We start from the raw sequence: 45,164 nt of genomic DNA on the forward strand, positions 1-45,164 counted from the left end.
CGGCCGGACGCTACGGCCGCTGGACGCCGCCCGGCCCCGGAGGCGGCGGGACCAGCCTGCTCGTGCCCGAGAGCCGCGCCTTCCCCGACAGCGACGACCTGCTGGGCGAGGCGCTGCTCGCACTGGCCCGCAGCGGCACCCCGTCCGCGCGCGAGGTGCTGGTCGCGCTCGCCGTGCCCAGCGACGAGATCCGCTGGTGGCGTCAGGCCCCGAGCGGGCCCGCCGCCTCCGCGCCCTGGAACGTGGAAGAGCAACTGCGCACCGCCGCCCGCCAGATGCTGCTCGCGGGCGCGCTCGCCACGCGCGCGCGTGCCGGTTACTACGGCGCCCGGCACCGCCGGTCCGCCGCCGCGATGCTGGAGAACGTGCTGGTGGGGCCGGCCGCCGGGGACGGCCGGCTCACCGCCTTCGTACCGCTGGACACGGGACGGACGCTCGCCGTACGGCTCCATCAGGCGCTGTACGCCGCCCGCGAGGCCGTCGACTACCAACGCGCAACGGGCGGCATGGACGCCTTCGACGGCGCCGTCGAGGCGGGCGTGAGCCGCGAACTCACCGAAGCGCTGATCGCCCTCGTGCGCGGCACCGAGGGAGCCAGGATCGGGGTCGACTGGGCGCCGGCCGCCGGAGTGCCCGCGGACTGCGCGGCGGGGGTCGAGCCGGTGGAGTTCTCGCCCGGCGACCTGCCCGCGCTGCGCGAGGCGGGGGCCCGCTATCTGCGCGACGAGCCGTCCGTGCCCGTCCGGATCACCGGCACCGTGGTGCGGATGCGCAGGCCGGGCCCGCGCGGCGAGGGCAGCGTTCGGCTGCGGGTGATCGCCGGGGCCGAGATCCCGCACGTGCGGATCACCCTCGACGAGGAGGACTACCGCATCGCCGGTCACGCCCACCTCGTGGGGCTGCCGGTGCGGCTGCACGGGCAGCTGGAGTCCCGGGGCGGCTTCCGGCGACTGACCGGGGCCTGCGGGGTCGCGCCGGTACAGGTGGAGGAGGCCGAGCGGGACCGGCTGATGAAGTCGCTGCAGGAGAACCTCGACTTCTTCGAGGAGGCGTGCAGCGGGGACGACTGCGACTGAGGACGACTGCGACCGAACCCGGAGCGATGTTCACCAGAGGCGACCGTTTCGCGGTCGGCGGGTCGGGGTCGGTACGATCCCCTATTGCGCGCGCTCCTGGTATGGCGCCGCACCCCACCTGCAGTCAGGAGAGACCGGTGTCAGACGTCCGTGTGATCATCCAACGCGATTCCGAGCGGGAAGAGCGCGTGGTGACGACGGGCACTACGGCCGCCGAGCTCTTCGCCGGCGAGCGCTCGATCGTCGCCGCGCGCGTGGGCGGGGACCTCAAGGACCTGGCCTACGTGCCGGCCGAGGGCGAGGTCGTGGAGCCGGTGGAGATCACCTCCGAGGACGGTCTCAACATCCTGCGCCACTCCACCGCGCACGTGATGGCCCAGGCCGTGCAGCAGCTGTTCCCCGAGGCCAAGCTGGGCATCGGCCCGCCGGTCAAGGACGGCTTCTACTACGACTTCGACGTCGAGAAGCCGTTCACGCCCGAGGATCTCAAGGCCATCGAGAAGAAGATGCAGGAGATCCAGAAGCGCGGCCAGAAGTTCTCCCGCCGTGTGGTGACCGACGAGGCAGCCCGCGAGGAGCTCTCCGACGAGCCGTACAAGCTGGAGCTGATCGGCCTCAAGGGCTCGGCCTCGCACGACGACGGCGCGGACGTCGAGGTCGGCTCCGGTGAGCTGACGATCTACGACAACCTCGACGCCAAGACCGGCGAGCTGTGCTGGAAGGACCTCTGCCGCGGTCCCCACCTGCCCTCCACCCGCAACATCCCGGCGTTCAAGCTGATGCGCAACGCGGCCGCCTACTGGCGCGGCAGCGAGAAGAACCCCATGCTCCAGCGCATCTACGGCACCGCCTGGCCCTCCAAGGACGAGCTGAAGGCCCACCTCGACTTCCTCGCCGAGGCCGAGAAGCGCGACCACCGCAAGCTCGGCTCCGAACTCGACCTGTTCTCCATCCCGGAGCAGATCGGCTCCGGCCTCGCCGTCTTCCACCCCAAGGGCGGCATCGTCCGCCGGGTCATGGAGGACTACTCGCGCCGTCGGCACGAGGAGGAGGGCTACGAGTTCGTCTACACCCCGCACGCGACGAAGGGGAAGCTCTTCGAGACGTCCGGGCACCTGGACTGGTACGCCGACGGCATGTACCCGCCCATGCAGCTCGACGAGGGCGTGGACTACTACCTCAAGCCCATGAACTGCCCGATGCACAACCTGATCTTCGACGCGCGCGGCCGCTCCTACCGCGAACTGCCGCTGCGCCTCTTCGAGTTCGGGACCGTGTACCGGTACGAGAAGTCCGGCGTCGTGCACGGCCTGACCCGCGCCCGCGGCTTCACCCAGGACGACGCGCACATCTACTGCACCCGCGAGCAGATGTCGGACGAGCTCGACAAGACGCTCACCTTCGTCCTCGGCCTGCTGCGCGACTACGGCCTGACCGACTTCTACCTGGAGCTGTCCACCAAGGACCCGGAGAAGTTCGTCGGCTCCGACGAGGTCTGGGAGGAGGCGACCGAGACGCTGCGCCAGGTCGCCGAGAAGCAGGGCCTGCCCCTCGTCCCCGACCCGGGCGGCGCCGCCTTCTACGGCCCGAAGATCTCCGTGCAGACCAAGGACGCCATCGGCCGGACCTGGCAGATGTCGACGATCCAGCTCGACTTCAACCTGCCGGAGCGCTTCGACCTGGAGTACACGGGTCCGGACGGCTCCAAGCAGCGCCCGGTCATGATCCACCGCGCGCTGTTCGGCTCCATCGAGCGGTTCTTCGCGGTGCTCCTGGAGCACTACGCGGGCGCCTTCCCGGCGTGGCTCGCGCCCGTCCAGGCGGTCGGCATCCCGATCGGCGACGCGCACGTCGAGTACCTGGAGAAGTTCGCCGCCGCGGCCAAGAAGCAGGGCCTGCGGGTCGAGGTCGACTCTTCCTCGGACCGTATGCAGAAGAAGATCCGCAACGCCCAGAAGCAGAAGGTGCCCTTCATGGTCATCGCGGGCGACGAGGACATGTCGAACGGCTCGGTCTCCTTCCGCTATCGCGACGGTTCGCAGGAGAACGGCATCCCGGTCGACGAGGCCATCGCCAAGATCGTGAAGGTCGTCGAGGAGCGGACTCAGGTCTGATCCACGGCTCGTCGAAGGCCCCCGGGAGGCTCGGCCCCCCGGGGGTCTTCACATGTCGCGGGCCGTCATTCGCCGTCCCGCGAGAAGCTCTGCAGCAGCCAGGAGGCGAAGGTGCCGGTGACCGCGCCGAGGAGGGCGAGACCGATGCCCATCATCCCGACCGCGATCAGCCGGCCCAGCGGGGTCACCGGGACGATGTCGCCGTAGCCGACGGTGGCGAGGGTCGCGCAGGTCCACCAGACCGCGTCGCCGAAGGTGCGCATCGTCGCGTCCGGCGCCCCGCGCTCCTGCTGGAAGACGGCGAGCGCTCCGGCGAAGCCCAGCAGCACGGTGGACAGCCCGGCGTACACCATCACGCGCGCGTGCAGCACGAGCCTCGGTCTGCCGTGCCGGCGCTGCACGGCCTCGTACAGCCTGACGACCCGCAGCGGCCGCAGCAGCGGCAGCACTAGGACCACCGTGTCCAGCAGATGCGTCCGGACGAAGCGCAGCCGCTGCCCGCTCAGCCGCCAGAGGACCGCGTAGTCGACGGCGAACAGCGCCCAGGCGGCGAGCAGGAGCGCGAGATCGAGGTCGTGCCAGAGGCCGGGGAGGCCGGGGGCCAGGACCAGGATCGCGTACGAGGCGAGATAGACCATCGACGCCATGGCGAGCGGCACTTCCGTGCGCTGCTCCCAGCGGCCCGCACCACTGTCTTCGTCCACGGGCCCAGCTTGGCCCGGCGGGCTGCTCGCGCAACCCCGCCGACACGCTGCGAACGGGCGACGCCATATGCTGCATGGCATGACGAGTGAGCCGGAGCAGCAGTTGGGAGTGGGGACGCAGGACGCCTTCCAGCGTCTGTGGACGCCCCACCGGATGGCCTACATCCAGGGCGAGAACAAGCCCACCGGCCCGGGTGCCGGCGACGGCTGCCCCTTCTGCTCCATCCCGGCCAAGTCCGACGAGGACGGGCTCATCGTCCGGCGCGGCGAGCAGGTCTACGCCGTGCTCAACCTCTACCCGTACAACGGCGGCCACCTCATGGTCGTGCCCTACCGGCATGTCGCCGACTACACGGATCTCACCGACGTGGAGACCGCCGAACTCGCCGCGCTGACCAAGCAGGCGATGACGGCGCTGCGCACCGCGTCCGGGGCGCACGGCTTCAACATCGGCATGAACCAGGGCACGGTCGCGGGCGCGGGCATCGCGGCCCATCTGCACCAGCACATCGTCCCGCGCTGGGGCGGCGACACGAACTTCATGCCGGTCGTCGGGCACACGCGCGTACTGCCGCAGCTGCTCGCGGACACCCGGAAGATGCTGGCGGAGGCCTGGCCGGCGGTGTGACGGCGGGACACCGGCACCCTTGGGGGCACCGTGTCCCGCGCGGGTCCTAGGCGTCGTAGACGTCGGCCTTGCGGGGCGTGGGGTCCTGCACCTGCGTCGACAGGAACGCCGACCTCGAACCGAACTGCTCCGTGTTCACGCCGTTCTCCTCCAGCACCCGTATCGCCGCGGCGTGCACGACGCGCAGCACCGGGGTGGCGGCCCGCAGGGCGTCGTCCGCCATGAAGCGGTGGCGCCAGGGCTGGTCGGCCCAGGCGTGCCGCAGGCCGAACGGCTCGGGCAGGACTATCGTGCCGCCCAGCCAGTTCAGCAGCGGCGGGTACCAGCTGATCGGGGCGCGGACGGCGAGGCGGACGACCTCGTCGGTGTTGACCAGCGGCAGGTTCACCTTGCGGGTCTCCCACGGCTTGAAGGACTTCTGGACCTCCTTCGTCGGAGCCTCGGGCTTGCCCGTGAACAGGCCGTTGACCGGGCCGAGCGCATGTCCGGTGACCTCGATCCGCAGCGTCTCGTGCAGCACGGTCACCGTGATCATCATCGTGATGATCAACTGGCCGTCCCACAGCGTCCACTGCACGCCCAGATAGTGCCGGTCGCCCGCGCCGAACTGCTGCTTGTTGCAGATGTCCTGTATCGCGTGGGTCTTGATCTGGAACGCCTCCACGTCCGTGCCCTCGGGACGGGACACCGCCTTCGCGCTCTCCGCGATCGGCGTGACGATCCAGTGCCGTATGGAGGCCTTCGGGAAGCCGCCGGTGTTGAGCGTGTTGCGCTCCAGCATGCGCAGCTGGTCGTGGATCGCGCGGATGACGTCCCAGCTGCGGAACGGGTGGATCTCGCGCGTGGGATCGGCCGGCACCAGATCCTCCGCGAGCTGCCAGCTGCCCCAGCGGGTGCCCATGCCGAGGATGCCCTTGGGCCCGGCGTAGAACACGGAGTTGGACTGCTGCTCGGCGGCGAGCTTGGCCAGCGACTGGCGCAGCTGGTCCGCCTTGGTCTCGCCCGGGCTGGTCGGCACCGCCTCGGGCACCTTGGCGCCGACGCTGCTGCCCGCGAGCAGGCTGTCCCAGCGCCCGCGCAGGTCCTTCGCCGTACGCTCGCAGATCTGCTTCGCCCAGAACCAGCCGATGACCGGCATGACGACGCACGCACGCGCGTACCACGCCCAGAAGCCGGCGAAGGGCATCCGGATCAGGAAGATCACCGCGAGCGCGCCCACCGCCGCCAGCAGCGTCGTCGCCAGCGCGCCGGCCCGCTTGTCCGCGCGCCTGGCCACGGTCGTACGGATCGAGAAGACCAGCAGCCACACGAACAGTCCCGGCAGGAACAGCAGACCGCACAGCACCATCACGACGGACAGGTAATTGTCCCTGGCCTTGCGGATGTTGTTCGCCGCGAGGGCGTGCTCGACGACGACCTGCGGCTCGGCGCCGAAGGACTGGATGAGCGGCTTGCGGCCGGGGCCCACCATGCGGTCGACCACCGCCCGGGAGAACGCCTCACCGAGGTTGGGCCGGAATATCGTGCCCCACTTCAGCCCCGGCTTGACCGTGGTCTGATGCCACTCGTTGTCGGCCTTCTTGATGTCCGCGACCGGATTGTCCCGGTAGGACGCCGAGGCCAGCGCGAACGTCGCCGTCTGGTCCCCGTCGCCCGTGCGCGGCACCTGGGGTCCGAAGATGTCCCCGTAGCCGCTCTCAACGGTCATTCCCGCCCCCATCGCCGCGCGACACCGCCCTCTGCGGCTCTTCCCGACTTCCTTGCCCCGCACACCTGTTGAGCCAGGCCGACGCGGCGGATCCGCGCCGACTTGATCACGACATCAGCGTAGCTGCAGGCACTGACATCCGTCGGCGGACGGCCGAAGGCACCTTCCTCTTGCTCGTTCGCCTCCGGGGCGCTCAAGCCGATGCCGGGAGTCCGACCGTGCTCAGCCCTTCGGGCCTCCCAGCGCCCGTACTCCCGGCATCGGCGCGCCCCTCCGGCTTACTCGCGGCGCCGACGCGGAGGGGAGCGTTCCGCACGAGCGACCCGGACGCGCCCGGCGCCGACTACGAGGCGTCGCGCGCCTCTTCACGAATCCTTTCCGCGATCTGGACCGGCATCGGCTCGTGCCGTGCGTAGCTGCGGTTGAAGCGCGCGGTGCCGTGCGAGAGGGAGCGCAGGTCCACGGCGTAGCGCCCGATCTCGATCTCGGGCACCTCGGCGCGCACCAACGTCCGGTTGCCGCTGGTCTGTTCCGTGCCCAGCACCCGGCCGCGCCGCCCGGACAGATCGCTCATCACCGCGCCCACGTAGTCGTCGCCGACCAGGATGCTGACCTCGGCCACCGGCTCCAGCAGATGGATCTTCGCGTCGGACGCCGCCTCCCGCAGCGCCAGCGCCCCGGCCGTCTGGAAGGCCGCGTCCGAGGAGTCCACGGAGTGCGCCTTGCCGTCCAGCAGCGTCACACGGACGTCGATGAGCGGGTAGCCGGCCGCAACTCCCTTGGCCGCCTGGGCCTTCACGCCCTTCTCGACCGACGGGATGAACTGCCGCGGCACCGCGCCGCCGACGACCTTGTCCACGAACTCGATGCCCGAACCGCCCGGCAGCGGCTCCACCTCGATCTCGCAGATCGCGAACTGGCCGTGCCCGCCCGACTGCTTGACATGGCGCCCGCGCCCCGCCGACTTCCCGGCGAACGTCTCCCGCAGGGACACCTTGTGCGGTACGACGTCGACCTGGACGCCGTAGCGGCTGCGCAGCCTCTCCAGCGCGACGTCCGCGTGAGCCTCGCCCAGACACCACAGCACCACCTGATGGGTGTCCTGGTTCTGTTCGAGCCGCATGGTCGGGTCCTCGGCGACCAGCCGGGACAGCCCCATCGAGAGCTTGTCCTCGTCCGCCTTGCTGTGCGCCTCGATGGCCAGCGGCAGCAGCGGGTCGGGCATCTCCCACGGTTCCATGAGCAGCGGGTCGTCCTTGGCCGAGAGGGTGTCGCCGGTCTCCGCGCGGCTCAGCTTCGCCACGCACACCAGATCTCCCGCGATCGCGTGCGCCACCGGGCGCTGCGTCTTGCCGAACGGGGTGGACAGCGCCCCGATGCGCTCGTCGACGTCGTGGTCCTCGTGCCCGCGGTCGGCCATGCCGTGTCCGGAGACGTGCACGGTCTCGTCGGGCCGCAGGGTGCCGGAGAAGACCCGGACCAGCGAGATGCGCCCGACATAGGGGTCGGAGGACGTCTTGACGACCTCGGCGACCAGCGGGCCGTCCGTGTCGCAGGCCTTGATCTCGCGCGGCTCTCCGTCGACGGTGGTGACACCCGGCGTGGGGTGCTCGAACGGCGTCGGGAAACCACCCGTGACCAGCTCCAGCAGCTCGATCGTGCCCAGGCCCTGGCGGGCGCCCTCGGCCGCGGGGGCGGCGGCCAGGACGGGGAAGAAGACCCCGCGTGCGACGGCCCGCTCCAGGTCCTCCACCAGCGTCTTGAAGTCGATCTGCTCGCCGCCCAGATAGCGGTCCATGAGGGTCTCGTCCTCGCTCTCCGAGATGATCCCCTCGATCAGCCGGTTGCGGGCGTCGGCGATCTGCGGCAGCAGGTCCTCGCCCGGCTCGGACTCCTTGCGCTCCCCGGAGGAGTAGTCGAACAGCTTCTGCGACAGCAGTCCGATCAGGCCCGTCACGGGCGCGTGCCCGTCGGGTCCCTGCGGTCCGTGCAGCGGCAGATACAGCGGGAGCACGGCGTCGGGGTCGTCCCCGCCGAACGCCGCGGCGCAGACCCGCGTCATCTGCTCGAAGTCCGCGCGGGCGGATTCCAGATGCGTGATCACGATCGCCCGCGGCATGCCGACGGCGGCGCACTCCTCCCACACCATGCGCGTCGTGCCGTCCACGCCGTCCGAGGCCGAGACGACGAAAAGGGCCGCGTCCGCCGCTCGCAGACCGGCCCTCAGCTCTCCGACGAAGTCGGCGTATCCGGGGGTGTCGAGGACATTGACCTTGATGCCGTCCCATTCGACCGGCACCAGGGAGAGCTGCACCGAGCGGTTCTGCCGGTGCTCGATCTCGTCGTAGTCGGAAACGGTGCCGCCGTCCTCCACCCGGCCCGCCCGGTTCACTGCCCCCGCGGTCAGCGCGAGAGCCTCCACCAACGTCGTCTTGCCCGATCCGGAGTGGCCGACCAGCACCACATTCCGTACGGACGCGGGGTGGTCGGCCGCTGTAGCCCTGCCGGCGGCTCCGGGGTGTGTGCTTGCCTTGTCGCCCATGGCCTTGCCTCCCGTGCACGGTGAGGTCACTGTGGGCGCGGGTGTGCCGGGCCGCGTGCGGTGGCGGCTCCGACGACGCCCGCGGTTCTTCGAGCTTTCCACTCCCGTCACGGTGCGTCCATACGACGGACGCGATCGCGCCGTTACCCGGATGCCTTCAGGCCGTGACAGTGGCGTCCGGGTGCCCGACCGTCGCACACGCGCGCGCGTGGCTACGATGGGCCAGCCGGTGGCCAGCAGGGGCCGAGCCGGCCACACCGAACGTCGGGAAGGCCATGCTGAACAAGTACGCGCGTGCATTCTTCACGCGTGTCCTCACACCGTTCGCCGCGTTTCTGATCCGCCGGGGCGTCAGCCCCGACGCGGTCACGCTCATCGGTACCGCCGGCGTGATGGCGGGCGCGCTGGTCTTCTACCCCATGGGCGAGTTCTTCTGGGGCACGGTCGTCATCACACTGTTCGTCTTCTCCGACCTCGTCGACGGCAACATGGCGCGCCAGCTGGGCCGCTCCAGCCGCTGGGGCGCCTTCCTGGACTCCACGCTCGACCGGGTCGCCGACGGCGCCATCTTCGGCGGCTTCGCCCTCTGGTACGCGGCGGGCGGCGACGACATCGTGCTGTGCGCGGTGTCCATCTTCTGCCTGGCCAGCGGCCAGGTGGTGTCGTACACCAAGGCCCGCGGGGAGTCGATCGGCCTGCCGGTCGCCGTCAACGGCCTGGTCGAGCGCGCCGAGCGCCTGGTCATCTCGCTGGTCGCGGCCGGGTTCGCCGGACTGCACAAGTTCGGGGTGCCGGGCATCCAGTACCTGCTGCCCGTCGCCCTGTGGATCGTCGCCGTGGGCAGCCTCATCACGCTGATCCAGCGGGTCGTCACGGTGCGACGCGAGTCGGCGGAGGCGGAGGCCGCGGCCCGGCCGGAGAACGCCTCCCGGGGGAGCGAGGCGGCGAAGTGAGCGCCCGCGACCAGCTGACGGACACGCTGTACGGGCTCGGCTGGGGCACCGTCAAGAAGCTCCCCGAGCCGGTCGCCGTGCGCCTGGGCCGGACCATCGCCGACCTCGCCTGGAAGCAGCGCGGCAAGGGCGTACGGCGTCTGGAGAGCAACTACGCGCGCGTGCTGCCCGATGCGAGCCCCGAGCGGCTCGCCGAGCTCTCGCGCGCGGGCATGCGCTCGTACCTGCGCTACTGGATGGAGTCCTTCCGGCTGCCCGCCTGGAGCGCCGAGCGCATAAAGAACGGCTTCGACCCCAAGGACGTCCACCACCTGACCGACGGCATCGCCTCGGACCGGGGCGTCATCCTGGCGCTGCCCCACATGGCCAACTGGGACCTGGCCGGCGCCTGGGTCACCACCGCGCTCGAGACCCCGTTCACCACGGTCGCCGAACGCCTCAAGCCCGAGACCCTCTACGACCGCTTCGTCGCCTACCGCGAGGGCCTCGGCATGGAGGTCCTGCCGCACAGCGGCGGCAGCGCCTTCGGCACGCTGGCCCGGCGGTTGCGCGACGGCGGCCTGGTCTGCCTGGTCGCCGAGCGCGACCTGTCGACCTCGGGCGTCGAGGTGCAGTTCTTCGGCGAGGCCACCCGTATGCCGGCCGGTCCGGCCCTGCTCGCCCAGCAGACCGGCGCGCTGCTCCTGCCGGTCACGCTCTGGTACGACGACTCGCCCGTGATGCAGGGCCGCGTGCATCCCCCGGTCGAGGTGCCCGAGACAGGCAACCGGGCCGAAAAGACGTCTGTCATGACACAGGCGCTGGCCGATGCCTTCGCCACGGGGATCGCCGACCATCCGGAGGACTGGCACATGCTGCAGCGCTTGTGGCTCAAGGACCTCGAGCCGCGACCAGCCGACGGTGCGGCCGGGGAGCGGCCGTGAGGATCGGCATCGTCTGCCCGTACTCCTGGGACGTACCGGGCGGCGTCCAGTTCCACATCCGCGACCTCGCCGCGTACTTCATCCGCCTCGGCCACGAGGTCTCCGTGCTGGCCCCCGCCGACGACGACACACCACTGCCGCCGTACGTCGTCTCGGCCGGACGCGCGGTGCCGGTGCCGTACAACGGCTCGGTGGCGCGGCTCAACTTCGGCTTCCTGTCGGCGGCCCGGGTGCGCCGCTGGCTGCACGACGGCGCGTTCGACGTCATCCACATCCACGAACCGACCTCGCCGTCGCTGGGCCTGCTGACCTGCTGGGCGGCGCAGGGCCCGATCGTCGCCACGTTCCACACCTCCAACCCCCGCTCCCGCGCGATGATCGCCGCGTACGCCATCCTCCAGGCGGCCCTGGAGAAGATCAGCGCCCGGATCGCCGTGAGCGAGTACGCCCGCCGCACGCTGGTGGAGCACCTGGGCGGCGACGCGGTGGTCATCCCGAACGGCGTCGACGTGGACTTCTTCGCGCGGGCCGAGCCCAAGCCCGAGTGGCAGGGCGGCACCATCGGCTTCATCGGCCGTATCGACGAGCCCCGCAAGGGCCTGCCGGTGCTGATGAAGGCCCTGCCGAAGATCCTCGCCGAGCGGCCCGGCACCCGGCTCCTGGTGGCCGGACGCGGCGACGAGGAGGAGGCGGTCGAGTCGCTGCCCGCCGAACTGCGCCCCCAGGTGGAGTTCCTCGGCATGGTCAGCGACGAGGACAAGGCCCGTCTGCTGCGCAGCGTCGATCTGTACGTGGCGCCCAACACCGGCGGCGAGAGCTTCGGGATCATCCTGGTCGAGGCGATGTCGGCGGGAGCGCCGGTCCTGGCCTCCGACCTGGACGCCTTCGCACAGGTGCTGGACCAGGGCGCGGCGGGCGAGCTGTTCGCCAACGAGGACCCGGACGCGCTGGCCGAGGGGGCGCTGCGGCTGCTGGGAGACCCGGGGCGCCGGGCCGAGCTGCGCGAGCGGGGGAGCGTGCACGTACGGCGCTTCGACTGGTCGACCGTCGGCGCGGACATCCTGTCGGTGTACGAGACGGTCACGGCGGGCGCGGCGGCGGTGGCGGCCGCGGACGACGAGCGGGGCGCGGGCCCGGGGCTGCGGGCGCGGCTGCGGCTGGCGCGGGACTGAGCCGCCGCAGCTGACCGCGGCGGCGCGGGGGCGCAGCGGTAACGTGTGCCCCCGTGACACCCACCCTGATCTGGACCCTCGTCGTCCTCGCCGCGATCGGCCTGTACCTGAGCTGGACGGCGGGCCGGCTCGACCGGCTGCACGCCAGGATCGACGCCGCCCGCGCGGCGCTCGACGCGCAACTGCTGCGCAGGGCCTCCGTGGCGCAGGAGGTCGCCACCTCGGGCGTCCTGGACCCGGCCGCCTCGATCGTCCTGTACGAGGCCGCGCACGGGGCGCGGCAGGCCGAGGAGGAGCAGCGGGAGGTCGCGGAGAGCGAGCTGAGCCAGGCCCTGCGCGCCGTGTTCGCGGAGGCCCAGCAGGTGGACGCGGTGCGCGACGCACCCGGCGGGGACGAGGCGGCCCGCGAGCTGACCGAGGCGGTACGCCGCGTCCCGATGGCCCGCCGCTTCTACAACGACGCGGTGGGCGCGGCCCGCCGCCTCCGCGGCCACCGCAAGGTCCGCTGGTTCCACCTCGCCGGCCACGCCGCCTTCCCCATGTCCTTCGAAATGGACGACGAGCCTCCGTCGGCGCTGGCGGAGCGGGCTGCCGCTTAGCGCCCCCAAAACGATCCACCGCCTCTCCATTGGCCCTTGCAGTGGACTGCCCCCCTCACGTTTCCTCGGTGATTGCAGAAACCCCTTTTTCACTCAGTGAGGTCACCCGTGTCCAGCACGCTCTCCGAAAACCAGGCCCCCGAGACCGGCACCGCGCGCGTGAAGCGCGGTATGGCCGAGCAGCTCAAGGGTGGCGTGATCATGGACGTCGTCACGCCGGAGCAGGCGAAGATCGCCGAAGACGCGGGCGCCGTCGCCGTCATGGCCCTGGAGCGGGTCCCGGCCGACATCCGCAAGGACGGCGGCGTGGCCCGGATGTCCGACCCGGACATGATCGACGGCATCATCGGCGCCGTCTCCATCCCCGTCATGGCCAAGTCCCGCATCGGTCACTTCGTCGAGGCCCAGGTACTGCAGTCCCTCGGCGTCGACTACATCGACGAGTCCGAGGTCCTCACCCCCGCCGACGAGGTCAACCACTCCGACAAGTGGGCCTTCACCACCCCCTTCGTCTGCGGCGCCACCAACCTGGGCGAGGCCCTGCGCCGTATCGCCGAGGGCGCCGCCATGATCCGCTCCAAGGGCGAGGCCGGCACCGGCAACGTCGTCGAGGCCGTCCGCCACCTGCGCCAGATCAAGAACGAGATCGCCCGCCTGCGCGGCTACGACAACCACGAGCTGTACGCCGCCGCCAAGGAGCTGCGCGCCCCGTACGAGCTGGTCAAGGAGGTCGCCGAGCTGGGCAAGCTCCCGGTCGTCCTGTTCTCCGCCGGCGGCGTCGCCACCCCCGCCGACGCCGCGCTCATGCGCCAGCTCGGCGCCGAGGGCGTCTTCGTCGGCTCCGGCATCTTCAAGTCCGGCGACCCGGCCAAGCGCGCCGCCGCCATCGTGAAGGCCACCACCTTCTACGACGACCCCAAGATCATCGCGGACGCGTCCCGCAACCTCGGCGAGGCCATGGTCGGCATCAACATCGACACCCTCCCCGAGACCGAGCGCTACGCCGAGCGCGGCTGGTAAGCACCCCCGATGAGCACACAAGCCCCTGTCATAGGCGTCCTGGCCCTCCAGGGCGACGTACGGGAGCACCTCGCTGCCCTGGCCGCGGCCGACGCCGTGGCCAGGCAGGTGCGGCGCCCCGAGGAGCTCGCCGACATCGACGGCCTCGTCATCCCGGGCGGCGAGTCCACCACCATCTCCAAACTGGCCGTCCTGTTCGGCGTGATGGAGCCCCTACGCGCGCGCGTGCGCGACGGAATGCCCGTGTACGGCACCTGCGCGGGCATGATCATGCTCGCGAACAAGATCCTCGACCCGCGCTCGGGCCAGGAGACGGTCGGCGGCATCGACATGATCGTGCGCCGCAACGCCTTCGGACGCCAGAACGAGTCCTTCGAGGCGGCCGTCGACGTCAAGGGCGTCGAGGGCGACCCCGTGGAGGGCGTCTTCATCCGCGCCCCCTGGGTGGAGTCCGTGGGCGCCGAGGCCGAGGTGCTCGCCGAGCACGGCGGCCACATCGTCGCGGTCCGCCAGGGCAACGCGCTCGCCACGTCGTTCCACCCGGAACTGACCGGCGACCACCGCGTGCACGCGCTCTTTGTCGACATGGTGCGCGGCAACCGGGCGACGGAGTCCTTGTAGGATCTCAGTCGTTGGTTGTTTGGTTGGGTAACGCGAAGGAGACAGGCAGATGTCCGGCCACTCTAAATGGGCTACGACGAAGCACAAGAAGGCCGTGATCGATGCCAAGCGCGGCAAGCTCTTCGCGAAGCTGATCAAGAACATCGAGGTCGCGGCCCGCATGGGCGGCGTCGACCTCGAAGGCAACCCGACGCTCTACGACGCCGTACAGAAGGCCAAGAAGCAGTCGGTCCCGAACAAGAACATCGACTCCGCGATCAAGCGTGGCGGCGGTCTCGAGGCCGGCGGCGCCGACTACGAGACGATCATGTACGAGGGCTACGGCCCGAACGGCGTCGCGGTGCTGATCGAGTGCCTCACCGACAACCGCAACCGCGCCGCATCCGACGTCCGCGTCGCCATGACCCGCAATGGCGGCTCGATGGCCGACCCGGGCTCGGTGTCGTACCTCTTCAACCGCAAGGGCGTCGTCATCGTCCCCAAGGGCGAGCTGACCGAGGACGACGTCCTCGGTGCCGTCCTGGACGCGGGCGCCGAGGAGGTCAACGACCTCGGTGAGTCCTTCGAGGTGCTCAGCGAGGCCACCGACCTGGTCGCCGTCCGCACCTCCCTGCAGGAGGCCGGCATCGACTACGACTCCGCCGAGGCCAACTTCGTCCCGACCATGCAGGTCGAGCTGGACGAGGAGGGCGCCAAGAAGATCTTCAAGCTGATCGACGCGCTCGAGGACAGCGACGACGTGCAGAACGTCTTCGCCAACTTCGACGTCAGCGACGAGGTCATGGAGAAGGTCGACGCGTAGCGCTCCCGCGAGTCGAACGGTTTCCGGCGGGCCGGATGGGACACGTCCCACCGGCCCGCCGCCGTTGTCGGTGGCAGCGGATAGCCTGGCGTGAAGTCGAAGATCGCCGAGGGGAGGGGCGCGTGCGGGTACTCGGGGTGGACCCCGGACTGACGCGATGCGGCGTGGGCGTCGTCGAGGGGGTCGCGGGCCGGCCGCTCACCATGGTCGACGTCGGTGTCGTACGCACGCCCGTGGACGCCGAGTTGGGGCTGCGCCTCGTCGCCATCGAGCAGGGCATCGAGCAGTGGCTGGACGAGCACCGCCCCGAAGTCGTCGCGGTGGAGCGGGTGTTCAGCCAGCACAACGTCCGCACCGTGATGGGCACCGCCCAGGCCAGCGCGGTGGCCACCCTGTGCGCCGCCCGGCGCGGCATCCCCGTCGCCCTGCACACCCCGAGCGAGGTCAAGGCCGCCGTCACCGGCAGCGGCCGCGCCGACAAGGCCCAGGTCGGCGCCATGGTCACCCGCCTGCTCCGGCTCGACGCACCCCCGAAGCCGGCCGACGCCGCGGACGCCCTCGCCCTCGCCATCTGCCACATCTGGCGCGCCCCCGCCCAGAACCGCCTCCAGCAGGCCGTCGCCCTGCACGCAGCCAAGGCATCCGCCTCGTTGAAAGGCCGTACCCCATGATCGCCTTCGTCAGCGGCCCGGTCGCGGCCCTCGCCCCCGACTCCGCGGTGGTCGAGGTCGGCGGGATCGGCATCGCGGTCCAGTGCACCCCGAACACCCTCTCCGGGCTGCGCATGGGCCAGCAGACCAAGCTGGCCACCTCCCTGGTCGTCAGGGAGGACTCACTGACCCTGTACGGCTTCGTGGACGACGACGAGCGCCAGGTCTTCGAGCTGCTGCAGACGGCGAGCGGCGTCGGCCCCCGCCTCGCGCAGGCGATGCTGGCCGTGCACAGCCCCGACGCCTTGCGCCGGGCCGTCGCCACCAGCGACGAGAAGGCCCTCACCGCCGTCCCCGGCATCGGCAAGAAGGGCGCCCAGAAGCTGCTCCTCGAGCTGAAGGACCGCCTGGGCGAGCCGATCGGCGCCCCCGCGGTCGGCGCCCCGGTCAGCACGGGCTGGCGGGACCAGCTGCACGCCGCCCTGATCGGCCTCGGATACGCCACCCGGGAGGCCGACGAGGCCGTGTCCGCCGTGGCACCGCAGGCCGAGGCGGCCGGGGGCACCCCCCAGGTCGGCCAGCTGCTGAAGGCGGCCCTGCAGACCCTCAACCGCGCCCGCTGACCCCTGCGCCACGCCAGCTAGGAGACCTTCGTGAACTGGGACGACCCGACCGACGCCACCGCCTCCGAGCGGCTCGTCGGCGCGTCCGCCGACCGTGAGGACCAGGCCGTCGAGGCCGCGCTGCGCCCCAAGGACCTGGGCGAGTTCATCGGTCAGGAGAAGGTCCGCGAGCAGCTCGACCTGGTGCTGCGGGCGGCACGCGCGCGTGGCGCCACCGCCGACCACGTGCTGCTCTCCGGCGCCCCCGGCCTCGGCAAGACCACCCTCTCGATGATCATCGCGGCCGAGATGGGCGCCCCGATCCGCATCACCAGCGGCCCGGCCATCCAGCACGCCGGCGACCTGGCCGCGATCCTGTCCTCCCTCCAGGAGGGCGAGGTCCTCTTCCTCGACGAGATCCACCGCATGTCCCGCCCCGCCGAGGAGATGCTGTACATGGCGATGGAGGACTTCCGCGTCGACGTCATCGTCGGCAAGGGCCCCGGCGCCACCGCCATCCCGCTCGAACTGCCCCCGTTCACGCTGGTCGGGGCCACCACGCGCGCGGGCCTGCTGCCGCCCCCGCTGCGCGACCGCTTCGGCTTCACCGCGCACATGGAGTTCTACGAGCCCGCCGAGCTGGAGCGCGTCATCCACCGCTCCGCGAACCTCCTCGACGTCGAGATCCACGCCGACGGCGCCGCCGAGATCGCGGGCCGCTCCCGCGGCACACCCCGTATCGCCAACCGCCTGCTGCGCCGAGTGCGCGACTACGCGCAGGTCAAGGCCGACGGATTCATCACCAGACAGATCGCGGCGGCCGCCCTCGCGGTGTACGAGGTCGACGCCCGCGGCCTCGACCGCCTCGACCGCGGCGTACTGGAGGCCCTGCTCAAGCTGTTCGGCGGCGGCCCCGTGGGCCTGTCCACGCTCGCGGTCGCGGTGGGGGAGGAGCGCGAGACCGTCGAGGAGGTCGCCGAGCCCTTCCTCGTCCGGGAGGGACTGCTGGCCCGCACTCCGCGCGGCCGCGTCGCCACTCCGGCCGCATGGGAGCACCTCGGCCTCACCCCGCCCCGCTCGGCCACTGCGGGAAACGGACAACAGGACCTGTTCGGGACGTGATGTCTTTGTGACAGCGTGGGCATTGGCCGGGCCAGGAACCCAGGTGCCATGCTGAACGTTGTTCCATGCGCGCGGACTCGCTTAGACTCCGCCGATGCCGCCGTTGTCGGCGGTATACATACCCCCATCCATGAGGCCGCTCCCCATCGCGGTCGTGCGAAGGAAATTTCCGTCCCGTGAATATCACTGTGCTCCTCCCGTTCATCGTGCTCATCGGGGCCATGTTCCTCATGACCCGCTCGGCCAAGCGCAAGCAGGCGCAGGCCGCGCAGATGCGCAACGAGTTGCAGCCCGGCAGCGGCGTCCGCACGATCGGGGGCATGTACGCGACGGTCAAGGAGGTCAACGAGGACACGGTCCTCCTCGACGCCGGTCCGGGCGTCGAGCTCCTCTTCGCGAAGAACGCCATCGGTTCCGTGCTCAGCGACGACGAGTACAACCGCATCGTGCACGGCATCGAGCACGACCTGAAGTCCGACGCCGACCTGGTCCCGGACGACGCCTCCTCCCTCACCGAGACCGACGACTCCGCCGACGAAGCTGCCGCCGCCTCCGACGACAAGTCCGTCGACCTCGGCAAGAAGGACGCACCCGAGGAGCCGGCCGACGACACCGCGGGCACCGAGGCCAAGACTGCCGCCGAGGCCAAGACCGGCGCCGAGGCCAAGTCGGACGCAGAGCCGAAGAAGACCGACGGCGACTCCGAAGCGAAGTAGGAGTGCTCCGGGGCGCGCGGTCCAGCACCGCGCGCGCCGGAACACGCCCAGCTCGCAGCGGATCCCGACACCATGCCATGGCCGCCCCGCCCCTGACCCGGTGCGCGGCGGCCCGAGAGGGAGTACGAGAAGGTGGCAGCACCTAAGAGGGGCCGGAGCGGGAGCGCCCAGAGCAAGCCGTGGCGCCCGTTGGGCTTCATTCTGATCGCCATCGTGGCGCTCACAGGGGGAATGTTCGCCTCCGGGCACAACACCCCGCGCCTCGGCATCGACCTGGCCGGCGGCACGAGCATCACGCTGCGGGCGGTGGCCGAGCCGGGCCAAGAGGCAGCGATCAACAAGACCAACATGGACACCGCGGTCGACATCATGAACCGCCGCGTCAATGGTCTTGGTGTCTCGGAGGCCGAGGTTCAGACCCAGGGCAACAAGAACATCATCGTCAACATCCCCAAGGGCACGAACTCCAAGGAAGCGCGGCAGCAGGTGGGCACCACCGCCAAGCTGTACTTCCGCCCGGTGCTCGCCACCGACGTCTCCGGCGGCGCCGCGGCCACCCCGTCGCCGAGCGCCTCCAGCAGCGCCTCGGACAAGGCCACCGACAAGGCTTCGGACAAGGCCACCGACAAGTCGACCTCGTCCTCCTCCGCCACCCCGTCGGCCACCGCCACCTCGCAGGGCCGCCCCGTCACGGACGGCCTGAAGGCCGACGCGTCGCCGAGCGCCACCGCGAGCTCGAAGGCCTCCTCCAGCGCCTCGCCGTCCGCGAGCAGCAGCGCCAGTGACAGCACCAGCAAGCTCCAGGCGCAGTACGCCACCCTGGACTGCACCAAGAAGTCGGTCCGCGCCACGGCCGGCAAGGGCGCCAAGCCCACCGACTCCACCGTCGCCTGCGGCCAGAACTCGCAGAAGCAGTGGCAGAAGTACATCCTCGGCCCCGCCGAGGTCGACGGCACCGACGTGAAGAAGGCCCAGGCGGTCTTCAACACGCAGACCGCCGCCGGCTGGACCGTCACCATGGACTTCACGGGCAAGGGCGCCAAGAAGTTCGCCGACATCACCGGCAAGTTGGCCCAGAATCAGTCCCCGCAGAACCAGTTCGCGATCGTCCTCGACGGCGAGGTCGTCTCCGACCCGTACGTCAAGCAGGCGCTGACCGGCGGCAACGCGGAGATCTCCGGCAGCTTCGGCCAGGAAGAGGCCCAGAGCCTCGCCAACATGCTGTCGTACGGCGCCCTGCCGCTGTCCTTCAAGGAGGACAGCGTCACCACGGTGACCGCCGCGCTCGGCGGCGAGCAGCTGCACGCCGGCCTGATCGCGGGTGCCATCGGCCTCGCGCTGGTCGTGCTGTACCTGCTGATCTTCTACCGGGGCCTGTCCGTCATCGCCATCCCCTCGCTGATGGTCTCGGCGATCCTGACGTACGTGATCATGTCGCTGCTCGGTCCGACCATCGGTTTCGCGCTGAACCTGCCGGCCGTCTGCGGTGCCATCGTCGCGATCGGTATCACGGCGGACTCGTTCATCGTGTTCTTCGAACGCATCCGGGACGAGATCCGCGAGGGCCGCTCGCTGCGTCCGGCCGTCGAGCGGGCCTGGCCGCGCGCCCGGCGCACCATCCTGGTCTCCGACTTCGTGTCGTTCCTCGCCGCCGCCGTGCTGTTCATCGTCACCGTCGGCAAGGTCCAGGGCTTCGCGTTCACGCTGGGTCTGACCACCGTGCTCGACGTCGTGGTGGTCTTCCTGTTCACCAAGCCGCTCATGACCATCCTCGCCCGCCGCAAGTTCTTCGCGAACGGTCACAAGTGGTCCGGCCTCGATCCGAAGGCCCTGGGAGCCAAACCCCCGTTGCGCCGTACCCGCCGCCCGCACGCCCCCGTCGACCCGAAGGAGGCGTGAGATGTCGAAAATCGGCAGCATCGGCGCCCGACTGCACCGCGGCGAGGTCGGCTACGACTTCGTCGGCAACCGCAAGATCTGGTACGGCATCTCGATCCTGATCACCATCACGGCCATCCTCGGCTTGGCGGTGCGGGGCCTGAACATGGGCATCGAGTTCCAGGGCGGTGCCGTCTTCACGACGCCGAAGCACGTCTCCGCCTCGGTCACCTCCGCCGAGGGGTACGCGGAGGACGCGTCCGGTCACGACGCGATCGTCCAGAAGCTCGGTGACGGCAGCCTGCGCATCCAGATCGCCGGTATCGACACCGACAAGTCGGACGCGATCAAGGAGCAGCTCGCCAAGGAACTGAAGGTCGACTCCGAGAGCATCAACGCCGACCTGGTCGGGCCGAGCTGGGGTGACCAGATCGCCAACAAGGCCTGGGAGGGCCTGGGAATCTTCATGGTTCTCGTGGTGATCTACCTGGCGATCGCCTTCGAGTGGCGCATGGCGCTCGCCGCGCTCGTCGCACTGATCCACGACATCACCATCACCACCGGCATCTACGCCCTCGTGGGCTTCGAGGTCACGCCGGGCACGGTGATCGGTCTGCTGACGATCCTCGGTTACTCGCTCTACGACACCGTCGTCGTCTTCGACAGCCTCAAGGAGCAGACGAAGGACATCACCCGGCAGACCAGGTGGACCTTCAGCGACGTCGCCAACCGGTCGATCAACGGCACCCTGGTGCGGTCCATCAACACCACCGTGGTGGCGCTGCTGCCGGTCGCGGGCCTGCTGTTCATCGGCGGCGGCTTCCTCGGCGCGGGCATGCTCAACGACATCTCGCTGTCGCTGTTCGTCGGCCTCGCGGCCGGTGCGTACTCCTCGATCTTCATCGCCACGCCGCTCGTCGCCGACCTCAAGGAGCGCGAGCCGCAGATGCAGGCGCTGAGGAAGCGCGTGCTCGCCAAGCGGGCGCAGGCCGCGGCCCAGGGCACGCAGGTGGAGCCCGAGACCGCGGACGAGGCGTACGACGAGCCCGAGGACGCCGCTCCCGCGGTGGTGGGTCCGCGCAATCAGCCCGGGACCCGCAGCGGCCAGTCCACTGCGCGCAACCAGCCCTCGTCGCGCAACCGCGGCCGTGGGCGGCCCTCGGGGAAGCGCCGATGACCGGCGTCGAGGAGCTGCTGCTCAGCCGTATCCGTGATGTGGCCGACTACCCGGAGCCGGGGGTGATGTTCAAGGACATCACCCCGCTCCTGGCGGACCCGGCGGCCTTCACGGCGCTCACGGACGCGCTCGCCGCGATCGCCGAGCGCACGGGCGCCACCAAGATCGTGGGCCTCGAGGCGCGCGGGTTCATCCTCGGCGCCCCGGTCGCCGTGCGGGCGGGACTCGGCTTCATCCCCGTACGCAAGGCGGGCAAGCTCCCCGGGGCCACGCTCGGCCAGGCGTACGAGCTGGAGTACGGCTCGGCGGAGATCGAGGTGCACGCGGAGGACCTCTCCGCCGACGACCGCATCCTGATCGTCGACGACGTCCTCGCCACCGGCGGCACCGCCGAGGCCTCCATCCAGCTGATCCGCCGCGCGGGCGCCGAGGTCGCGGGCGTCGCGGTCCTGATGGAGCTCGGCTTCCTGTCCGGCCGCAGCCGCCTGGAACCCGCCCTCGCCGGCGCCCCCCTGGAGTCCCTGCTCGTGGTCTGACCCCCGAACACCCTCGCGAACGGCCGCCCCGAACAGGGAGCGGCCGTTCGCACGTGTTACGGGACACGACCACTGCCGGGCGGTCGGCGGCGCCGGTTGCGGGCGACGGCCGCGACGCACCCGAACCGGCGGCCCAGGCCACCGAGCCGCCAGCCCCAGCACCCCTCCCACCACCTGCGTCCGCCAGCCGACCCCCTCCGCACCCCGACAACCCCGACCCTCGGCCACGGGCGCCGCCCACCGGCACCCGTCTCCGCTCGCCCTTGGCACGCCTTTGCCGTCGGCGCCCGGCCTTCCGTCTCGGCCCGCACTTGGCACGCCTTTGCCGTTGGCACCCGGCGTTCCGTCTCCGCCCGCACCCGGCACGCCTCCCCACCAGCCCCGGCGCCCCCTTCCGCAAGCACCGGCACCCGGCGTCCCCCCTCCCCAAACACCCGCATGCCGCCCGCCCCCGGCACTCATCCGGCGCCCCGTCACGCAAGCCCCCCGTCACGCGAGCCCCCTGTCACGCAAGCCCCCTCACCCACCGGACACCCCCGCATCCCCCTCGAATCCCCAATCCCCCGGCAATCTCCCGAAAATCCCCCTCCCGGAATCCCGCGAAAGCCCCCCGTGTTTCTCGGGTCGACGGCCCTCACATCGGCCTGAAGGCGATCCTGGAGGCCAGGATCGCTACCATGGGGTCTCCGGAGCCTGACCGGGGGACCCGGATCGCGCACGAGGAGTCCTCTTGCCAGACGAGGCCCAGCACCTGACCGCCGCCAAGCCCGAGTCGGACTCGGCGGCCGCGGCCAAGCCCGCGCCGAGCGCGCCGCACGCGAAGAACGACACCCGCGGGACGGTCGAGCACACCCAGTCCGCCCCCGTCGACAAGTCGGCCGAGGAGTCGCGCCCCAAGCCCGCTCCGCCCGAGCGCCCCGCGTCCGCGCCCACCGGCGACGACTCCGTACCGGCCACGGGCGCCACCTCGCAGCCCGCGGTCCGCCCGAACACCGGCCAGCCCGCCCGCTCCGGCTCCTCCAACCGTGTCCGAGCCCGTCTCGCCCGTCTCGGCGTCCAGCGCTCCAACCCGTACAACCCGGTCCTCGAGCCACTGCTGCGGATAGTGCGCAGCAACGACCCGAAGATCGAGACGGCGACGCTGCGCCAGATAGAGCAGGCCTACCAGGTCGCCGAGCGCTGGCACCGCGGCCAGAAGCGCAAGAGCGGCGACCCGTACATCACGCACCCGCTCGCCGTCACCACCATCCTCGCCGAGCTGGGCATGGATCCGGCCACCCTGATGGCGGGTCTGCTGCACGACACCGTGGAGGACACCGAGTACGGCCTCGACCAGCTGCGCCGCGACTTCGGCGACTCGGTCGCCCTGCTCGTCGACGGCGTCACCAAGCTGGACAAGGTCAAGTTCGGCGAGGCCGCGCAGGCCGAGACCGTGCGCAAGATGGTCGTCGCCATGGCCAAGGACCCGCGCGTCCTGGTTATCAAGCTCGCCGACCGCCTGCACAACATGCGCACCATGCGCTACCTCAAGCGCGAGAAGCAGGAGAAGAAGGCGCGCGAGACCCTGGAGATCTACGCGCCGCTCGCCCACCGCCTGGGCATGAACACCATCAAGTGGGAGCTGGAGGACCTCGCCTTCGCGATCCTCTACCCCAAGATGTACGACGAGATCGTACGGCTGGTGGCCGAGCGGGCACCGAAGCGCGACGAGTACCTGGCCATAGTGACCGACGAGGTCCAGCAGGACCTGCGGGCCGCCCGCATCAAGGCGACCGTCACCGGCCGCCCGAAGCACTACTACAGCGTCTACCAGAAGATGATCGTCCGCGGCCGTGACTTCGCGGAGATCTACGACCTGGTGGGCATCCGCGTCCTCGTCGACACGGTCCGCGACTGCTACGCCGCCCTCGGCACCGTGCACGCGCGATGGAACCCGGTCCCCGGCCGGTTCAAGGACTACATCGCGATGCCCAAGTTCAACATGTACCAGTCGCTGCACACGACGGTCATCGGCCCCAACGGCAAGCCGGTCGAGCTGCAGATCCGCACCTTCGACATGCACCGCCGCGCCGAGTACGGCATCGCCGCGCACTGGAAGTACAAGCAGGAGGCCGTCGCCGGCGCCTCCAAGGTGCGTACCGACGTGCCGAAGGCCGGAAAGGGCAAGGACGACCACCTCAACGACATGGCGTGGCTGCGCCAGTTGCTCGACTGGCAGAAGGAGACCGAGGACCCGGGCGAGTTCCTGGAGTCCCTGCGCTTCGACCTGTCGCGCAACGAGGTCTTCGTCTTCACGCCCAAGGGCGACGTCATCGCGCTGCCAGCCGGTGCCACTCCCGTCGACTTCGCCTACGCGGTCCACACCGAGGTCGGCCACCGGACCATAGGAGCGCGGGTCAACGGCCGTCTCGTACCGCTCGAATCCACCCTGGACAACGGCGACCTGGTGGAGGTCTTCACCTCCAAGGCGGCCGGCGCGGGCCCCTCGCGCGACTGGCTCGGCTTCGTCAAGTCGCCGCGGGCCCGCAACAAGATCCGGGCCTGGTTCTCCAAGGAGCGCCGCGACGAGGCGATCGAGCAGGGCAAGGACGCCATCGTCCGGGCGATGCGCAAGCAGAACCTGCCGATCCAGCGCATCCTGACCGGCGACTCGCTCGTCACGCTCGCCCACGAGATGCGCTACGCCGACATCTCGGCGCTGTACGCGGCGATCGGCGAGGGCCATGTATCGGCGCAGAACATCGTGCAGAAGCTGGTGCAGGCGCTCGGCGGCGAGGAGGCGGCCAGCGAGGAGATCGACGAGTCGGTCCCACCGACCCGCAGCCGCAGCCGCAAGCGCCGCTCCAGCGCCGACCCGGGCGTCATCGTCAAGGGCGTCGAGGACGTGTGGGTCAAGCTGGCCCGGTGCTGCACGCCGGTCCCGGGCGATCCCATCATCGGTTTCGTCACGCGCGGCAGCGGCGTATCGGTTCACCGCAGCGACTGCGTGAACGTGGATTCGCTCTCCCGTGAGCCCGAGCGCATCCTCGAGGTCGAGTGGGCGCCCACCCAGTCCTCGGTCTTCCTGGTCGCCATCCAGGTCGAGGCGCTTGACCGCTCCCGGCTGCTGTCGGACGTCACCCGCGTCCTGTCCGACCAGCACGTCAACATCCTCTCCGCGGCCGTCCAGACCTCCCGCGACCGCGTGGCCACCTCCCGCTTCACCTTCGAGATGGGCGACCCGAAGCACCTCGGACACGTCCTGAAGGCGGTCCGGGGCGTGGAGGGCGTCTACGACGTCTACCGCGTGACGTCAGCACGCAGCAGGTCGTAGGGACGGTCGTACGACGAGAAGGGGCCCGTACCGCGAGGTACGGGCCCCTTCTCGTGTCGTCGGCGAGGGTCAGCCGCCGAACTCCTGCAGACCCTTCAGCGCCTGGTCCAGCAGGGCCTGGCGGCCCTCCAGCTCGCGCTCCAGCTTGTCGGCCTTGGCGTTGTTGCCCTGGGCGCGCGCCTGCTCGATCTGGCCCCGGAGCTTGTCCACGGCGGCCTGGAGCTGCCCGGTCAGACCCTCGGCACGCGCGCGTGCCTCCGGGTTCGTCCGGCGCCACTCGGCCTCCTCGGCCTCCTGGATGGCCCGCTCCACGGCGTGCATCCGGCCCTCGACCTTCGGCCGGGCGTCCCGCGGCACATGGCCGATGGCCTCCCAGCGCTCGTTGACCGAGCGGAAGGCGGCCCGCGCCGCCTTCAGGTCCGTCACCGGGAGGATCTTCTCGGCCTCCCCGGCCAGTTCCTCCTTGAGCTTCAGGTTCTCCGACTGCTCCGCGTCGCGCTCCGCGAAGACCGAGCTGCGGGCGGCGAAGAAGATGTCCTGGGCGCCGCGGAAGCGATTCCACAGGTCGTCCTCGTGCTCACGCTGGGCGCGGCCCGCGGCCTTCCACTCCGCCATCAGCTCGCGGTAGCGCGCGGCGGTGGGACCCCACTCCGTCGAGCCGGACAGCGCCTCGGCCTCCGAGACCAGCCGCTCCTTGATCTTGCGGGCGTCCTCGCGCTGCGCGTCGAGCGCCGCGAAGTGCGCCTTGCGCCGCTTGGAGAACGCCGACCGGGCGTGCGAGAAGCGGTGCCACAGCTCGTCGTCCGACTTGCGGTCCAGGCGCGGCAGGCTCTTCCAGGTGTCCACCAGCGCGCGCAGCCGCTCGCCGGCCGCCCGCCACTGGTCGGACTGCGCCAGCTGCTCCGCCTCGGTGACCAGGTCCTCCTTGGCGTGCCTGGCCTCGTCGGACTGCTTGGCGCGCTGCTGCTTGCGCTCCTCGCGGCGGGCCTCGACCGTCTCCACCAGCTTGTCCAGCCGGGTCCGCAGGGCGGCCAGGTCGCCGACCGCGTGATGCGCGTCGACCTGCTCACGGATGTGGTCGATGGCCGCCTGCGCGTCCTTCGCGGACAGGTCGGTGGTCTTCACTCGCTTCTCGAGGAGGCCGATCTCGACAACCAGGCCCTCGTACTTGCGCTCGAAGTAGGCCAGCGCCTCCTCGGGGGAGCCGGCCTGCCAGGAACCGACGACCTGCTCGCCGTCGGCCGTACGCACGTACACGGTCCCCGTCTCGTCGACGCGTCCCCACGGGTCGCTGCTCACAGCGCCTCCTCCACATGATGCCTGTGAGGGGCTTCAGCTCCCCCGGGCATCGTCCACAGTTTCGTCACGGCCAACATAGGCGACCGGCGGGTGGCCTGTCCGCATCCCGCGCGACCGAAATTTCGCACTTGACCTTCAGGACTTCGTGACCGTCGCCTTGTTGATCACGACCGTCGCGTTGGGGGCCGTATTGCCGCTCGTGGGGTCCGCGGCCTGCGCTCCTGCGGCGGCGATCTTCTTCAGGACCTTCATGCCGTCCTTGGAGATCGTGCCGAACGGGGTGTAGTCGGGCGGCAGCGGGCTGTCCTGGTAGACGAGGAAGAACTGGCTGCCGCCGGTGTTACGGCCCTTCTTCGTCTGGGCGTTGTACTGGTTGGCCATGGCGACCGTGCCCGCCGGATACACGTTGCCCTTGAGGCTCTTGTCCTTCAGGTTCTCGTCCGGGATGGTGTAGCCCGGTCCGCCGGTGCCGGTGCCCGTCGGGTCGCCGCACTGCAGCACGTAGATCCCCTGGGGGACCAGCCGGTGGCACTTGGTGTGGTCCAAGTAGCCCTTGCCGACAAGGAAGTTGAAGGAGTTGACGGTGTGCGGCGCGGCCGACGCCTTCAGCGCGATGCCTATGTCGCCGCAGGTCGTGTCGAGGTTCATGGTGTACTTCGCCGACTTGTCGATCGTCATCGCCGGCTCCTTCTTCCAGCTCAGCTTCTTCACCGAGCCCTTGGCCGGCTTGGCGCACGGGTCCGGCGCCTTGCTGGTCGCGGCGGCGCTCGGGGTCGTCTGGGAGCTGGCGTTGGCCTTGTCGTCGCTCTTGTCGTCCTTGAGCACACCGGTCGTATAGAGCGCCACGCTGCCGATCAGGATCACGCCGAGCACCGACGCGATCACCGAATTGCGCATCTTCGCCTTGCGCCGCGCGGCCGTACGCCGCTGCTGCTGCCGCAAGAACTTCTCCCGCGCGAGCTGACGCTTGCGCTGCTCCTGGGTGACCACCGGGTTCTCTCCTCATGCGTCTCGTACGTCGACTGGGACGCGTGCGTCTTGTGAGTCGACCGCCTGCGTGTGCCCCGTACCGTATATGGGTTCGCTGAGGATTCGGCAGCGCCGGTAGGCTCTGACAGCAGCTGTAGCCGTCTGTGACCGACACAACGAAGGACGATCGTGCTCATTGCCGGGTTCCCCGCCGGGGCCTGGGGGACGAACTGTTATCTCGTCGCCCCCGCCGCCGGTGAGGAGTGCGTGATCATCGACCCGGGCCACCAGGCCGCCCAAGGAGTCGAGGAAGCGCTGAAGAAGCATCGGCTCAAGCCCGTCGCCGTCGTCCTCACCCACGGCCACATCGACCATGTGGCCTCGGTCGTCCCGGTGTGCGGCGCGCACGACGTACCGGCGTGGATCCACCCCGAGGACCGCTTCATGCTGGCGGACCCGGAGAAGGCGGTCGGCCGCTCCATCGGCATGCAGCTGTTGGGCGAGCTGACGGTGGGGGAGCCCGACGACGTCAAGGAGCTGACCGACGGCGCGCGGCTGGCGCTCGCGGGGCTCGAGTTCTCCGTCGCGCACGCACCCGGCCATACCAAGGGGTCGGTGACGTTCCGGATGCCCGAGAACACGGAGATCCCCTCCGTGTTCTTCTCCGGGGATCTGCTCTTCGCCGGCTCCATCGGACGCACCGACCTGCCCGGCGGCGACATGGCCGAGATGCTCGACTCGCTGGGCCGTGTGTGCCTGCCGCTCGACGACTCGACCGTGGTGCTGTCCGGCCACGGCCCCCAGACGACCATCGGCCAGGAGCGCGCCACCAACCCGTATCTGCGGCAGGTGGCCGCCGGCCAGGGAGCCCAGCCCGCTCCCCGACGAGGAATGTGACGAGACCTTCCGTGAGCACCTTCAAGGCCCCCAAGGGCACGTACGACCTGATCCCGCCGGACAGCGCCAAGTACCTGGCCGTCCGTGAGGCGATCGCCGCACCCCTGCGCAGTTCCGGCTACGGCTACATCGAGACGCCCGGCTTCGAGAGCGTCGAGCTCTTCGCGCGCGGAGTCGGTGAGTCCACCGACATCGTGACCAAGGAGATGTACGCCTTCGAGACCAAGGGCGGCGACAGGCTGGCCCTGCGCCCCGAGGGCACCGCGTCCGTGCTGCGCGCGGCGCTGGAGGCCAACCTCCACAAGGCGGGCAACCTGCCGGTCAAGCTCTGGTACTCCGGCTCGTACTACCGCTACGAGCGCCCGCAGAAGGGCCGCTACAGGCACTTCTCCCAGGTCGGCGCCGAGGCGATCGGCGCGGAGGACCCGGCGCTCGACGCCGAGCTGATCATCCTGGCCGACCAGGCCTACCGCTCGCTGGGCCTGCGCGACTTCCGGATCCTGCTCAACAGCCTGGGCGACAAGGAGTGCCGTCCCGTCTACCGCGCGGCCCTGCAGGACTTCCTGCGCGGCCTGGACCTGGACGAGGACACGCTGCGCCGAGCGGAGATCAACCCGCTGCGCGTTCTGGACGACAAGCGCGAGTCGGTCCAGAAGCAGCTGGGCGACGCCCCCCTGCTGCGCGACTATCTGTGCGACGCCTGCAAGGCGTACCACGAGGAGGTCCGCGAGCTGATCACGGCGGCGGGCGTGGTCTTCGAGGACGACCCCAAGCTGGTGCGCGGCCTCGACTACTACACCCGGACGACGTTCGAGTTCGTCCACGACGGTCTGGGCTCGCAGTCCGCGGTGGGCGGCGGCGGCCGCTACGACGGCCTCTCCGAGATGATCGGCGGCCCCGCGCTGCCGTCCGTCGGCTGGGCCCTCGGCGTGGACCGCACCGTCCTGGCCCTTGAGGCGGAGGGCGTCGAGCTCGAACTGCCCTCCACGACCAGCGTGTTCGCGGTCCCGCTCGGCGAGGAGGCGCGCCGCGTGCTGTTCGGCAAGGTCACCGAGCTGCGCAAGCTCGGCATCGCGGCCGACTTCTCCTACGGCGCCAAGGGCCTCAAGGGCGCCATGAAGAACGCCAACCGCAGCGGCGCCCGCTACACGATCGTGGCCGGCGAACGCGACCTCACCGAGGGCGTCGTTCAGCTCAAGGACATGGACTCCGGCGAGCAGACGGCGATCGGCGTGAACGAGATCGTGGCGGAACTGGAGTCGCGGCTGGGCTGAGCCCGGTGGAGTGAGGGGGCTGCGGGTCCCCTCACTCCAGCAGCCCGAACCGCATCGCACTCGTGACGGCCGCCGTCCGGTCGTCGACCCCCAACTTGCCGAAGGCGCGCAGGAGATGGGTCTTCACGGTCGACTCGCCGATGAAGAGCCGGCGGCCGATCTCCGCGTTGGTGCAGCCCTCCGCCACCAGCCGCAGGACGGCCGTCTCCCGCTCCGAGAGGCGAGGCCGTTCCGGTCTGGTGCGCAGCTGGTCGACCAGGCGGGCCGCCACCGAGGGGGCGAGCACCGTCTCACCGCGGGCTGCTGCCCGTACGGCCTGGGCCAGTTCGGCGCGCGGCATGTCCTTGAGGAGATAGCCCGCAGCCCCGGCCTCGACCGCCCGCAGGATGTCGCGGTCCGTCTCGTACGTCGTCAGGACGATCACCCGGCACGGCAGCCCCGCCTCGCCCATCCGCACGATCGAGTCGACGCCCCCGCCGCCCGGCATGCGCAGGTCCATGAGCACGATGTCGGGCCGCAGTTCGGCCGCGAGCGCCTCCGCCTGCGGCCCGCTCTCCGCGTCGGCGATCACCTCCAGGTCCGGCTCGGCACTGAGCATCGCCCGCAGCCCCTCCCGTACGACGGGATGGTCGTCGGCGAGGACGATCCTGATCACGGTGAACTCCTCAGCGGTGACAGGGGAGATGAGGGCGTCACGGGCAGCCGGACGGTCACCGTCGTGCCGTCGCCCGGCGTGCTGCGGATCCGCGCCGTCCCGCCGACCTCGGTGGCTCGGGCGCGCAGCCCCGCAAGACCGTAACCGGCGCTGGGGGCACCGGGATCGAACCCGCATCCGTCGTCCCGTACGGACACGGTGAGCGTGTCGTCGCGGTACGCCAGCGCGATGCCGACGGAGGCCGAACTCCCCGCGTGCTTACGGGCGTTGGACAGCGCCTCCTGGCAGGCGCGCAGCGCCACCACCTCGGGAGCGGCGGGCAGCTGCCGCACCGGGCCGGTCACCTCCAGCGTGGCCCCGTGCCGGGCGGCGAGCCGGTGCAACGCGTCCGGCAGCGACGAGCCGTCGAGGTCGGCGGGCGCGGCCCCGGCGACCAGGGCGCGGGCCTCGGCGAGGTTCTGCCGGGCCGTCTCGTCCATCAGGGCCAGATGCCGGCGGGCCTGCGGGACGTCGTGGTCCAGCTCCGCCTCCACCGCCTGGATCAGCATCAGCACACTGGTGAAGCCCTGCGCGAGGGTGTCGTGGATCTCCCGGGCCATGCGCTCGCGCTCGGTCAGCGCCCCGTGCGCGGCGGACAGACGCGAGATCTCGTGGCGGCTCGCGTCCAGTTCCGCGATCAGCGCGGCCCGCTCCTGGCTCTGGTCGATGATCCGGATCACCCAGGTCCCGAAGGCCACCGAGAAGACCAGACTGACCACGGCGAACAGCCCGTTGAAGAAGACGTCCTGGCCGCTGGGCCACCACAGCAGCGCCCAGCCCACCACCGGCACGACGTTGAGCACGGCCACCACCGTGATCGCCCACCGCATCCGCAGGGTCATGAAGCACTGGGGGACGAGCGCGAAGGTCATCACCCGGGTCTCGCCGACCAGGATCGCCGAGGGCAGGAACAGCGCCGTCATCGCGAGGAGATAGAGCAGAGCCTGCCGCTCGGTCGGCGGATCGCCCCGCAGCAGGGGCCGCCCCACCCACACGTACAGGGGAATCAACGGCAGCAGCAGCGCCGCCGCGGTGAGACGGACCGGCCACCCCGGCTGTCCCGTGCCGAGCACGAACGCCAGGGTGGCCAGCCAGATCAGCGCGAAGTAGGTGTCCCAGAGCCGGAAGGAGCGGTCCCAGGTGTAGGCACCGACGGCGTGCGTCGGCCCGTTCATCCGTCGCGCCGGTTCTTCCACCGGAAGGTGAGCAGACACAGCGCCAATCCTCCGACGCACCACGCCCCGAGCACCAGCGCCACCTTGCCCAGCTCCCAGCTGCCGGTCTGCTCCAGGATCCGTGCCGAGTCCGGCAGGAACACCCCGCGCAGTCCCTGGCACATCCACTTCAGCGGGAACAGCGCCCCGATGTTCAGCATCCAGTCGGGGATGGTGTCGATCGCGATGTACACGCCCGAGATGAACTGCAGCACCAGGAACGGCAGTACGACGACCGAGGTCGCGCTCTTGCCGGACTTCGGCACCGAGCTGATCGCGATGCCTAGCAGGGCGCACGCCGTCAGACCGAGCACGAAGATCCAGGCCAGGTCGAACCAGTGCGTGGCGTCCGAGGGCAGATCCACGTCGTAGAAGGAGGTGCCGACGAGGAGCAGGATCGCCGTCTCCAGCAGGCCGGTGAACAGAACCAGCCAGATCTTGCCGAGGAAGTACGCGGCCGGCGGCATCGGTGTCCCGCGCAGCCGGCGCAGCACCTTCTCGTCCCGCTCGATGGCGATGGAGATGCCGAGCGACTGGAAGCTCGTCGACATGATGCCGGCGGCCATCATCGCCGGGACGTACAGCTGCGAGGCGGTGATGCCCGCGCCCTTCACGTCGTCGCTGAAGATCGACGCGAACAGGAAGAGGAACACCACCGGGAACGCGAACGTGAACACCACCTGGTCGCGCTGCCGGAAGAACTGCTTGATCTCCAGGGCGCCCCGGCCCAGCCCCAGCCCCCACGCCCCGGGCAGCCGCACGGTGCCCGACCCGGTCCTGGTCTCCACGGCGGTCGTGGTCATCGCGCGTCCTCCTGTCCGGTCAGCCGGAGGTAGACGTCCTCCAGCGTGGGTCGGCTCACCCGGAGGCCGGGGATCTCGCCGTCGAAGCGGTGCATCAGCTCGGCGACCGTCCTGGTCGGGGTGTCCGTGCGCTCGGTACGGATGGTGCCGTCGGCCTCGGTCCACTCGACCGTGGCGTCCGTGCCGTACCGCTCCCGCAGGGCGGCGGGCTCGCCCGTGGCGGCGACCCGCCCCCGCGCCACCACGGCGAGCCGGTCGGCGAGCGCCTCCGCCTCCTCCAGGTAGTGCGTGGTCAGCAGGATCGTCGTGCCCTCGTCGGCGAGCAGCCGGATCAGCTCCCAGAACTGCCGCCGGGCCGCCGGGTCGAAACCGGTCGTCGGCTCGTCCAGGAGCAGCAGCTCGGGGCCGCCGATCACCCCGAGCGCCACGTCGAGCCGCCGGCGCTGGCCGCCCGACAGCGCCTTGATGCGGCTGCCCGCCTTGGCCTGCAGTCCCACCAGGCCGATGACCTCCTCGGGGTCGCGCGGGCGCGGGTAGTAGCGCGCGAAATGCCGCACGGTCTCGCCGACCGTCAACTCGGCGGGTGCCGATTCGTCCTGCCAGACGATTCCCACACGGGACCTCCACGCGCGCGTGCCGGCCGCCGGATCGGACCCGAGCACCGACACCTCGCCCGCGTCCCGGCTGCGCTTGCCCTGGAGGATCTCCACCGTCGTGCTCTTGCCCGCGCCATTGGGTCCCAGCAGGCCGAACACCTCGCCCGGGCGGATCTCGAGATCGATGCCGTCCACCGCGGTCACGTCCCCGTACTGCTTGCGCAGCCCCCGTACGTCCACCGCGAGTTCGTTCGCGTGTGTTGTCATGCCCCCCATGGTCGGCCGGAACCGAACGCTCAGGGACGACCGTGCGTACTTCCTTATGTCCACTGAACGGTGGACACGGGGCCGGGTGCGGCACAATGGCCCCTGCCCGAAGAAGGTCCCACTCTCAAGCAGACGGAATCGGCGTGATGAGCAAGACCACAGTCAAAGACGTGTCCACCGAGCCCGCTCCGGGACCCGACTCGGCCGGACCACGCACGCTGGGCGGCAGCCGCGCCCTGGCCCTGCTGCTGGTGATCACCGGCGCGGCCGGTCTGCTCGCCGCGTGGGTCATCACGATCGACAAGAACAAGATCCTCGAGGCCAAGGTCGCGGGCAAGACGTTCACCCCGGGCTGCAGCCTCAACCCCGTGGTCTCCTGCGGCAACGTGATGGAGTCCAAGCAGGCCGCCGTCTTCGGCTTCCCCAACCCGATGCTCGGCCTGGTCTGCTACGGCATCGTCATCTGCGTCGGCATGAGCCTGCTCGCCCGCGCCCGCTACCCGCGCTGGTACTGGCTCACCTTCAACTTCGGCACCCTCTTCGGTGTCGGGTTCGTCACCTGGCTGCAGTTCCAGTCGCTGTACCGGATCAACTCGCTGTGCCTGTGGTGCTGCCTGGCCTGGGTCGCCACGATCACGATGTTCTGGTACGTCACCTCGTTCAACGTCCGCAACGGCTTCCTGCCCTCCCCGCGCTGGCTGAGGAGCTTCTTCGGCGAGTTCACCTGGGTCGTGCCCGTGCTGCACGTCGGCATCATCGGCATGCTGGTGCTGACCCGCTGGTGGGACTTCTGGACCAGCTGACCGGGCTTTTCAGGGGCCCGGACGCATTGTCGGTGCGGTGACTTAGGGTTTGGGACGTGGAGCCCGACCTGTTCACCGCAGCCGCAGAAGAACGCCAGGAGAAGGACCCGGCAGGGAGCCCCCTGGCGGTGCGGATGCGCCCGCGCACCCTCGACGAGGTCGTGGGCCAGCAGCATCTGCTCAAGCCGGGCTCGCCGCTGCGCAGACTGGTCGGCGAGGGCGCCGGCGGACCCGCCGGACCGTCCTCGGTGATCCTCTGGGGCCCGCCCGGCACCGGCAAGACGACCCTGGCCTACGTCGTCTCGAAGGCCACCAACAAGCGCTTCGTCGAGCTGTCGGCGATCACCGCGGGCGTCAAGGAGGTCCGCGCGGTCATCGACGGCGCCCGCCGCGCCACCGGTGGGTACGGCCAGGAGACCGTCCTCTTCCTCGACGAGATCCACCGCTTCAGCAAGGCCCAGCAGGACTCGCTGCTGCCCGCGGTCGAGAACCGCTGGGTGACCCTGATCGCGGCGACGACGGAGAACCCGTACTTCTCGGTGATCTCCCCGCTGCTGTCCCGCTCCCTGCTGCTCACCCTCGAACCCCTCACCGACGACGACATCAGAGGCCTGCTGAAGCGGGCGCTGAGCGACGAGCGGGGCCTGAAGGACGCGGTCACGCTCCCCGAGGACACCGAGAACCACTTCTTGCGCATCGCCGGGGGCGACGCGCGCCGTGCCCTGACCGCCCTGGAGGCGGCGGCCGGCGCCGCCCTGGACAAGGGCGAGACGGAGATCTCCCTGACGACGCTGGAGGAGACGGTCGACCGGGCGGCGGTGAAGTACGACCGCGACGGCGACCAGCACTACGACGTCGCCAGCGCCCTCATCAAGTCCATCCGCGGCTCGGACGTGGATGCCGCACTGCACTACCTGGCCCGCATGATCGAGGCCGGCGAGGACCCCCGCTTCATCGCCCGCCGCCTGATGATCTCGGCGAGCGAGGACATCGGCCTCGCCGATCCGAACGCGCTGCCGATCGCGGTCGCCGCCGCCCAGGCCGTCGCCATGATCGGCTTCCCCGAGGCCGCCCTCACCCTCAGCCACGCCACCATCGCCCTCGCCCTGGCCCCCAAGTCCAACTCCGCGACGACGGCGATCGGGGCCGCCATGGAGGACGTCAAGAAGGGCCTGGCCGGCCAGGTGCCGCCGCACCTGCGCGACGGTCACTACAAGGGCGCCGCCAAGCTCGGCCACGCCCAGGGCTATGTGTATCCGCACGACCTGGCCGAGGGCATCGCCGAGCAGCAGTACGCCCCGGACGCCCTCAAGGACCGCGAGTACTACACCCCGAGCAGACACGGCGCGGAGGCCAGGTACGCGGACGCGGTGGAGTGGACCAGGAAGCACCTCGGTCGCAGGCGGTCCTGAGCACCCTGTAGACTGCGCCGAAGTGCCGAGTCCCGTGCCGTCAGAGCGGGTCATCCGGCCGGAACCCCCAGGGGTTCCAGGAGCGTCGCGCACCGTCGAACGGTGTCGCGGGCAGCCCACCACCACCCGTCCCAGGACGGGAGAGGTCGGTGGGCCACTCGCGTGCTGCACGTATGTGCCCAGACCAGGGGAGCGGCTGCCCATCCCGTCCAGCAGGACGAGGCGGGTTTCCCCGGCTGCGGATGCGACCTCCCTTAACCCTGGCAAGCCGTAGAGACTGAGAAAAGAGACTAAAGACAGTGGCGAACCAGCCCCGCCCCAAGGTCAAGAAGTCGCGTGCCCTCGGCATCGCGCTGACCCCGAAGGCCGTCAAGTACTTCGAGGCCCGTCCCTACCCGCCGGGTGAGCACGGCCGCGGCCGCAAGCAGAACTCGGACTACAAGGTCCGTCTGCTGGAGAAGCAGCGTCTGCGCGCGCAGTACGACGTGTCCGAGCGCCAGCTCGTCCGCGCCTACGAGCGTGCCTCCAAGGTTCAGGGCAAGACCGGCGAGGCCCTGATCATCGAGCTCGAGCGCCGTCTCGACGCCCTGGTCCTGCGTTCGGGCATCGCCCGCACCATCTACCAGGCCCGTCAGATGGTCGTGCACGGCCACATCGAGGTCAACGGCCAGAAGGTCGACAAGCCGTCCTTCCGCGTCAAGCCGGACGACGTCGTGATGGTCCGCGAGCGCAGCCGCGAGAAGACCCTCTTCTCCATCGCCCGCGAGGGCGGCTTCGCCCCCGAGGGCGAGACCCCGCGCTACCTCCAGGTGAACCTCAAGGCCCTGGCGTTCCGCCTGGACCGTGAGCCGAACCGCAAGGAGATCCCGGTGATCTGCGACGAGCAGCTCGTCGTCGAGTACTACGCCCGCTGATCACAGCAGGCGGTAGCACCACGCACCACTCAGCCCGCCGTCTCCCCGCCCTTCCGGGTGCGGGAGGCGGCGGGTTCGTGCATGCTCACGTCCGCGGCCGGGTGCCGGACCACACCTCGCGGCGACGGCACGGCCTGCAGCGGCCGCTCCAGCGCGCGCGAGACGGCCGCCTCCCGCACCAGCCGTTCCCCCTGCGCCACGCACTCCTCGTAGCGAGCGTCGCCCAGGTGCTCCCGGGCCGTCGCCTCGCACAGCTCGTGCGGGGCGTTGTAGTACGCCGAGCCGAACAGCGGCAGGCCCACCGACGGCCACATCCGGGCCGCCGCGCCCTGCAGCACCGCCGCCTCCGCCGCGTCGCCCTGCGCCACGGTGACAAGCGCGAGCAGCTCCACCGCCAGCACCGAGCCCAGCAGATCGTGGAAGGCGTGGGCGCCGGCCAGGCACTCGGCCAGCAGGGCGCGCGCCCGCGGCAGATCGCCGTCCGCCCAGGCCGCGTACGCCAGGACGTACAGCGCATAGCCCCGGGTCCACCGCTCGCCGTGGTCCTCGCACACCCGCCGTACGTCCTCGCACAGCCGTACCGCGTCCGGCAGATCGCCCTGGAACGCGCGCGTCATCGCCAGCTCGACCTGGCCCATCAGCACGTTGCTGTTGAGCTCGCCGATCTCCTGGTAGCGGTCCAGCGCCGAGCGCAGCAGCCGCTCGGCGCGCGGCATGTCGTCGCCGACCAGGGCCAGACAGCCGGTGCGGTGCTCCGCGTACGCCACCGCCGTCGGGTCGCCGGCCCGCTCCGCCTCCTCCCGGCACTCCTGCAGCGCGGCCAGCGCGGGCACCGTGTCGCCCTGCAGGATCGCCACATAGCCGAGCACCCACAGGGCCTTCAGCCGAGACTGCTCGTGCCCGGTGTCCAGCCGCACCACCTGCTCCAGCCAGTGCCGCCCCTCCGAGAGACGCCCGCAGCCCGCCCAGTGGAACCAGAGCGAGCCCGCGAGGTACTGGCCCAGATGCGCCTCCTCCGGCTCGCCGAGACAGTGCTCCAGCGCGCTGCGCAGATTCGGCAGCTCCGCCTCCACGCGCGCGGCCACCTCGGCCTGGCGCGGCGAGAACCAGTCCAGCTCGCACCAGGTGGCAAGGCCCAGATACCAGTCGCGATGGCGCCGCCGCAGCCGGGCCGCATCGCCTGTCGCCTCCAGCCACTCCGCGCCGTACGCACGCACCGTGTCCAGCATCCGGTAGCGCACGCCCGCCGGTGTCTCCTCGCGCGCGAGGACCGACTGCGCGAGCAGCTCGGTGAGCACGTCGAGGACGTCGTCGGCCTTCAGACCGTGCCCGCCGCAGACGTACTCCGCGGCCTCCAGGTCGAACTGCCCGGCGAACACCGACAGCCGCGACCACAGCAACCGCTCCCGGGGAGCGCACAGTTCGTGGCTCCAGCCGATCGCCAGGCGCAGGGTCCGGTGGCGGGGCAGCGCACCGCGCCCGCCGCCGGTCAGCAGCCGGAAGCGGTCGTCCAGGCGCTGCAGCAGCTGGGCAGGGGACAGCGCCCGAAGCCGTCCCGCGGCCAGTTCGATCGCCAGCGGGATCCCGTCCAGGCGCCGGCACACCTCGCGCACGTCCAGGCCGTCCGCGACCGCCGGCCCCTGTTCCGCCGCCCGGTTCAGCAGCAGCTCGACCGCCTCGTCCTCGCCCAGCGGCGTCAGCGGGAAGACCCGCTCACCGGCCACGCCCAGCGGCCGGCGCCCCACCGCGAGCACCCGGAGCCCGGGCACCTGCCGCAGCAACTCCTCCACCAGCTCGGCACACGACTCCACCAGATGCTCGAACCCGTCGACCACGAGCAGCAGTTGGCGCTCGGCGAGATACGCGCGCAGTGTCTCGCGGGGCGCCCGCGTCGTGTGGTCCGTCAGTCCCAGCGCCTCCACGACGGCGTACTCCACGAACTCCGGGTCGTGCACCGGCGCCAGCTCGACGCGCCAGACCCCGTCCCGCGGCGCGCACCGCGCGGCGGCCCGTGCCGCCAGCCGCGACTTGCCGACCCCGCCCGCGCCCGTCACCGTCACCAGACGTCCGGCGTCGAGCACCCGCGCCAGCCCGGAGAGTTCGGCCGAGCGCCCCACGAACGCGTTGAGTTCCAGGGGCAGATTGCCGTCCACGGGGCCGTCGCCGGACTGAAGATTCCGCATGGAATACGGAGCGTACTGAACCGTTTTCACTCCGTACAATCGCATCGTGCCGGCCGGCAGCGCGCGGGGGTAATCCGGTGCGGAGCTTCGGCCCCGGCGCGATAGGCTCGGGTCCATTGCTTTTCGATGTTCAGACACGTTTCAGGGAGCGGGTGCACGAGGTGTCCGGTGGAGAAGTGGCCGGAATCCTGGTGGCCGTCTTCTGGGCGATCCTGGTCTCCTTCCTCGCCGTGGCGCTGGCGAGGGTGGCCCAGACGCTCAGGGCGACCACCAAGCTGGTCGCGGACGTGACCGACCAGGCCGTCCCGCTGCTGGCCGACGCCTCCGCCGCGGTGCGCTCCGCGCAGACCCAGATCGACCGGGTCGACGCGATCGCCACCGACGTCCAGGAGGTCACGTCGAACGCGTCGGCGCTGTCCACCACCGTCGCCTCCACGTTCGGCGGCCCGCTGGTCAAGGTCGCGGCCTTCGGCTACGGCGTCCGCCGCGCCCTGGGCGGCCGCAAGGACGGCGCGCCCGCAAGGACGCCGGAGAGCACCGTGATCGTCGGCCGCACCGTCCGGGCCGGACGACGTCAGAAGCCGAAGCGGGGGAACAACTCGGGGAAGAGGGACTGAGCGACCGATGTTCCGCCGTACCTTCTGGTTCACCACGGGCGTTGCCGCCGGAGTGTGGGCCACCACCAAGGTCAACCGCAAGCTGAAGCAGCTCACCCCCGAGAACCTCGCCGCGGCCGCCGCCAACAAGGCGATCGACGCCGGCCACCGGCTCAAGGACCGGGCGGTCGGCTTCGCGCTGGACGTGCGCGACAACATGGCGCAGCGGGAGCAGGAGCTGGGGGAGGCCCTCGGCATCAACACCGCCCCCGAACTCCCCATGGCCCGGCAGTACGCCGCCATCGAGAACCGCAACAACCCGAAGTACGTCGACGGCTCGACGTACGAGACGTACTCGTACAACCGGAATGAGGACCACTGATGGAGTCGGCCGAGATTCGCCGCCGCTGGCTGAGCTTCTTCGAGGAGCGCGGGCACACCGTCGTCCCTTCGGCGTCGCTCATCGCGGACGACCCGACTCTGCTCCTCGTCCCGGCCGGCATGGTGCCCTTCAAGCCCTACTTCCTGGGTGAGGTCAAGCCGCCGTTCGACCGCGCCACCAGCGTCCAGAAGTGCGTGCGCACGCCGGACATCGAAGAGGTCGGCAAGACCACCCGGCACGGCACCTTCTTCCAGATGTGCGGCAACTTCTCCTTCGGCGACTACTTCAAGGAAGGCGCCATCACCTACGCCTGGGAGCTGCTCACCAGCCCCCAGGACAAGGGCGGTTACGGCCTGGAGCCGGAGAAGCTCTGGATCACCGTCTACAAGGACGACGACGAGGCCGAGCGCATCTGGCACGAGGTCGTCGGCGTGCCGAAGGAGCGTATCCAGCGCCTCGGCATGAAGGACAACTACTGGTCCATGGGCGTCCCCGGCCCCTGCGGCCCCTGTTCCGAGATCAACTACGACCGCGGCCCCGAGTTCGGCGCCGAGGGCGGCCCCGCCGTCAACGACGAGCGGTACGTGGAGATCTGGAACCTCGTCTTCATGCAGTACGAGCGGGGCGAGGGCATCGGCAAGGACAACTTCGAGATCCTCGGCGAACTGCCCAGCAAGAACATCGACACGGGCCTCGGCCTGGAGCGGCTCGCGATGATTCTGCAGGGCGTGCAGAACATGTACGAGATCGACACCTCCATGGCCGTCATCAAGAAGGCCACCGAGCTGACCGGCGTCCACTACGGCGACGCCCACGCCTCGGACGTCTCCCTGCGCGTGGTCACCGACCACATGCGCACCTCGGTCATGCTCATCGGCGACGGCGTCACCCCCGGCAACGAGGGCCGCGGCTATGTGCTGCGCCGCATCATGCGCCGCGCGATCCGCAACATGCGGCTGCTCGGCGCCACCGGCCCGGTCGTCCTCGACCTGATCGACACCGTGATCGCCATGATGGGCCAGCAGTACCCGGAGCTGGTCACGGACCGCGAGCGCATCGAGAAGGTCGCCGTCGCCGAGGAGAACGCCTTCCTCAAGACGCTGAAGGCCGGCACCAACATCCTCGACACCGCCGTCAGCGAGACCAAGGCCGCGGGCGCCTCGGTGCTGCCCGGCGACAAGGCGTTCCTGCTCCACGACACCTGGGGCTTCCCGATCGACCTCACCCTGGAGATGGCCGCCGAGCAGGGCCTCTCGGTGGACGAGGACGGCTTCCGCCGTCTGATGAAGGAGCAGCGGGAGCGAGCCAAGGCCGACGCCCAGGCCAAGAAGACCGGCCACGCCGGCGCCGGCGCCTACCGCGAGATCGCCGACCGGACCGGCGCGACCGACTTCATCGGCTACAGCGAGACCGAGGGCGAGTCCACCATCGTCGGCATCCTCGTCGACGGCGCCTCCTCCCCGGCCGCCACCGAGGGCGACGAGGTCGAGATCGTCCTCGACCGCACCCCGTTCTACGCCGAGGGCGGCGGCCAGATCGGCGACACCGGCCGGATCAAGGTCGAGTCCGGTGCCGTCATCGAGATCCGCGACTGCCAGAAGCCGGTTCCCGGCGTCTACGTCCACAAGGGCGTCGTCCAGGTCGGTGAGGTCACCGTCGGCGCCAAGGCCCACGCCGCCATCGACGGCCGCCGCCGAAAGGCCATCGCCCGCGCCCACTCGGCCACGCACCTCACCCACCAGGCGCTGCGCGACGCCCTCGGCCCGACGGCCGCCCAGGCCGGTTCCGAGAACCAGCCCGGCCGCTTCCGCTTCGACTTCGGCTCGCCGTCCGCCGTTCCCACGGCCGTGATGAGCGACGTCGAGCAGAAGATCAACGAGGTGCTCGCGCGCGACCTCGACGTCCGCGCCGACGTCATGGGCATCGACGAGGCCAAGAAGCAGGGCGCCATCGCCGAGTTCGGCGAGAAGTACGGCGAGCGCGTGCGCGTCGTGACCATCGGCGACTTCTCCAAGGAGCTGTGCGGCGGCACGCATGTGCACAACACCGCCCAGCTCGGCCTGGTCAAGCTGCTCGGCGAGTCCTCCATCGGCTCCGGTGTCCGCCGTATCGAGGCCCTCGTCGGAGTGGACGCCTACTCCTTCCTCGCCCGCGAGCACACGGTCGTCAACCAGCTGACCGAGCTGCTCAAGGGCCGCCCGGAGGAGCTGCCGGAGAAGGTCTCCTCGATGCTCGGCAAGCTGAAGGACGCCGAGAAGGAGATCGAGAAGTTCCGCGCCGAGAAGGTGCTGCAGGCGGCCGCCGGTCTCGCCGAGTCCGCCAAGGACATCCGCGGCGTCGCCGTCGTCACCGGCCGGGTCCCGGACGGCACGACCGCCGACGACCTGCGCAAGCTGGTCCTCGACGTGCGCGGCCGTATCCAGGGCGGACGGGCCGCCGTCGTGGCCCTGTTCACGGTCAACAACGGCAAGCCGCTGACGGTCATCGCCACCAATGACGCCGCCCGCGAGCGCGGCCTCAAGGCCGGCGACCTGGTCCGCACGGCCGCCAAGACCCTCGGCGGCGGCGGTGGCGGCAAGCCGGACGTGGCCCAGGGCGGCGGCCAGAACCCGGCCGCGATCGGCGAGGCCGTGGACGCCGTCGAGCGACTGGTCACGGACACCGCGAAGTGACGATGCGCAGGGGCCGCCGGCTCGCGATCGACGTCGGGGACGCCCGCATCGGGGTCGCCTCGTGCGACCCCGACGGGATCCTCGCCACTCCGGTGGAGACGGTCCCCGGCCGGGACGTTCCCGCGGCGCACCGCCGGTTGAGGCAATTGGTCGAGGAGTACGAGCCGATCGAGGTCGTCGTGGGCCTGCCCCGCTCCCTCAAGGGGGGCGAGGGCCCTGCCGCGGCGAAGGTCCGCCGGTTCGCCCAGGAGCTGGCGAAGGGCATCGCCCCGATCCCGGTGCGGCTCGTGGACGAGCGCATGACGACGGTGACCGCGAGCCAGGGGCTGCGCGCCTCGGGCGTGACGTCGAAGAAGGGACGTTCCGTCATCGACCAGGCCGCCGCTGTGATCATCCTTCAGCAGGCGCTCGAATCCGAACGGGTGTCAGGCAAAGCACCCGGCGAGGGCGTCGAAGTGGTCATCTGATCGCGATACGGTAACGTTCCGCGCGACTGCGCCGCTGTTCGAACAGCGACCGCACAGCAAGAGGCGGGACGGTACCCGGCCAAAAGCCGCGTAACTGCCGCCTCGCGGCTCTAGGGGATCGATGACTGAGTATGGCCGGGGCCAAGGCTCCGAACCGTGGCATCCGGAGGACCCGTTGTACGGGGACGACGGATGGGGAGGACAGCAGGCCCAGGGCCAGCAGTCCCCCTACGGCGGCCAGCCGCAGCACTATCCGCAGCAGCCGCAGCAGAACTACGGCGACTGGAGCGACGGCGGGCAGTCCGGCTACGCGCCGGGGCAGCAGCAGTACCAGGGCTACGACCAGCAGTACTACGCGGGTCAGGGCCAGCAGCAGTACCAGGGCCAGCAGACCTACGACCCGAGCCAGCAGCAGTACCAGACCCAGCAGACGTACGACCAGGGCGGCTGGGGAGCCGGCCAGCAGGTCCAGTACACGGACCCATCGGACCCGTACGGCCAGCAGGCGGCCACCTACGGCGGGGGCGGGCCCGACTACTACGGCACGCCCGACGCATACCCGCCGCCCGAGCCGCCCAGCCGCAGGCAGGCCGAGCCCGAGCCGCCGCGCACCGACTGGGACCCCGGCCCCGACCAGGGCGAACACGCCTTCTTCGCCGGTGGTGGCGACGACGAGGACGACGATGACGACGGCCGCGCAGGCAGCAAGGGCCGGGGCGGCAAGAAACCGAAGAAGCGCCGCAGCGGGTGCGCCTGTCTCGTCCTGGTGACGATCTTCGCGGGCGGCGTCGGCGGGGTCGGCTACTTCGGCTGGCAGTTCTACCAGGACCGTTTCGGCCCGTCGCCCGACTACGCGGGCGACGGCAACGGCGAGCAGGTCACCGTCGTCATCCCCAAGGGCGCCGGCGGCTATGTGATCGGCCAGAAGCTCAAGGAGGCGGGCGTCGTCGAGAGCGTCGACGCGTTCGTCTCCGCGCAGCAGTCCAACGACAAGGGCAAGACGATCCAGGACGGCGTCTACACGCTGCAGAAACGGATGTCGGCCGCCAGCGCGGTCGAACTCATGCTCAGTCCGAAGAGCCGCAGCAACCTGATCATCGCCGAAGGCACCCGCAACACACGGGTCTACGAGCTGATCGACACGCGTCTGGGCCTCGCCAAGGGCGCCACCGCGAAGGTCGCGAAGCAGGACTACAAGAAGCTCGGCCTGCCCTCGTGGGCGCTGAACCACCCGAACCTGAAGGATCCGCTGGAAGGATTCCTCTACCCCTCCAGCTACGCCGTCTCCAAGGGTCAGAAGCCCGAGGCCGTCCTGAAGGACATGGTCTCCCGGGCCAGCAGCACCTACGACGAACTGGGCCTGGAGAAGAAGGCGAAGAGCCTGGGACTCGACGGGCCCTGGCAGCTGCTCACCGTCGCGAGCCTGGTGCAGGCCGAGGGCACCAGCCACGACGACTTCCGCAAGATGGCCGAGGTCGTCTACAACCGCCTCAAGCCCGGCAACCCCGAGACCTACGGATCGCTCGAGTTCGACTCCACGTACAACTACGTGAAGAACCAGAGCAAGATCGACCTGAGCATCGCCGAGCTGCGCAAGTACAACAACCCGTACAACACGTACTACATCAAGGGCCTGCCGCCCGGACCCATCGACAACCCCGGCGCCGAGGCGATCAAGGGCTCGCTCGCCCCCACGCACGACGGCTGGTACTACTTCATCTCGCTGGACGGCAAGACCAGCAAGTTCACCAAGACGCTCGCCGAGCACAACAAGCTGGTGGACGAATTCAACGCGTCGAGGAACAAGAACTGATGACCGCGACCCGAAGGGCGGCCGTGCTCGGCTCGCCCATCGCCCACTCCCTGTCCCCGCAGCTGCACACCGCGGGATACCGGGCTCTCGGCCTCGCGGGTTGGTCGTACGACAGGTTCGACATCGACGAGGCGGCGCTGCCCGGATTCCTCGCGAAACTCGGCCCGGAGTGGGCGGGGCTCTCCCTGACCATGCCGCTGAAGCGTGCCGTCATCCCGCTGCTCGACGAGATCAGCGACACGGCGGCCTCGGTGGAGGCGGTCAACACCGTGGTGTTCGAGGCCGACGGGCGCCGGGTCGGCGACAACACCGACATCCCTGGCCTGGTGGCCGCGCTGCACGAGCGCGGCGTGGAGAAGGCCGAGTCGGCCGCGATCCTCGGCGCCGGAGCCACGGCCTCCTCGGCCCTCGCGGCGCTCGCCCGCATCTGCACCGGCGAGGTCATCGTGTACGTGCGCAGCGGGCGGCGCGCGGACGAGATGCGGCAGTGGGGCGAGCGGCTCGGCGTCCAGGTCCGCCCCGCCGACTGGTCCGACGCGGCCCGCGCCTTCGAGGCACCCCTGGTCATCTCGACGACGCCCGCCGGAGGCACCGACGCCCTGACCGAGCGACTGCCCGCGCAGGTCGGCACCCTCTTCGACGTGCTCTACGAGCCCTGGCCCACCCCCCTCGCCGCCGCCTGGCAGTCGCGCGGCGGGCAGGTGCTCGGTGGCCTCGACCTGCTGGTGCACCAGGCCGTCTTTCAGTTCCGGCAGTTCACCGGCGATCCGCGCTCCCCGCTGGCCGCGATGCGCGAGGCCGCGCAACAGCGCTGACCCGCCCGTCTCGCCTTGGCCTCTGTCAGGCTCCGCTCCCGCCCGTCAGCCCCGTGTCCGTCTGCCGGACCGGGAGCAGAGGTGCCCCGCGGACGTGGGAGGATCGGAGGTGGCGGGCCGGGGCCGCGCACCTGGTCGCGCCGTCGCCGTGCGCGAGGACGTGCGTACGCAGGCAGTACCAGGGCGCGAGCACTGAGGAGCACCGTTGAGCAGGTTGCGCTGGCTGACCGCGGGGGAG

At 70.6% G+C, this 45,164-nt stretch carries 39 protein-coding genes; 29 read left to right on the plus strand and 10 right to left on the minus strand.

Annotated elements, in window-relative coordinates; genetic code table 11:
• Positions 1–1,076, plus strand: a 1,076-nt coding sequence (locus JYK17_RS18710) for a serine/threonine-protein kinase (RefSeq protein ID WP_222810856.1), incomplete at its 5' end; no start/stop codon positions are given.
• 137 nt (positions 1,077–1,213) lie between these two features.
• A complete protein-coding gene (gene thrS, locus JYK17_RS18715) occupies positions 1,214–3,190 on the plus strand; it encodes a threonine--tRNA ligase (protein WP_128803589.1) in 1,977 nt (658 codons plus the stop codon).
• Between the two features lie 65 nt (positions 3,191–3,255).
• Here thrS and JYK17_RS18720 read toward each other — a convergent pair whose 3' ends face one another.
• Entirely contained in the window at positions 3,256–3,894 is a 639-nt protein-coding gene (locus JYK17_RS18720) for a potassium channel family protein (RefSeq protein WP_222810857.1), read from the minus strand.
• Positions 3,895–3,961: 67 nt separating this feature from the next.
• Here JYK17_RS18720 and JYK17_RS18725 point away from each other — a divergent pair, with 67 nt between their 5' ends.
• Positions 3,962–4,522: an HIT family protein gene (locus JYK17_RS18725; protein WP_108011482.1), complete on the plus strand. Its 561-nt coding sequence runs from the start codon at positions 3,962–3,964 to the stop codon at positions 4,520–4,522.
• A gap of 46 nt (positions 4,523–4,568) precedes the next feature.
• On the opposite strand, the gene JYK17_RS18730 is transcribed toward JYK17_RS18725, so the two are convergent.
• Both JYK17_RS18730 and JYK17_RS18735 read right to left on the minus strand, forming a co-directional pair.
• Entirely contained in the window at positions 4,569–6,230 is a 1,662-nt protein-coding gene (locus tag JYK17_RS18730; RefSeq protein WP_108011479.1) for an AbeC-like domain-containing protein, read from the minus strand.
• A gap of 343 nt (positions 6,231–6,573) precedes the next feature.
• Complete coding sequence (locus JYK17_RS18735) at positions 6,574–8,772, minus strand: elongation factor G-like protein EF-G2 (protein ID WP_128803590.1); 2,199 nt, start codon at positions 8,770–8,772, stop codon at positions 6,574–6,576.
• 275 nt (positions 8,773–9,047) lie between these two features.
• Between JYK17_RS18735 and pgsA the strand changes: the two genes are divergently transcribed.
• The 15 genes from pgsA (at position 9,048) to JYK17_RS18810 (ending at position 24,856) form a co-directional block, all read left to right on the plus strand.
• On the plus strand, positions 9,048–9,725 hold the full coding sequence (gene pgsA, locus JYK17_RS18740) for a phosphatidylinositol phosphate synthase (RefSeq protein ID WP_108011473.1): 678 nt from the start codon (positions 9,048–9,050) through the stop codon (positions 9,723–9,725).
• Positions 9,722–10,648: a phosphatidylinositol mannoside acyltransferase gene (locus tag JYK17_RS18745; protein WP_108011470.1), complete on the plus strand. Its 927-nt coding sequence runs from the start codon at positions 9,722–9,724 to the stop codon at positions 10,646–10,648. The genes pgsA and JYK17_RS18745 overlap by 4 nt, the downstream gene beginning before the upstream one ends.
• Complete coding sequence (locus tag JYK17_RS18750; protein WP_108011467.1) at positions 10,645–11,820, plus strand: glycosyltransferase family 4 protein; 1,176 nt, start codon at positions 10,645–10,647, stop codon at positions 11,818–11,820. Before JYK17_RS18745 ends, JYK17_RS18750 begins: the two co-directional genes overlap by 4 nt.
• A 53-nt stretch (positions 11,821–11,873) precedes the next feature.
• Positions 11,874–12,419, plus strand: coding sequence for a LemA family protein (locus tag JYK17_RS18755; protein ID WP_108011464.1), 546 nt, complete (start codon positions 11,874–11,876; stop codon positions 12,417–12,419).
• Between the two features lie 108 nt (positions 12,420–12,527).
• Complete coding sequence (pdxS, locus tag JYK17_RS18760) at positions 12,528–13,439, plus strand: pyridoxal 5'-phosphate synthase lyase subunit PdxS (RefSeq protein WP_108011461.1); 912 nt, start codon at positions 12,528–12,530, stop codon at positions 13,437–13,439.
• Between the two features lie 9 nt (positions 13,440–13,448).
• The gene (gene pdxT / locus JYK17_RS18765) at positions 13,449–14,060 is read left to right on the plus strand and encodes a pyridoxal 5'-phosphate synthase glutaminase subunit PdxT (RefSeq protein ID WP_128803591.1); all 612 of its coding nucleotides are present in this window, start codon (positions 13,449–13,451) and stop codon (positions 14,058–14,060) included.
• 49 nt (positions 14,061–14,109) lie between these two features.
• Positions 14,110–14,862: a YebC/PmpR family DNA-binding transcriptional regulator gene (locus tag JYK17_RS18770; RefSeq protein ID WP_108011455.1), complete on the plus strand. Its 753-nt coding sequence runs from the start codon at positions 14,110–14,112 to the stop codon at positions 14,860–14,862.
• Between the two features lie 122 nt (positions 14,863–14,984).
• A complete protein-coding gene (gene ruvC / locus JYK17_RS18775) occupies positions 14,985–15,533 on the plus strand; it encodes a crossover junction endodeoxyribonuclease RuvC (RefSeq protein ID WP_108011452.1) in 549 nt (182 codons plus the stop codon).
• The gene (gene ruvA / locus JYK17_RS18780) at positions 15,530–16,135 is read left to right on the plus strand and encodes a Holliday junction branch migration protein RuvA (RefSeq protein ID WP_108011449.1); all 606 of its coding nucleotides are present in this window, start codon (positions 15,530–15,532) and stop codon (positions 16,133–16,135) included. The genes ruvC and ruvA overlap by 4 nt, the downstream gene beginning before the upstream one ends.
• A 30-nt stretch (positions 16,136–16,165) precedes the next feature.
• Positions 16,166–17,236: a Holliday junction branch migration DNA helicase RuvB gene (gene ruvB / locus JYK17_RS18785; RefSeq protein ID WP_108011446.1), complete on the plus strand. Its 1,071-nt coding sequence runs from the start codon at positions 16,166–16,168 to the stop codon at positions 17,234–17,236.
• 176 nt (positions 17,237–17,412) lie between these two features.
• The gene (gene yajC / locus JYK17_RS18790; protein WP_108011443.1) at positions 17,413–17,952 is read left to right on the plus strand and encodes a preprotein translocase subunit YajC; all 540 of its coding nucleotides are present in this window, start codon (positions 17,413–17,415) and stop codon (positions 17,950–17,952) included.
• Between the two features lie 132 nt (positions 17,953–18,084).
• The gene (gene secD / locus JYK17_RS18795) at positions 18,085–19,851 is read left to right on the plus strand and encodes a protein translocase subunit SecD (RefSeq protein WP_108011441.1); all 1,767 of its coding nucleotides are present in this window, start codon (positions 18,085–18,087) and stop codon (positions 19,849–19,851) included.
• 1 nt (position 19,852) lies between these two features.
• Positions 19,853–21,007, plus strand: coding sequence for a protein translocase subunit SecF (secF, locus tag JYK17_RS18800; RefSeq protein ID WP_108011438.1), 1,155 nt, complete (start codon positions 19,853–19,855; stop codon positions 21,005–21,007).
• On the plus strand, positions 21,004–21,543 hold the full coding sequence (locus JYK17_RS18805) for an adenine phosphoribosyltransferase (protein WP_108011435.1): 540 nt from the start codon (positions 21,004–21,006) through the stop codon (positions 21,541–21,543). The genes secF and JYK17_RS18805 overlap by 4 nt, the downstream gene beginning before the upstream one ends.
• A 730-nt stretch (positions 21,544–22,273) precedes the next feature.
• Entirely contained in the window at positions 22,274–24,856 is a 2,583-nt protein-coding gene (locus tag JYK17_RS18810) for a RelA/SpoT family protein (RefSeq protein ID WP_128803592.1), read from the plus strand.
• A 69-nt stretch (positions 24,857–24,925) separates the two neighbouring features.
• On the opposite strand, the gene JYK17_RS18815 is transcribed toward JYK17_RS18810, so the two are convergent.
• Both JYK17_RS18815 and JYK17_RS18820 read right to left on the minus strand, forming a co-directional pair.
• Positions 24,926–26,155, minus strand: a complete 1,230-nt coding sequence (locus tag JYK17_RS18815) for a DUF349 domain-containing protein (protein WP_108011427.1) — start codon at positions 26,153–26,155, stop codon at positions 24,926–24,928.
• Between the two features lie 135 nt (positions 26,156–26,290).
• Positions 26,291–27,145: a peptidylprolyl isomerase gene (locus JYK17_RS18820; protein ID WP_128803593.1), complete on the minus strand. Its 855-nt coding sequence runs from the start codon at positions 27,143–27,145 to the stop codon at positions 26,291–26,293.
• Positions 27,146–27,313: 168 nt separating this feature from the next.
• Between JYK17_RS18820 and JYK17_RS18825 the strand changes: the two genes are divergently transcribed.
• Both JYK17_RS18825 and hisS read left to right on the plus strand, forming a co-directional pair.
• Positions 27,314–28,021 (plus strand): MBL fold metallo-hydrolase, encoded by a 708-nt coding sequence (locus JYK17_RS18825; RefSeq protein ID WP_108011421.1) that lies wholly within the window; start codon positions 27,314–27,316, stop codon positions 28,019–28,021.
• A gap of 11 nt (positions 28,022–28,032) precedes the next feature.
• Positions 28,033–29,295 carry a histidine--tRNA ligase gene (gene hisS, locus JYK17_RS18830; protein WP_108011418.1) on the plus strand — a complete coding sequence of 421 codons (1,263 nt, stop codon included), beginning with the start codon at positions 28,033–28,035 and terminating at the stop codon, positions 29,293–29,295.
• 31 nt (positions 29,296–29,326) lie between these two features.
• Here the strand turns inward: hisS and JYK17_RS18835 are convergent, their stop codons facing one another.
• The 4 genes from JYK17_RS18835 to JYK17_RS18850 are packed head-to-tail and all read right to left on the minus strand — an operon-like array spanning position 29,327 to position 32,869.
• Positions 29,327–29,950 (minus strand): response regulator, encoded by a 624-nt coding sequence (locus JYK17_RS18835; protein WP_108011415.1) that lies wholly within the window; start codon positions 29,948–29,950, stop codon positions 29,327–29,329.
• The gene (locus tag JYK17_RS18840) at positions 29,947–31,164 is read right to left on the minus strand and encodes a sensor histidine kinase (RefSeq protein ID WP_108011412.1); all 1,218 of its coding nucleotides are present in this window, start codon (positions 31,162–31,164) and stop codon (positions 29,947–29,949) included. The genes JYK17_RS18835 and JYK17_RS18840 overlap by 4 nt, the downstream gene beginning before the upstream one ends.
• Entirely contained in the window at positions 31,161–32,006 is an 846-nt protein-coding gene (locus tag JYK17_RS18845; RefSeq protein WP_108011409.1) for an ABC transporter permease, read from the minus strand. Before JYK17_RS18845 ends, JYK17_RS18840 begins: the two co-directional genes overlap by 4 nt.
• Complete coding sequence (locus tag JYK17_RS18850; RefSeq protein WP_222810858.1) at positions 32,003–32,869, minus strand: ABC transporter ATP-binding protein; 867 nt, start codon at positions 32,867–32,869, stop codon at positions 32,003–32,005. The genes JYK17_RS18845 and JYK17_RS18850 overlap by 4 nt, the downstream gene beginning before the upstream one ends.
• A gap of 146 nt (positions 32,870–33,015) precedes the next feature.
• Here JYK17_RS18850 and JYK17_RS18855 point away from each other — a divergent pair, with 146 nt between their 5' ends.
• From JYK17_RS18855 to rpsD, 3 genes are all read left to right on the plus strand, one after another.
• Positions 33,016–33,672 carry a vitamin K epoxide reductase family protein gene (locus JYK17_RS18855; protein ID WP_108011404.1) on the plus strand — a complete coding sequence of 219 codons (657 nt, stop codon included), beginning with the start codon at positions 33,016–33,018 and terminating at the stop codon, positions 33,670–33,672.
• Between the two features lie 56 nt (positions 33,673–33,728).
• The gene (locus JYK17_RS18860) at positions 33,729–35,084 is read left to right on the plus strand and encodes a replication-associated recombination protein A (RefSeq protein ID WP_108011401.1); all 1,356 of its coding nucleotides are present in this window, start codon (positions 33,729–33,731) and stop codon (positions 35,082–35,084) included.
• Between the two features lie 299 nt (positions 35,085–35,383).
• Positions 35,384–35,998 carry a 30S ribosomal protein S4 gene (gene rpsD, locus JYK17_RS18865; RefSeq protein WP_108011398.1) on the plus strand — a complete coding sequence of 205 codons (615 nt, stop codon included), beginning with the start codon at positions 35,384–35,386 and terminating at the stop codon, positions 35,996–35,998.
• 29 nt (positions 35,999–36,027) lie between these two features.
• Here the strand turns inward: rpsD and JYK17_RS18870 are convergent, their stop codons facing one another.
• Entirely contained in the window at positions 36,028–38,181 is a 2,154-nt protein-coding gene (locus JYK17_RS18870) for an ATP-binding protein (protein ID WP_222810859.1), read from the minus strand.
• Between the two features lie 152 nt (positions 38,182–38,333).
• Between JYK17_RS18870 and JYK17_RS18875 the strand changes: the two genes are divergently transcribed.
• The 6 genes from JYK17_RS18875 to JYK17_RS18900 all read left to right on the plus strand — a co-directional run bounded on the left by JYK17_RS18875 (position 38,334) and on the right by JYK17_RS18900 (position 44,926).
• Positions 38,334–38,798 (plus strand): DUF948 domain-containing protein, encoded by a 465-nt coding sequence (locus JYK17_RS18875; RefSeq protein ID WP_222810860.1) that lies wholly within the window; start codon positions 38,334–38,336, stop codon positions 38,796–38,798.
• Between the two features lie 7 nt (positions 38,799–38,805).
• Positions 38,806–39,159: a hypothetical protein gene (locus JYK17_RS18880; protein ID WP_108011390.1), complete on the plus strand. Its 354-nt coding sequence runs from the start codon at positions 38,806–38,808 to the stop codon at positions 39,157–39,159.
• Complete coding sequence (alaS, locus tag JYK17_RS18885) at positions 39,159–41,831, plus strand: alanine--tRNA ligase (protein ID WP_108011388.1); 2,673 nt, start codon at positions 39,159–39,161, stop codon at positions 41,829–41,831. Before JYK17_RS18880 ends, alaS begins: the two co-directional genes overlap by 1 nt.
• A 2-nt stretch (positions 41,832–41,833) precedes the next feature.
• Positions 41,834–42,298, plus strand: a complete 465-nt coding sequence (gene ruvX / locus JYK17_RS18890; protein ID WP_222810862.1) for a Holliday junction resolvase RuvX — start codon at positions 41,834–41,836, stop codon at positions 42,296–42,298.
• Between the two features lie 121 nt (positions 42,299–42,419).
• Positions 42,420–44,111, plus strand: a complete 1,692-nt coding sequence (mltG, locus tag JYK17_RS18895) for an endolytic transglycosylase MltG (RefSeq protein ID WP_128803597.1) — start codon at positions 42,420–42,422, stop codon at positions 44,109–44,111.
• Entirely contained in the window at positions 44,111–44,926 is an 816-nt protein-coding gene (locus tag JYK17_RS18900; protein WP_222810861.1) for a shikimate dehydrogenase, read from the plus strand. The genes mltG and JYK17_RS18900 overlap by 1 nt, the downstream gene beginning before the upstream one ends.
• The last annotated feature ends 238 nt before the right edge of the window (positions 44,927–45,164 follow it).

The sequence above is a fragment of the Streptomyces plumbidurans genome (assembly GCF_019857225.1).
Taxonomy (GTDB): Bacteria; Actinomycetota; Actinomycetes; order Streptomycetales; family Streptomycetaceae; genus Streptomyces; species Streptomyces plumbidurans.

What these genes read in the sequence shown, in the direction of transcription:
- JYK17_RS18725 (WP_108011482.1), top strand. Translation starts at nt 3,962, where the DNA reads ATGCTGCATGGCATGACGAGTGAGCCGGAGCAGCAGTTGGGAGTGGGG.
- JYK17_RS18730 (WP_108011479.1), bottom strand. Translation starts at nt 6,230, where the DNA reads ATGACCGTTGAGAGCGGCTACGGGGACATCTTCGGACCCCAGGTGCCG.
- JYK17_RS18735 (WP_128803590.1), bottom strand. Translation starts at nt 8,772, where the DNA reads ATGGGCGACAAGGCAAGCACACACCCCGGAGCCGCCGGCAGGGCTACA.
- pgsA (WP_108011473.1), top strand. Translation starts at nt 9,048, where the DNA reads ATGCTGAACAAGTACGCGCGTGCATTCTTCACGCGTGTCCTCACACCG.
- pdxT (WP_128803591.1), top strand. Translation starts at nt 13,449, where the DNA reads ATGAGCACACAAGCCCCTGTCATAGGCGTCCTGGCCCTCCAGGGCGAC.
- JYK17_RS18770 (WP_108011455.1), top strand. Translation starts at nt 14,110, where the DNA reads ATGTCCGGCCACTCTAAATGGGCTACGACGAAGCACAAGAAGGCCGTG.
- ruvA (WP_108011449.1), top strand. Translation starts at nt 15,530, where the DNA reads ATGATCGCCTTCGTCAGCGGCCCGGTCGCGGCCCTCGCCCCCGACTCC.
- secF (WP_108011438.1), top strand. Translation starts at nt 19,853, where the DNA reads ATGTCGAAAATCGGCAGCATCGGCGCCCGACTGCACCGCGGCGAGGTC.
- JYK17_RS18805 (WP_108011435.1), top strand. Translation starts at nt 21,004, where the DNA reads ATGACCGGCGTCGAGGAGCTGCTGCTCAGCCGTATCCGTGATGTGGCC.
- JYK17_RS18840 (WP_108011412.1), bottom strand. Translation starts at nt 31,164, where the DNA reads ATGAACGGGCCGACGCACGCCGTCGGTGCCTACACCTGGGACCGCTCC.
- JYK17_RS18845 (WP_108011409.1), bottom strand. Translation starts at nt 32,006, where the DNA reads ATGACCACGACCGCCGTGGAGACCAGGACCGGGTCGGGCACCGTGCGG.
- JYK17_RS18850 (WP_222810858.1), bottom strand. Translation starts at nt 32,869, where the DNA reads ATGACAACACACGCGAACGAACTCGCGGTGGACGTACGGGGGCTGCGC.
- JYK17_RS18855 (WP_108011404.1), top strand. Translation starts at nt 33,016, where the DNA reads ATGAGCAAGACCACAGTCAAAGACGTGTCCACCGAGCCCGCTCCGGGA.
- JYK17_RS18870 (WP_222810859.1), bottom strand. Translation starts at nt 38,181, where the DNA reads ATGCGGAATCTTCAGTCCGGCGACGGCCCCGTGGACGGCAATCTGCCC.
- JYK17_RS18880 (WP_108011390.1), top strand. Translation starts at nt 38,806, where the DNA reads ATGTTCCGCCGTACCTTCTGGTTCACCACGGGCGTTGCCGCCGGAGTG.
- alaS (WP_108011388.1), top strand. Translation starts at nt 39,159, where the DNA reads ATGGAGTCGGCCGAGATTCGCCGCCGCTGGCTGAGCTTCTTCGAGGAG.
- ruvX (WP_222810862.1), top strand. Translation starts at nt 41,834, where the DNA reads ATGCGCAGGGGCCGCCGGCTCGCGATCGACGTCGGGGACGCCCGCATC.
- mltG (WP_128803597.1), top strand. Translation starts at nt 42,420, where the DNA reads ATGACTGAGTATGGCCGGGGCCAAGGCTCCGAACCGTGGCATCCGGAG.
- JYK17_RS18900 (WP_222810861.1), top strand. Translation starts at nt 44,111, where the DNA reads ATGACCGCGACCCGAAGGGCGGCCGTGCTCGGCTCGCCCATCGCCCAC.